Annotated in this window: 57 protein-coding genes and 2 tRNA genes (2 of these 59 only partly in view); 25 read left to right on the top strand and 34 right to left on the bottom strand. The window is 71.3% G+C overall.

Going from position 1 to position 52705, the window contains the following annotated elements; genetic code table 11:
• From HGN31_RS12825 to HGN31_RS12810, 4 genes are all read left to right on the top strand, one after another.
• Window positions 1-795, top strand: the 3' portion of a protein-coding gene (locus HGN31_RS12825) for a glutathionylspermidine synthase family protein (protein WP_168783443.1). The gene continues 423 nt to the left of window position 1, outside the view; only the last 795 of its 1218 coding nucleotides appear in the window; its start codon lies off the left edge, out of view; it ends in the stop codon at window positions 793-795.
• 5 nt (window positions 796-800) lie between these two features.
• Window positions 801-1502, top strand: coding sequence for a DUF1190 domain-containing protein (locus HGN31_RS12820; protein WP_168783442.1), 702 nt, complete (start codon window positions 801-803; stop codon window positions 1500-1502).
• 637 nt (window positions 1503-2139) lie between these two features.
• The gene (gene eda, locus HGN31_RS12815) at window positions 2140-2781 is read left to right on the top strand and encodes a bifunctional 4-hydroxy-2-oxoglutarate aldolase/2-dehydro-3-deoxy-phosphogluconate aldolase (RefSeq protein ID WP_168783441.1); all 642 of its coding nucleotides are present in this window, start codon (window positions 2140-2142) and stop codon (window positions 2779-2781) included.
• 62 nt (window positions 2782-2843) lie between these two features.
• Entirely contained in the window at window positions 2844-4004 is a 1161-nt protein-coding gene (locus HGN31_RS12810) for an MFS transporter (RefSeq protein WP_168783942.1), read from the top strand.
• Between the two features lie 66 nt (window positions 4005-4070).
• Here the strand turns inward: HGN31_RS12810 and HGN31_RS12805 are convergent, their stop codons facing one another.
• The gene (locus tag HGN31_RS12805) at window positions 4071-6899 is read right to left on the bottom strand and encodes a [protein-PII] uridylyltransferase family protein (RefSeq protein WP_168783440.1); all 2829 of its coding nucleotides are present in this window, start codon (window positions 6897-6899) and stop codon (window positions 4071-4073) included.
• A 296-nt stretch (window positions 6900-7195) separates the two neighbouring features.
• On the opposite strand from HGN31_RS12805, the gene HGN31_RS12800 reads away from it, so the two are divergent.
• From HGN31_RS12800 to ilvN, 3 genes are all read left to right on the top strand, one after another.
• Window positions 7196-8023, top strand: coding sequence for an arginyltransferase (locus tag HGN31_RS12800; protein WP_168783439.1), 828 nt, complete (start codon window positions 7196-7198; stop codon window positions 8021-8023).
• Window positions 8024-8258: 235 nt separating this feature from the next.
• Window positions 8259-10022, top strand: coding sequence for an acetolactate synthase 3 large subunit (locus tag HGN31_RS12795; RefSeq protein WP_036704544.1), 1764 nt, complete (start codon window positions 8259-8261; stop codon window positions 10020-10022).
• A gap of 10 nt (window positions 10023-10032) precedes the next feature.
• Window positions 10033-10593, top strand: coding sequence for an acetolactate synthase small subunit (ilvN, locus tag HGN31_RS12790; RefSeq protein ID WP_036704545.1), 561 nt, complete (start codon window positions 10033-10035; stop codon window positions 10591-10593).
• Between the two features lie 51 nt (window positions 10594-10644).
• On the opposite strand, the gene HGN31_RS12785 is transcribed toward ilvN, so the two are convergent.
• Both HGN31_RS12785 and HGN31_RS12780 read right to left on the bottom strand, forming a co-directional pair.
• Entirely contained in the window at window positions 10645-10926 is a 282-nt protein-coding gene (locus HGN31_RS12785) for a hypothetical protein (RefSeq protein ID WP_036704546.1), read from the bottom strand.
• 326 nt (window positions 10927-11252) lie between these two features.
• The gene (locus tag HGN31_RS12780) at window positions 11253-12116 is read right to left on the bottom strand and encodes a M48 family metalloprotease (RefSeq protein WP_244961019.1); all 864 of its coding nucleotides are present in this window, start codon (window positions 12114-12116) and stop codon (window positions 11253-11255) included.
• Window positions 12117-12370: 254 nt separating this feature from the next.
• On the opposite strand from HGN31_RS12780, the gene HGN31_RS12775 reads away from it, so the two are divergent.
• The gene (locus HGN31_RS12775) at window positions 12371-12616 is read left to right on the top strand and encodes a hypothetical protein (protein WP_036705640.1); all 246 of its coding nucleotides are present in this window, start codon (window positions 12371-12373) and stop codon (window positions 12614-12616) included.
• Between the two features lie 12 nt (window positions 12617-12628).
• Here HGN31_RS12775 and HGN31_RS12770 read toward each other — a convergent pair whose 3' ends face one another.
• Window positions 12629-12892 (bottom strand): DUF167 domain-containing protein, encoded by a 264-nt coding sequence (locus HGN31_RS12770; protein ID WP_036705638.1) that lies wholly within the window; start codon window positions 12890-12892, stop codon window positions 12629-12631.
• Between the two features lie 150 nt (window positions 12893-13042).
• On the opposite strand from HGN31_RS12770, the gene HGN31_RS12765 reads away from it, so the two are divergent.
• Both HGN31_RS12765 and HGN31_RS12760 read left to right on the top strand, forming a co-directional pair.
• Window positions 13043-13612: a nitroreductase family protein gene (locus HGN31_RS12765; protein ID WP_168783438.1), complete on the top strand. Its 570-nt coding sequence runs from the start codon at window positions 13043-13045 to the stop codon at window positions 13610-13612.
• Window positions 13609-14313, top strand: coding sequence for an EI24 domain-containing protein (locus tag HGN31_RS12760; RefSeq protein WP_244961018.1), 705 nt, complete (start codon window positions 13609-13611; stop codon window positions 14311-14313). Before HGN31_RS12765 ends, HGN31_RS12760 begins: the two co-directional genes overlap by 4 nt.
• A gap of 24 nt (window positions 14314-14337) precedes the next feature.
• Here the strand turns inward: HGN31_RS12760 and HGN31_RS12755 are convergent, their stop codons facing one another.
• A complete protein-coding gene (locus HGN31_RS12755) occupies window positions 14338-14601 on the bottom strand; it encodes a DUF1467 family protein (RefSeq protein WP_036705635.1) in 264 nt (87 codons plus the stop codon).
• Window positions 14601-15005 (bottom strand): methylmalonyl-CoA epimerase, encoded by a 405-nt coding sequence (mce, locus tag HGN31_RS12750; protein ID WP_036705632.1) that lies wholly within the window; start codon window positions 15003-15005, stop codon window positions 14601-14603. Before mce ends, HGN31_RS12755 begins: the two co-directional genes overlap by 1 nt.
• A 133-nt stretch (window positions 15006-15138) precedes the next feature.
• Between mce and HGN31_RS12745 the strand changes: the two genes are divergently transcribed.
• Together HGN31_RS12745 and HGN31_RS12740 are read left to right on the top strand one after the other, a co-directional pair.
• Complete coding sequence (locus HGN31_RS12745) at window positions 15139-15867, top strand: response regulator (RefSeq protein WP_036706211.1); 729 nt, start codon at window positions 15139-15141, stop codon at window positions 15865-15867.
• Between the two features lie 316 nt (window positions 15868-16183).
• The gene (locus HGN31_RS12740; protein ID WP_168783437.1) at window positions 16184-16891 is read left to right on the top strand and encodes a GNAT family N-acetyltransferase; all 708 of its coding nucleotides are present in this window, start codon (window positions 16184-16186) and stop codon (window positions 16889-16891) included.
• Between the two features lie 734 nt (window positions 16892-17625).
• Here HGN31_RS12740 and HGN31_RS12735 read toward each other — a convergent pair.
• Window positions 17626-17895 (bottom strand): DksA/TraR family C4-type zinc finger protein, encoded by a 270-nt coding sequence (locus HGN31_RS12735; protein ID WP_036700906.1) that lies wholly within the window; start codon window positions 17893-17895, stop codon window positions 17626-17628.
• Window positions 17896-18078: 183 nt separating this feature from the next.
• Here HGN31_RS12735 and ihfA point away from each other — a divergent pair, with 183 nt between their 5' ends.
• The 4 genes from ihfA (at window position 18079) to HGN31_RS12715 (ending at window position 20519) form a co-directional block, all read left to right on the top strand.
• Entirely contained in the window at window positions 18079-18378 is a 300-nt protein-coding gene (ihfA, locus tag HGN31_RS12730) for an integration host factor subunit alpha (protein ID WP_036700904.1), read from the top strand.
• 129 nt (window positions 18379-18507) lie between these two features.
• On the top strand, window positions 18508-19182 hold the full coding sequence (locus HGN31_RS12725; protein ID WP_168783436.1) for a MerR family transcriptional regulator: 675 nt from the start codon (window positions 18508-18510) through the stop codon (window positions 19180-19182).
• 118 nt (window positions 19183-19300) lie between these two features.
• Window positions 19301-19378, top strand: a tRNA-Pro gene (locus tag HGN31_RS12720).
• Between the two features lie 73 nt (window positions 19379-19451).
• Window positions 19452-20519, top strand: coding sequence for a 2'-deoxycytidine 5'-triphosphate deaminase (locus HGN31_RS12715; RefSeq protein ID WP_168783435.1), 1068 nt, complete (start codon window positions 19452-19454; stop codon window positions 20517-20519).
• Between the two features lie 73 nt (window positions 20520-20592).
• On the opposite strand, the gene HGN31_RS12710 is transcribed toward HGN31_RS12715, so the two are convergent.
• From HGN31_RS12710 to HGN31_RS12700, 3 genes are read right to left on the bottom strand one after another with little or no spacing between them, the layout of a single operon-like run.
• The gene (locus HGN31_RS12710) at window positions 20593-20814 is read right to left on the bottom strand and encodes a hypothetical protein (protein ID WP_036700897.1); all 222 of its coding nucleotides are present in this window, start codon (window positions 20812-20814) and stop codon (window positions 20593-20595) included.
• 10 nt (window positions 20815-20824) lie between these two features.
• Entirely contained in the window at window positions 20825-21478 is a 654-nt protein-coding gene (scpB, locus tag HGN31_RS12705; protein ID WP_168783434.1) for an SMC-Scp complex subunit ScpB, read from the bottom strand.
• On the bottom strand, window positions 21471-22262 hold the full coding sequence (locus tag HGN31_RS12700; RefSeq protein WP_168783433.1) for a segregation and condensation protein A: 792 nt from the start codon (window positions 22260-22262) through the stop codon (window positions 21471-21473). Before HGN31_RS12700 ends, scpB begins: the two co-directional genes overlap by 8 nt.
• A 244-nt stretch (window positions 22263-22506) precedes the next feature.
• Here HGN31_RS12700 and HGN31_RS12695 point away from each other — a divergent pair, with 244 nt between their 5' ends.
• Both HGN31_RS12695 and HGN31_RS12690 read left to right on the top strand, forming a co-directional pair.
• Entirely contained in the window at window positions 22507-22947 is a 441-nt protein-coding gene (locus HGN31_RS12695; RefSeq protein ID WP_168783432.1) for a glycosyltransferase, read from the top strand.
• Entirely contained in the window at window positions 22944-23435 is a 492-nt protein-coding gene (locus tag HGN31_RS12690) for a glycosyltransferase (protein ID WP_168783431.1), read from the top strand. Before HGN31_RS12695 ends, HGN31_RS12690 begins: the two co-directional genes overlap by 4 nt.
• 76 nt (window positions 23436-23511) lie before the next feature.
• On the opposite strand, the gene rpsD is transcribed toward HGN31_RS12690, so the two are convergent.
• The 7 genes from rpsD to infA all read right to left on the bottom strand — a co-directional run bounded on the left by rpsD (window position 23512) and on the right by infA (window position 27871).
• Entirely contained in the window at window positions 23512-24132 is a 621-nt protein-coding gene (gene rpsD / locus HGN31_RS12685) for a 30S ribosomal protein S4 (protein ID WP_036706216.1), read from the bottom strand.
• 125 nt (window positions 24133-24257) lie between these two features.
• Window positions 24258-25502 carry a multidrug effflux MFS transporter gene (locus HGN31_RS12680; RefSeq protein WP_168783430.1) on the bottom strand — a complete coding sequence of 415 codons (1245 nt, stop codon included), beginning with the start codon at window positions 25500-25502 and terminating at the stop codon, window positions 24258-24260.
• Between the two features lie 107 nt (window positions 25503-25609).
• A tRNA-Phe gene (locus tag HGN31_RS12675) sits at window positions 25610-25685 on the bottom strand.
• A gap of 78 nt (window positions 25686-25763) precedes the next feature.
• On the bottom strand, window positions 25764-25946 hold the full coding sequence (locus HGN31_RS12670; RefSeq protein WP_168783429.1) for a DNA gyrase inhibitor YacG: 183 nt from the start codon (window positions 25944-25946) through the stop codon (window positions 25764-25766).
• Complete coding sequence (locus HGN31_RS12665) at window positions 25943-27013, bottom strand: ribonuclease E/G (RefSeq protein WP_168783428.1); 1071 nt, start codon at window positions 27011-27013, stop codon at window positions 25943-25945. The genes HGN31_RS12670 and HGN31_RS12665 overlap by 4 nt, the downstream gene beginning before the upstream one ends.
• Complete coding sequence (locus HGN31_RS12660) at window positions 27010-27615, bottom strand: Maf family protein (protein WP_244961017.1); 606 nt, start codon at window positions 27613-27615, stop codon at window positions 27010-27012. Before HGN31_RS12660 ends, HGN31_RS12665 begins: the two co-directional genes overlap by 4 nt.
• 37 nt (window positions 27616-27652) lie before the next feature.
• The gene (infA, locus tag HGN31_RS12655) at window positions 27653-27871 is read right to left on the bottom strand and encodes a translation initiation factor IF-1 (RefSeq protein WP_036636451.1); all 219 of its coding nucleotides are present in this window, start codon (window positions 27869-27871) and stop codon (window positions 27653-27655) included.
• 285 nt (window positions 27872-28156) lie between these two features.
• On the opposite strand from infA, the gene HGN31_RS12650 reads away from it, so the two are divergent.
• Complete coding sequence (locus HGN31_RS12650) at window positions 28157-30457, top strand: OmpA family protein (RefSeq protein ID WP_168783427.1); 2301 nt, start codon at window positions 28157-28159, stop codon at window positions 30455-30457.
• Between the two features lie 57 nt (window positions 30458-30514).
• Here the strand turns inward: HGN31_RS12650 and HGN31_RS12645 are convergent, their stop codons facing one another.
• The 4 genes from HGN31_RS12645 to HGN31_RS12630 are packed head-to-tail and all read right to left on the bottom strand — an operon-like array spanning window position 30515 to window position 33348.
• Window positions 30515-31018, bottom strand: a complete 504-nt coding sequence (locus HGN31_RS12645) for a hypothetical protein (RefSeq protein ID WP_244961015.1) — start codon at window positions 31016-31018, stop codon at window positions 30515-30517.
• The gene (locus HGN31_RS12640; protein WP_168783426.1) at window positions 31015-31431 is read right to left on the bottom strand and encodes a GNAT family N-acetyltransferase; all 417 of its coding nucleotides are present in this window, start codon (window positions 31429-31431) and stop codon (window positions 31015-31017) included. The genes HGN31_RS12645 and HGN31_RS12640 overlap by 4 nt, the downstream gene beginning before the upstream one ends.
• Window positions 31428-32573 carry a succinyl-diaminopimelate desuccinylase gene (dapE, locus tag HGN31_RS12635; protein WP_168783425.1) on the bottom strand — a complete coding sequence of 382 codons (1146 nt, stop codon included), beginning with the start codon at window positions 32571-32573 and terminating at the stop codon, window positions 31428-31430. The genes HGN31_RS12640 and dapE overlap by 4 nt, the downstream gene beginning before the upstream one ends.
• Window positions 32574-32586: 13 nt before the next feature.
• Window positions 32587-33348, bottom strand: coding sequence for a sulfite exporter TauE/SafE family protein (locus HGN31_RS12630; protein WP_036700870.1), 762 nt, complete (start codon window positions 33346-33348; stop codon window positions 32587-32589).
• 178 nt (window positions 33349-33526) lie between these two features.
• Here HGN31_RS12630 and HGN31_RS12625 point away from each other — a divergent pair, with 178 nt between their 5' ends.
• Together HGN31_RS12625 and HGN31_RS12620 are read left to right on the top strand one after the other, a co-directional pair.
• Window positions 33527-35161: an acyl-CoA dehydrogenase family protein gene (locus HGN31_RS12625; protein WP_168783424.1), complete on the top strand. Its 1635-nt coding sequence runs from the start codon at window positions 33527-33529 to the stop codon at window positions 35159-35161.
• Window positions 35162-35435: 274 nt separating this feature from the next.
• Entirely contained in the window at window positions 35436-35861 is a 426-nt protein-coding gene (locus tag HGN31_RS12620) for an META domain-containing protein (RefSeq protein ID WP_168783423.1), read from the top strand.
• Window positions 35862-35918: 57 nt separating this feature from the next.
• Here HGN31_RS12620 and recO read toward each other — a convergent pair whose 3' ends face one another.
• A complete protein-coding gene (gene recO, locus HGN31_RS12615) occupies window positions 35919-36644 on the bottom strand; it encodes a DNA repair protein RecO (protein WP_168783422.1) in 726 nt (241 codons plus the stop codon).
• A 59-nt stretch (window positions 36645-36703) separates the two neighbouring features.
• Between recO and HGN31_RS12610 the strand changes: the two genes are divergently transcribed.
• The gene (locus HGN31_RS12610) at window positions 36704-38482 is read left to right on the top strand and encodes an adenine deaminase (RefSeq protein WP_168783421.1); all 1779 of its coding nucleotides are present in this window, start codon (window positions 36704-36706) and stop codon (window positions 38480-38482) included.
• A 31-nt stretch (window positions 38483-38513) separates the two neighbouring features.
• Here the strand turns inward: HGN31_RS12610 and recF are convergent, their stop codons facing one another.
• From recF to mutM, 6 genes are all read right to left on the bottom strand, one after another.
• Window positions 38514-39593, bottom strand: coding sequence for a DNA replication/repair protein RecF (recF, locus tag HGN31_RS12605; protein ID WP_168783420.1), 1080 nt, complete (start codon window positions 39591-39593; stop codon window positions 38514-38516).
• The gene (dnaN, locus tag HGN31_RS12600; protein ID WP_036700858.1) at window positions 39590-40708 is read right to left on the bottom strand and encodes a DNA polymerase III subunit beta; all 1119 of its coding nucleotides are present in this window, start codon (window positions 40706-40708) and stop codon (window positions 39590-39592) included. The genes recF and dnaN overlap by 4 nt, the downstream gene beginning before the upstream one ends.
• 84 nt (window positions 40709-40792) lie before the next feature.
• Window positions 40793-42178, bottom strand: a complete 1386-nt coding sequence (dnaA, locus tag HGN31_RS12595; protein ID WP_168783419.1) for a chromosomal replication initiator protein DnaA — start codon at window positions 42176-42178, stop codon at window positions 40793-40795.
• Window positions 42179-42706: 528 nt separating this feature from the next.
• Window positions 42707-42976 carry a 30S ribosomal protein S20 gene (gene rpsT, locus HGN31_RS12590; RefSeq protein WP_168783418.1) on the bottom strand — a complete coding sequence of 90 codons (270 nt, stop codon included), beginning with the start codon at window positions 42974-42976 and terminating at the stop codon, window positions 42707-42709.
• Window positions 42977-43186: 210 nt separating this feature from the next.
• The gene (locus HGN31_RS12585) at window positions 43187-43963 is read right to left on the bottom strand and encodes an enoyl-CoA hydratase (protein WP_036706348.1); all 777 of its coding nucleotides are present in this window, start codon (window positions 43961-43963) and stop codon (window positions 43187-43189) included.
• 84 nt (window positions 43964-44047) lie between these two features.
• Window positions 44048-44893, bottom strand: a complete 846-nt coding sequence (mutM, locus tag HGN31_RS12580; RefSeq protein ID WP_168783417.1) for a bifunctional DNA-formamidopyrimidine glycosylase/DNA-(apurinic or apyrimidinic site) lyase — start codon at window positions 44891-44893, stop codon at window positions 44048-44050.
• A 78-nt stretch (window positions 44894-44971) separates the two neighbouring features.
• Between mutM and ubiE the strand changes: the two genes are divergently transcribed.
• Window positions 44972-45784 (top strand): bifunctional demethylmenaquinone methyltransferase/2-methoxy-6-polyprenyl-1,4-benzoquinol methylase UbiE, encoded by an 813-nt coding sequence (gene ubiE / locus HGN31_RS12575; RefSeq protein ID WP_168783416.1) that lies wholly within the window; start codon window positions 44972-44974, stop codon window positions 45782-45784.
• A 133-nt stretch (window positions 45785-45917) separates the two neighbouring features.
• Window positions 45918-47447, top strand: a complete 1530-nt coding sequence (ubiB, locus tag HGN31_RS12570) for a 2-polyprenylphenol 6-hydroxylase (protein WP_168783415.1) — start codon at window positions 45918-45920, stop codon at window positions 47445-47447.
• Between the two features lie 241 nt (window positions 47448-47688).
• Here ubiB and HGN31_RS12565 read toward each other — a convergent pair whose 3' ends face one another.
• From HGN31_RS12565 to HGN31_RS12540, 6 genes are all read right to left on the bottom strand, one after another.
• The gene (locus HGN31_RS12565) at window positions 47689-48462 is read right to left on the bottom strand and encodes a DUF1217 domain-containing protein (protein WP_168783414.1); all 774 of its coding nucleotides are present in this window, start codon (window positions 48460-48462) and stop codon (window positions 47689-47691) included.
• The gene (gene flbT, locus HGN31_RS12560; RefSeq protein ID WP_168783413.1) at window positions 48459-48860 is read right to left on the bottom strand and encodes a flagellar biosynthesis repressor FlbT; all 402 of its coding nucleotides are present in this window, start codon (window positions 48858-48860) and stop codon (window positions 48459-48461) included. The genes HGN31_RS12565 and flbT overlap by 4 nt, the downstream gene beginning before the upstream one ends.
• Window positions 48857-49213, bottom strand: coding sequence for a flagellar biosynthesis regulator FlaF (flaF, locus tag HGN31_RS12555; protein ID WP_244961224.1), 357 nt, complete (start codon window positions 49211-49213; stop codon window positions 48857-48859). Before flaF ends, flbT begins: the two co-directional genes overlap by 4 nt.
• A 71-nt stretch (window positions 49214-49284) precedes the next feature.
• Window positions 49285-50490: a flagellin gene (locus tag HGN31_RS12550; RefSeq protein WP_168783411.1), complete on the bottom strand. Its 1206-nt coding sequence runs from the start codon at window positions 50488-50490 to the stop codon at window positions 49285-49287.
• Between the two features lie 174 nt (window positions 50491-50664).
• Window positions 50665-50979, bottom strand: coding sequence for a hypothetical protein (locus HGN31_RS12545; protein ID WP_168783410.1), 315 nt, complete (start codon window positions 50977-50979; stop codon window positions 50665-50667).
• Complete coding sequence (locus HGN31_RS12540; RefSeq protein WP_168783409.1) at window positions 50972-51217, bottom strand: rod-binding protein; 246 nt, start codon at window positions 51215-51217, stop codon at window positions 50972-50974. Before HGN31_RS12540 ends, HGN31_RS12545 begins: the two co-directional genes overlap by 8 nt.
• A gap of 1365 nt (window positions 51218-52582) precedes the next feature.
• On the opposite strand from HGN31_RS12540, the gene HGN31_RS12535 reads away from it, so the two are divergent.
• Window positions 52583-52705: the start of a flagellar hook-length control protein FliK gene (locus HGN31_RS12535; RefSeq protein ID WP_168783408.1), read on the top strand. It continues 627 nt past the right edge of the window; 123 of the gene's 750 nt are visible here — the first part of the coding sequence; its start codon is at window positions 52583-52585; the stop codon falls past the right edge of the window.

The raw sequence follows: 52705 nt of genomic DNA, 5'->3' as shown, positions 1-52705 counted from the left end.
GCCGGCGTGCTCGCTCCGCAGAGCGACCAGTTCAACCGCATCCACGAGGCGCTGGTCGAACGCTGGGCCGAGATCTGCGCCCCGGGCGAGGACGTCCATTTCGCCGCCGACCGCGACAACCCCGAGGATTATGCCACCGTCGAGGCGCTGGCCTGGGCCGCGCGCGAGGCGGGGCTGGGGGCGCATTTCACCGCGCTCAACGGCATCGGCATCACCGACGAGGGGCAGCTTGCGGACGAGGACGACCGGGTGATCGGCACGCTCTTCAAGCTCTACCCGTGGGAGGACATGCTGCGCGACGACTTTGCCGCGCATCTGCAGCCCTCGCAGACCCGCTTCATCGAGCCGCCGTGGAAGGCGGTGCTGTCGAACAAGGCGCTGCTGCCGCTGCTGTGGCACCTGTTCCCCGGCCACCCGAACCTGCTGCCCGCGTTCATGGCCGAGGATGTCGAGGCCGCGCGGCGCGGCGCGCCCACGCCCTTCGCCGCCGCCATCGCCGAGGCCGAGCCGCAGCTGGCGCGCGGCTTCGTGACCAAGCCGATCTTCTCGCGCGAGGGGTCCGGGGTCGTCATCACCGAGGCCGGGCGCGAGACCGGCCGCGCCCCAGACGACGCCTATTCGCACCACCCGCAGGTGGTGCAGGCGCTGGCGCCGCTGCCGGTCTTCGACGGGTTCCACCCGGTGCTCGGCGCGTGGATCGTGGGCGAGAGCTGCGCCGGGCTCGGGATCCGCGAGGACCGCGACCGGATCACCCACAACCTCTCGCGCTTCAAGCCGCATTTCATTCAAGGATGACGCCCATGCAAGTTCCGCCGTCCGCCCGCCCCTCGCCTGCCCCTGTCCCTACCGCGGACGCCACGCCGCGCCGGTCCAAGCGCTCGCGCCACGTGGCGCTGGTGCTCGCCGGGACGGCGGTGATGGCGCTGGCCGCCTGCGAGGATGACAAGGTGGATGCGCAGGCCTTCCCCGACGTGGAAAGCTGCATCGCCGCGGCCGAGCGTGACGGGCTGTGGTTCACCGCCGACGACTGCCGCACCCAGTTCGCCGCCGCCCAGAAGGAGCTGATCGAGACCGCGCCGCGCTACGAGTCGCGCGAGCTCTGCGAGCAGGAGCACGGCGCCGGCGCCTGCGGCCCGGACCCGGCCGCGGGCGGCCAGGCGGCGGGGGGCGAGGCTGCGGCCCAGCAGCAGGGCGGTGGGTTCAGCTTCATGCCGCTGCTGGTGGGCTACATGATGGGCTCGATGCTCAGCCGCGGCGGCGGGGTGTTCAGCCAGCCGATGGTGCGCACGCCGGGCGGGTTCTCGACGCCCTCGGGCAACCAGACCTTCGCCAGCAACAGCGGCGCGGGCAAGGTGCCGGCGACGACGTTCAACCGCGCGCCCTCGACCATCGGCAAGGCGCCGATGACCCGCGCGCAGGTCGCCCAGCGCGGCGGCTTCGGCGCCGCTGCCACTGCCCGGACCCCGACCGGCGGCACGAGCACCCGCAGCGTCGGGGGCTGAGCGGGGGCCGCTGGGGGGTCACCCAGCGCGGCGGCTTCTGCGCCGCCGTCATGGCGCTCACCCCGACCGGCGGCACCGGCACTAGCAGCGTTGGGGCCTGAGCACAGGCCTCGGCCGCGGATCGGGGGGGCATCGGCATGCTCACCCCGTCGGGCTTGGGGGGTCCTGCCCCTGCTGACGTCGTGCCGCTCATTCCGGCTTGGGGCGTCACGTCCGGGGCTTTAAGCCTGATCGCCTGTGAGCCGCTTGGCGCACCCACCGGAGGCGTTAGGCCATGCCCCCGGCGAGCTTCTGGCTCGGCAGCACAGCGGGCCGTCGCCCCCCCACCGGGCGGACCTCGGGGCACCCCTCCCCGTGGCCGTCAAGCCCGATGTCCGGCTGACCTCCGACCGCCCAGCCGGCGATCTTAAGAGCACGCACCCCTGCGGTTCTCGGGCCGCGCACCCCTCTATCCACGTTTTCGCGCTCCCCGACGCATGATACCCAGCCCCGGCAGAGCGCAAACCCTCGCCGCCACCCACACGCGTCCCACGCCCGCCCCGCCCCCCCTCCCCCCCCCCGGGTCTTGCACCCGCCGCGCCCGCGGCGCAGGGTCGCGGCGGCCCCCAAAGCGGGCTGCCTGTCGGAGAGCTGACCCATGACCCCGGACCGCCAGTCCGCCCGGATGCGCGAGATCTGCGCGCTCGCCCCCGTCGTCCCGGTCATCGTGATCCACGATGCCGCCCATGCCGCCCCGCTGGCGCGGGCGCTGGTCGCGGGCGGGCTGCCGGTGCTCGAGGTGACGCTGCGCACGCCGGCGGCGCTCGACGCGATCCGGGCCATGGCGCAGGTCAAGGGGGCGGTCGTGGGCGCGGGCACCGTGCTCAGCCCCGATGACATCCACCGCGCCCGCAGCGCCGGGGCGACCTTCGCCGTCTCGCCGGGGCTGACCGACACGCTGATCGCGCCCTGCGAAAGCTGCGCCCTGCCGCTGCTGCCGGGCGCAGCCACCGCCTCGGAAGCGATGCAGGCGCTTGAGGCGGGCTACCACATGCTCAAGTTCTTTCCCGCCGGTCCGGCGGGCGGGCCGGCCTATCTCAAGGCACTGGGCGGGCCGCTGCCCGGCATCGCCTTCTGCCCGACCGGCGGGGTCTCGGCCGAGAACGCCCGCGACTATCTGTCGCTGCCGAACGTGATCTGCGTCGGGGGCAGCTGGGTCGCGCCCGAGGCGATGATGCGGGCCGGCGACTGGGCCGGCATTGAGGCGCTGGCGCGGGCCGCGGCGGGGCTGTCGCGGTGACGGCCGAGGCCGCGGACACCCCCGCCAACGGCAGCCGTGCCTGGCGCAACGTCTGGGTGCTGATGGGCGCGCAGGCGCTGGTCGGAGCGCAGATGTCGATGGTGTTCATCACCGCCGGGCTGGCCGGCGCCATGATCGCCCCGAACCGCTGCCTCGCCACGCTGCCGGTGTCGATGGTGATGCTCGGCTCGGCGCTGTCGGCGCGGCCGCTGTCGGGCTTCATGACCCGGCACGGGCGGCGCGCGGGGTTCACCGTCGCCTGCACGATCGCCGCCGTGGGCGCGGCCATCGCCTTTGCCGGGCTCGAGACAGGCAGCTTCGTCGTCTTCACCCTCGGCTGCACGCTGATCGGCGTCTACATGTCCGCGCAGGGGTTCTATCGCTTCGCCGCCGCCGACGTGGCACCCGCGGCACTGCAGCCGCGGATGATCTCGCTGGTGCAGGCCGGCGGCCTCGCCTCGGCGCTGATCGGGCCGCAACTCGCCAAGGCCACCGCCGAGATGGGCGGCATCCCCTTCGCCATGACCTTCGCGGCCATCGTGGCGCTGAACATGGTCGGGCCGCTGATCTTCGCGCTGCTGCGCATCCCGGTCCTGCCCCGCCACGCGGCGCAGGCCGCGGGCGGGCGCACCTTGGGCGAGATGCTGCGCACGCCCGAGATCGCCGTGGCGATGATCTGCGCCATGGTCTCCTATGCGCTGATGAACCTGGTGATGACCTCGACGCCGCTGGCGATGGTCGGCTGTGGCTATCAGACGGCGGATGCGGCCAACGTCGTCTCGGTCCACATCGTCGCCATGTTCGCGCCGGCCTTCTTCACCGGGCATCTCATCAGCCGCTTCGGGGCGCGGACCATCGTCGCGGTCGGGCTGCTGATCCTTGCCGCCGCGGGGGCGGTGGCGCTGACGGGGGTCGAGATCGACCGCTTCTACCTCGCGCTGGCGCTGCTGGGGCTTGGCTGGAACTTCGGCTTCATCGGCGCGACGGCGATGCTGACCGCGGCCCATACCCCGGCCGAGCGCGGCCGCATCCAGGGGGTCAACGACGCGGTGGTGTTCGGCGGCGTGTTCCTTGCGTCGCTCTCGTCGGGCGGGCTGATGGGCTGCGCGGGCGGGACCGCGCAGGCCGGCTGGTCGGCGGTCAACATGGCGATGCTGCCGTTCCTGATCCTCGCCGGCGGGGCGCTGATCTGGCTGACCCTGCGCCCGCGCGAGACGCGGTGACGCCGGACCGGGGCGCTGCCCCGGCCCCCGGGGTAGTTGCGCCCGACAGAGGCCGGGCGGCGCCGCTCAGCCCGTCGCGGCGTCGATGATGGCGCCCGCGGCCTCGATGGTCGCGTCCAGCCGGGCGGCGAGCGCCTCGAGGCTCTCGGTGCCGGTCTCGCGCAGCAGGAACTCCTGCCCGCCGCGGCCGATCTGGTCCATGTCGAGCGGCCGGTCAGTGAGCAGCCGCCCCCCGGACTGAAGCGCCCAGAGGAACCGCCGCGCGTCGCCGAGCGTGCGGGCGTCCGCGGCCGAGACGAGGCCCGCGCGCTGGCCCGCGCGCAACTGCCCCACCGCACCGCGGGCCGGGGCGGCGGTCCTGAGCGCGAGCGACTGGGCGAAGAGCTCGATGTCCTGCAGCCGACCGCGGCCGACCTTCGCCTCCCACCGGCCGTCGGGCTGCTTGGCGGCAAAGACGCGCCGGCGCATGTCGGCCAGGTCGGGCACCACCGCATCGCGGGTGCCGCGCGCGGCCAGCACCTCGACCCGCAGCGCCTCGAGCCGGGCGGCGAGCGCCGGCGCCGTGCCGGGCGGCAGCGCGCCGGGGATCACCCCCACCACGCGGGCGCGGGTCAGGGCCAGATGCTCCCACGTCCAGGCCTCGTCCATCTGGTAGGCGCGGAACGACTCGATCGATGTGGCGACCGGCCCCTGCCGCCCCGAGGGGCGCAGCCGCATGTCGACCTCATAAAGCCGCCCCGCCGCGGTCGGCGCCGAGAGCGCGGTCAGCAGTGCCTGCGTCAGCCTCGCGTAATAGGGCCGGGTGGCGAGCGGCCGCGGCCCCTCGCTGCCCTCGGCCCCGGCGGGGTCGTAGATCACGATCAGGTCGAGGTCCGAGGCCGCGTTGAGCTGCCGCGCGCCGAGCGAGCCCATGCCCAGCACCGCCGCGCCGTGCCCCGGCGCCGGGCCGTGGCGGCGGGCGAACTCGGCCGCGACGACGGGGGCGAGCGAGGCCACCGCCGCATCGGCGATGTCGGCGTAGTGCTGGCCGGCCTCTTCGGCCTCGATGAGCCCGCGCAGGTGGTGGACGCCGACCCGGAACTGCCACTCATGCGCCCAGCGGCGGGCGGCGTCGAGCGCCCGCTCATACCCCCCCTGCGGGGCCGCGAGGGTCTGGTCGAGCAGCACCGCCAGCGCCTCGCGCAGCGCCTCGGCCCCCGGCCAGGGGGCGAAGAAGCTGCCGGCGAGGACCGCGTCCAGCACCTCGGGGTGGCGGGCGAGATGCGCGGCCAGCGCCGGCGAGGTGGCGCAGATGTCGCCCAGCAGGTCGATCAGCGAGGGGTTCGAATCGAACATCGAGAAGATCTGAACCCCGGCCGGCAACCCCTTGAGAAAGCGGTCGAACCTGTCGAGCGCCTCGCCCGGGTGGCCGGCCCGGAACAGCGCGGTCAGGATGCGCGGCTCGATGCGCGAGAAGATCTGCTGGGCGCGGGCCGAGCGCAGCGCGGGATAGGATCGCCACCCCTCGACCACCTCGGCCTGCGGGCCGGTCAGCTCGGGGCGCGGCTCGGACGCGGTGCCGCTGCCGGGGGTGAAGAAATCGCCGGTGAGGGTCTCGACCCGCGCCAGCCGCGCCTCGAGCCGGTCGGACCAGGCGTCGAGTTCGGTCTCGGCGTCGAGGTGGACGACCGGGGCCAGCCCCTCGCGGGTCGCGGGCAGGGTGTGGGTCTGCGCGTCGTTCACCATCTGGATGCGATGCTCGATGCGCCGGTGCTGGGCGTAGTGGTCGGTCAGCTCGGCCGCGACCTCGGCCGGGATCCAGCCCTTGGCGGCCAGCGCCGCGAGCGCGTCCACGGTGCGGCGCGGGCGCAGGTCGGGGTCGCGGCCGCCGGCGATGAGCTGGCGGGTCTGGGCGAAGAACTCGATCTCACGGATGCCGCCGCGGCCGAGCTTCATGTTCTGGCCCAAGGCCCGGATCTCGCCGTGCAGTCCCTTGTGGTCGCGGATGCGGCGGCGCATCTCGTGGGTGTCCTCGACGGTGGCGAAGTCGAGGTGGCGGCGCCAGACGAACGGCCTGAGCGCGGTCAGGAACCGCTCGCCCGCGCCGAGGTCGCCGGCGCAGGGGCGGGCCTTGATGTAGGCCGCGCGTTCCCAGCTGCGGCCCTCGGCCTCGTAGTAGCTGAGCGCGGCCGAGGCCGAGATGCAGACCGGGGTCACCGAGGCATCGGGGCGCAGCCGCAGGTCGGTGCGGAAGACATAGCCATGCGCGGTCGGGTCCGAGAGCGTGGCCGCCGCCTTCCGGGTGGCGCGGATGAGGCTGGCGCGGACCTCGTGCTGGTCCTCGGGCGCATAGGCCGCGTCGTCGTAAAGCACGATCAGGTCGATGTCGGAGGAATAGTTCAGCTCGCGCGCGCCCATCTTGCCCATCGCCAGCGCGAAGATGCCGCCCGCGACCGGCGCCGCGCCATCGCGGGGCTTCGGCAGCTTGCCGCGCCGGGCCTCGTCGGCGACATGGGCGGCGAGCGCGAGGTCGGTCGCCCGGTCGGCAAGGTCGGTCAGCGCCCCGGTCACCGCATCGAGATCCCAGACTCCGCCGAGATCGGCGAGCGCCGCGAATAGCGCGACGCGGCGCTTGGCCTGCCTGAGCGCCGGGCCGAGGTCGGCGGCGCTCAGCGCCTCCATCCCCGCGGTCTCGGCCGTGACCAGCGCCGCCGGGGTGGGGTCGGTGCCGAGCGTCGTGGCGAGCCACGCGGCCTCGCGCTCGATCAGCCCCGAGAGATAGGGCGAGGCCCCCGCCGCGCCGGTCACGAGGGCGCCGAGCGGCGGGGCGAGGCCGGGCAGCAGCGCCGCGGCCCTCGCGCCGCGGGCGGGGTCGGTCGGATGGGGCGTGCGGGTGATGCGGGCGGCGAAATCCATGCGCGCGACCCTAAGCGCCCGCGGCCCGCCGTCAACGGGATGAAAGGCGCGCAGGCGGGCGCCCGAGGGGGCATTCCAGCGCGGCGTCCCGGCGCGCGTCCGCGGCCGCTGCGCAATTCCCCGCTTGGCCTGCGATATTTCTGTTGCTAGGGTTCGCCAAGACGCCGATCGCAGGGCCCAGTATTGCCTCGCGCCCTACCCGCTCCGACAGCCCGAACCCGACGCCGCATGAACTGCCAGAACGTCGCCCCGCATGGTCCGTCGCCGGTTCCGGCCACCTGTCAGCCGGTGCGCTGATGCGTCACAGCCTGCCCTCGGCGCCGCAGTTCTACGTCACCGCCCCGCAGCCCTGCCCCTATCTGCACGGCCGGGCCGAGCGGAAGTTGTTCACCGCCCTGACCGGCGACCGCGCGCGCGAGCTGAACAACGCGCTGTCGCGGCAGGGCTTCCGCCGCTCGCAGAACGTGGTCTATCGGCCGAGCTGCGAAAGCTGCGTGGCCTGCATGTCGGCGCGCATCGGGGTGCGCGACTTCACCCCCTCGCGCAGCCAGCGCCGCGTGCTGCGGCGCAATGCCACGCTGCGCCGGGCCGCCACCAGCGCCTGGGCCACCGACGAGCAGTTCGAGCTGTTCCGCCGCTATCTCGACCACCGCCATGCCGACGGCGGCATGGCCGACATGGACATCTTCGAATTCGCGGCGATGATCGAGGAAACCCCGGTCCGCACCCGCGTCTTCGAGTATCGCGCCCCGCCCCCGCCGGGTGCGGCGCCGCGCGACGGCGACCTCGCGGCGGTGTGCCTGACCGACGTGCTCGATGACGGGCTGAGCCTCGTCTACAGCTTCTACGACCCGGCGCGCTCGTCCGACAGCTTGGGCGCGTGGATGATCCTCGACCACGTGGCGATGGCGCGCGAGGCGGGGCTTCCCTACGTCTACCTCGGCTACTGGGTGCCGGGCAGCCGCAAGATGGCCTACAAGGCCGGGTTCGACGCGCTCGAGATCTACAAGGGTGGCGTGTGGCAGGACATCGGCCACCCCGGCGACCACGAGGGCGAGACGCACCCGCTGGCCATCGACCCGATCGTCGAGCAGGTCGCGCGCATCCACCTGCCGAGCGACTGAGGCGGCCCCCCTCTTCTTTCTTGCCGAAATATCCTCCGGGGGTCCGGGGGTGGAAAACCCCCGGTCCGGCCGTGCCACCCGCGCGCTTTGCGAAATAATGTTGCGCGGCGACCGGGTGCGCGCGTCATTTTCCGCGCCGAGTCGCATTGACCCTCCCTGCCGGCGCCTCTAGTTTGCGGCGGCGCAGCAGGGGCCTTGCCGCTCTGCCGCAAATCCCTTGGTTGGAGTGCAGGATATGTCCCGAAGCATGACGGGTGCGAGAATGGTGGTCGAGGCGCTGAGGGATCAGGGCGTCGATACCGTATTCGGCTATCCCGGCGGCGCGGTCCTGCCGATCTACGACGAGATCTTCCAGCAGAACGACATCCAGCACATCCTCGTGCGCCACGAACAGGGCGCCGTGCACATGGCCGAGGGCTATGCCCGCTCGACCGGCAAGCCCGGCGTTGTGCTGGTGACCTCGGGGCCCGGCGCGACGAACGCCGTGACCGGGCTGACCGATGCGCTGCTCGATTCCATCCCGCTGGTGGTGCTGTCGGGTCAGGTGCCGACCTTCATGATCGGCACCGACGGCTTCCAGGAGGCGGACACCGTCGGCATCACCCGCCCCTGCACCAAGCACAACTGGCTGGTGAAAGAGACCGACGCGCTGGCCGAGACGATCCACAAGGCCTTCCACGTCGCCACCTCGGGCCGCCCCGGCCCGGTGCTGGTCGACATCCCCAAGGACGTGCAGTTCGCCGAAGGCCGCTACGTCGGGCCGAAGCAGGTCGAGGTGCCGCGCTACGCCCCGCCGCGCAAGGGCGACACGGCCGCGATCACCCGCCTGGTCGAGCTGATCGAGCGCGCCGAGCGCCCGGTCTTCTACACCGGCGGCGGGGTCATCAACTCGGGCGCAGCGGCGAGCCAGCTTCTGACCGAGCTGGTGGACGCGACCGGGTTCCCCTGCACCTCGACGCTGATGGGGCTGGGCGCCTATCCGGCCTCGGGCAAGTCGTGGCTCGGGATGCTCGGGATGCACGGGCTCTACGAGGCCAACATGGCCATGCACGACTGCGACCTGATGATCTGCGTCGGCGCCCGCTTCGACGACCGCATCACCGGGCGTGTGGCGGATTTCAGCCCCGGCTCGGTCAAGGCGCAGATCGACATCGACCCCTCGTCGATCAACAAGGTGATCCGCGTTGACGTGCCGATCGTCGGCGACGTGGGCCACGTGCTCGAGGATCTGCTGAAGATCTGGAAGTCGCGCGGCCGCAAGACCAACCCCGCCGTCCAGCAGTGGTGGGCGCAGATTGAGCAGTGGCGGGCGAAGAACTGCCTCGGCTACCGGCCCTCGGACAGCGTCATCAAGCCGCAGCACGCGATGGAGCGGCTGGAGGCGCTGACCGCCGGTCACGACCGTTACATCACCACCGAGGTCGGCCAGCACCAGATGTGGGCGGCGCAGTACCTGCATTTCGAGGGGCCGAACCGCTGGATGACGTCGGGCGGGCTGGGGACGATGGGCTACGGCCTGCCGGCCTCGATCGGGGTGCAGGTCGCGCACCCCGAGGCGCTGGTGATCAACGTGGCGGGCGACGCCTCGTGGCTGATGAACATGCAGGAGATGGGGACCGCGGTGCAGTTCCGCGCCCCCGTCAAGCAGTTCATCCTGAACAACGAGCGGCTGGGCATGGTGCGCCAGTGGCAGCAGCTTCTGCATGGCGAGCGCTACAGCCAGTCGTGGTCCGAAAGCCTGCCCGATTTCGTCAAGCTGGCCGAGGCCTTCGGCTGCAAGGGCCGGCAGGTCAGCGACCCGGCCGAGCTGGACGACGCGATCCGCGAGATGATCGCCTATGACGGGCCGTTCATCCTCGACGTGCTGGTCGAAAAGCACGAGAACTGCTTCCCGATGATCCCGTCGGGCAAGCCGCACAACGAGATGCTGCTGGGCGACATGGAGGCGGCCGAGGACATCGGCACCGCCATCCAGTCCGACGGCGCGGTTCTGGTCTGAGGGGGCGGTCATGTCGGCATTGAAGATCGAGCGCGGCGCATCCAGCCATTCGGCCTATGACCTGCGCGACTATCACGCGGCGGGCGAGGAGCGGCACACGCTCGCGGTGGTGGTGGACAACGAAAGCGGTGTCCTTGCGCGGGTCATCGGGCTGTTCTCGGGGCGCGGCTACAACATCGACAGCCTGACCGTGGCCGAGGTGGACCACACCGGCCACCGCTCGCGGATCACGCTGGTCACCCGCGGCACGCCTGCGGTGATCGAGCAGATCAAGGCGCAGCTTGGCCGGATCATCCCGGTCCACGAGGTCCACGACCTGACCGTCGAGGGCGCCTCGGTCGAGCGCGAGCTGGGGTTGTTCAAGGTCGCGGGCACCGGCGAGAAGCGGGTCGAGGCACTCAGGATCGGCGACATCTTCCGCGCCAACGTGGTCGATTCGACGCTCGAGAGCTTCGTGTTCGAGATCACCGGCACGTCGGAGAAGCTCGACGCCTTTGCCGAGCTGATGCGCCCGCTGGGACTGGCCGAAGTCGCCCGCACCGGCATCGCGGCGCTGGCGCGCGGGCGCTAAGTCACACCGACAGGCTGCTTTCCGGCCCTCCGGGCCGGTCGAGCAGTGCGGTCAGCCGACCGCGGCGAGCATGGGACGCCCCCTCGCCGGACGGGTCCGGGCCGTGAGACGTTCGGCGAGCCGCGTTTCTCCGCCCAGCATCCGCAGCGTCAGGATGCGGCGCAATTCGCCGTCGCAGGCCGTCGTGACCTCGACCGTTGCGCCCTGGTGGGGCCAGGGACCCGCGAGATCAAGCGCCGCCGGACCGGCCAGGTAGGCCAGCGCCCCGTGGTCCTCGCACCACACTACGGCCTGTCGACGACACGCCGAGCTCCACAGCACGATACCGAACAAAGCCTTATCCTTTCGCTGACGCGAGAAAATCTCTGAAATCCAATCTGGACGTGAAAACCGACAAACCGGCCGCAGAAAAAGCTGACGTCCCGGGACAGGGTGACCTTACGTCAACCCGTCACGACTAGAGGAACGGTTCCATCACGGTTCTGTCAAGAATGATCTGCGCGACTTACCGCCACGCGGTAGAAATTGTCGCCAGAATGTGGTCCCGCGAACGTCAGCGCGGCGACTTTGACCGCCGCGAGGGCCGCGCGGTTGCACAAAAATGAAGCGCCATGGGCCGCCGAAGGGCGAGCCCAGCGCAGCCCTCCGCGGTTACCCGCTCAGCGCGCCGCGCCCGAGGCCACGTCCGCCACCGCCTGCGCGACCCGCGCCTGGCGCTGCGCCCGCGAGGGGTGCGAGCCGAGGATCTTGTCGCCGGGATCGGGGATCCGGGCGAAGAACTGCGCCCCGCGGACCGGGTCATAGCCCGCGTTCAAGGCCACGATGGCGCCGAGGTAGTCGGCCTCGAGCTCCCACTCCTTCGAGTAGTAGCGCGCGCCGAACTGCGCCCCCATCTGCTGGGCCGCGCGGATCGAGGCCGGGTCGGCGCCCGAGGCGGCGGCGATGCCCGACAGGATCACCGCGCCCGCCGTGGCCGCCCCGCTTTTCTGGTCGATGTGGTTGAGGATGTGGTGCGACGCCTCGTGGCCGACCACGAACGCCAGCTCGTCGGTGTTCCGTGTCGCGGCGATCAGCGACAGGGTGAAGCCGATCACCGGGCGGCCGTTGCGGTCGAGGGTCTGGAAGGCGTTCGGCTCCATCCCCGGGCGGTCGTCCACGACGAACTGGAAGTCGCAGTTGATGGGCGCCCGGCGGCGCTGGACGCATTCGCGCTCGACCGCAGGCTCCATCGCGCGGATGACGCTGACAAAGGCCATCGCCGCGCCGCGCGCGGTGGGCGGCGTGTCGGTCCGGGTCGGCGCGGGCGCGGTGACGGGGGTGGGCGCCGGGGTGGGGGCCGGGCCGGGCGGCAGCGGCGCCCCCGCCGGGGTCACGGCGCAGCCCGCGAGCAGCGCCACGCCGGCCAGCGCCGGGACGAGACCCCGCCAGCCGCGGGACAGGGCCCCGGCAGCGGCCGTCGCCCGCCGATTCGTCTCGCCCCGCGGGGTCATCGCTGCCGTCATCGCCTGCACCTGTCCGTTCATGCGTCCGCACCGGCCCCGCCGCCTGACGGGCCGGCAGCCCCGACCCGCAGGCCGCCTGCCTGCCGTTCGCGCCAAGCTACAGCCCCGGCGAGGGGCCGCAAGTCCGCGGCTCTTGCCCCGGCCGCCGCCTCACGCGATTGTTGCCGGGGCGCATCGCTCCGGTCGTCCGCGTCCGGCGTTCGGCCCCTGCCCCGACCCCCAAGCCCGACCCTGAAGCCCGACCCTGAAGACCCGACCCGAAAGGACCCGTTCCCATGTTCACCATCGAGCACGAGTTCGACGCGACCGTCATCACCCTCGTCGATGAGGCCGACCCGGGCACGCGGCCGCTGAACGAGGACGTGGTGATCCTGACCTTCGACGACCGCGTGGTGGTCGAGCAGATGGAGCCGGGCGGCGACGGCGTGGCGCGCGTGGTCCTGACGCTGCGCCAACTTGACGAGTTGCGCGCGGCGCTGGACCTGCCCGAGGGGAACTATCGCCTGCAGCGCCAGCGCTGAGGGCGCCTCGGGTCAGTCGAGCCGGAACAGCTTGTCCCGTGACCCCGCCCCGCCCGCCAGCACCAGCCGGGTGGGCGCGACCCCCAGCGCCCCGGCCAGCAGGCGGCGCACGGCGTCGTTGGCCTTGCCGTCCGCGGGCGGCGCGGTGGTCCGCACCTGCACCCGCCCGCCCTCGTCCAGCGCCACCGCGTCGCGGCCGGCGCGCGGCGTCACCCGCACGGCGATGCGGGCGCCGCTGACGGCGAGATGCGAGAGATCGGGCAGGTCGCGGGCCATCGGCGCTCCGGTCTGATCCGACAGGCGATGCGGGGGGCGGGGCCGGTCGTCAAGCCCCGCGCGCCCGCTTTCCCCCGCCCCGCTGTTTCGCTAGGACAGGCGCGACGCCCGCGCGACGCCCGCGCCGGGCCCCGATTGCGGAGAGCGCCCATGCAGCACATCGACCCCCAGACGCTGTATTTCATGCGCCACCGCCGGTCGCACCCGCCGCGCACGCTGCTGGCCCCCGGCCCCGACCGGCACGAGTTGATGAACCTGCTGACGCTCGCGGCGCGCGTCCCGGACCACGGCAAGCTCGGCCCGTGGCGCTTCGTCGTGCTCGAGCGCGCGGCGCTCGACCGGCTCGCGCCCGCGCTGGCCGACCATGTCGCGGCGGCGGGCGGCGACGCGGCGGCGGTCGAAAAGGCGCGCTCGGCCTTCGATTCGCCGCGGATCGTCGCGGTCGTCTCGTCCCCCGTCGATCACCCCAAGGTGCCGGAGTGGGAGCAGTTCCTCTCCGCCGGCGCGGTCTGCCTGTCGCTGCTGAACGCGGCGCTCGCCGCGGGCTATGGGGCGGCGTGGCTCAGCGGCCCGGCGACCGACCCGGCCTTCGCCACCGCCCACCTCGGCCTTTCGCCGCGCGAGCGGGTGGCGGGCCTCGTCCACATCGGCCGCCGCGGCCCGGCCGACGTCCCCGAGCGGCCCCGCCCGGACGTGGACGAGCGGACCAGCTTCCTGTGACCGCCGCGATCCAGGCCCTCGTCCTCGGCTGGCTGGACCTGCTCAGGCCGCGGGTCTTCGGCGTGCTGGCGGCGGGCGTCGCCCTGACGCTGGCGCTGTTCGTGGCGCTGCAGGCGGCGGCGTTCTGGGGGCTGCGCGTCTGGGGCCCCGAGGCGATCACCCTGCCCTGGATCGGCCGCGTCCCGATCGGCGAGGCGCTGTCCTGGGGCTCGCTCGCGCTCTTCCCGGTGATGAGCCTGTTTCTGGCTGCGCCGGTGGCTGCGGGCTTCGCGGGGCTCTTTTCCGAGCGGGTGTCGAGCACCGTCGAGGCCGCACATGGCTATCCCGCCGGGCGCGAGCTCGACTTTCTCGACGGGCTGATGGACAGCCTCGTGGTGCTGGGCGCGGTGGTCTTGGTCAGCGTCGGGCTGCTTCTGCTGACCCCGCTGGTCGGGCCGCTGGCGCCGGTGCTCTTCTACGGCGCGAACGGCTGGCTGCTGGGGCGCGAGTTCTTCCGCATGGCCGCCCGCCGCCACCTCGACGCCGACAGCGCCGAGACCCTGCGCCGCCGCCGTGCGGGCGCGGTGACGGCGCTTGGCGTGGGGGTGGCGCTGCTGCTGACTATCCCGGTGCTGAACATCGTCATTCCGGTGCTGGCGGCGGCGGCGTTCACCCATCTCTTCCACCTGCTCGCGCGGGCCGAGATCGCCCGCCCGCGCTGACGGCTCGGGTCTGACCGCCGTCCATCAGCGGCGGTTGAAGTCCATCATCGCGGCGCGGGTGATCCAGCCCTGCTGGATGACCCACCACACCAGCGCCACCAGAAGCGCCGCGATGAGCGCGGCGATCAGCCCCTTCTTGCGCAGCATCGGCCGGTCCGGCGCGCCCGCGGGCGTGCCGGGGACCACGGCGCCGGCCTCCTCCTGGCTGCGGTGGCCCCAGGGGAGGAGCAGGAACAGCACCAGGAAGAACAGCGTCGCGAACAGGACCAGCGCGCCGGTGATGGACATCAGACCTGCTCCAGCTCGATCAGCGTGCCGTTGAAATCCTTGGGATGCAGGAAGAGCACCGGCTTGCCATGCGCGCCGATCTTCGGCTCGCCGGTGCCCAGCACGCGGGCGCCCTGCGCCTTCAGCGTATCGCGGGCGGCGAGGATGTCCTCGACCTCGAAGCACATGTGGTGGATGCCGCCCGAGGGGTTCTTGTCGAGGAAGCCCTTGATCGGGCTGTCCTCGCCCAGCGGGTAGAGCAGCTCGATCTTGGTGTTCGGCAGCTCGATGAAGACGACCGTGACGCCGTGATCGGGCTCATCCTGGGGCGCGCCGACCTTGGCGCCCAGCGTGTCGCGGTATTGCGCGCTGGCCGCCGCGAGGTCGGGGACGGCGATGGCGACATGGTTCAGGCGTCCGATCATGGGGGTTCCTCCGGGGCGCGTGGCGGTGTGGGGCCTCATTAGAACGGGGCGGGGGCGGGGAAAAGCCCGTTAACCGACCGTTCACCCCGGCAGGGTAGCGTCAAGGGAGACAGCGATTCGAGGGGACCGCGCCATGACCGGAACAACGACTGCGACGGACGACGACGCCATCCCGCTGTGGCGGGCCGCCCTGCCCGGCCGCCCGCTGACCGGGCTGACGGTGCTGGTGGTCGAGGATTCGCGCTTCGCCTCCGAGGCGGTGCGGATGCTCTGCCTGCGCTCGGGGGCGCGGATCCGGCGGGCGGACTGCCTGCGGACCGCGGGGCGGCACCTGCAGACCTACCGCCCGACGGTGATGATCGTGGACATGGGGCTGCCCGACGGCAACGGTGCCGAGCTGATCGCCCGCATGGCGCGGCAGAGCCCGCGGGTGCCGGTGCTGCTGGGCATGTCGGGCGACCCCGATGCCGAGGTCATGGCGCGGGCGGCGGGCGCGGACGGGTTCCTCGCCAAGCCGGTCGAGAGCCTCGGGCAGTTCCAGCAGCTCATCCTGGCGGCGCTGCCCCGCGATGCGCAGCCGCAGGGGCTGCGGGTGGTGAGCGGCGAAATCGTCCACCCCGACCGCGGCGCGCTGCGCGACGACCTCGCCCATGTGGCCGAGGTGCTGGCGGCGGCGGCGGACACGACGGCGATCGACTATATCGCCCGGTTCCTCGCCGGCGTGGCCCGCTCGGCCCGCGACGAGCCGCTCGAGAAGGCCGCCTCGGCGCTGGCCCGCGACCACTCGGCGGGGCGGGCGCTGGCGGCCGACCTCGCGCGGATCAGCGGGCTGGTGCAGGACCGGCTGGCTGCGGCGGGTTAGCCATCGGGTCGCGCGGGCGGGACCGACTGAGGCGGGTCCATGTGATTGAGTGGGAGACGGCCTCGGGGTGCGAGATCGGGTGTCTATGTGTGGGTGCGCGCGGCGCGCGGCGCCGGAGCAGAGCGTTGAGCGCTCGGCTTCTGCCCGCTGGCCCTCTTGCCAAGGGACGATGAATGGGCAGGCTGGGTGCTGGGTCCGGCTGGCGGGTCAGGCCCTTGGGCGACACGCACAGACGCCTTGATGACCCGCTCACTCGCTCGGCCACGGCCGACCCGCCCGCTCACGGCCCCGATCCCGCCACGTGAAAGGAGACGCCTTGCCGAACCCGCTCGGAGCCCCCGTCCCCGGCTTCACCCCGCCCCCGGCCCCGCCCGCTGTGCCGATCGAGGGCCGCTGGGTCACCCTCGAGCCGCTCGACGCGGACCGCCATGCGGCCGAGTTGTTTGAGGCCAACGCGGGGGCGGACGCGGTCTGGGACTATCTCGGCTACGGGCCCTTCCCCAACCTCGCCGCCTACACCGACTGGCAACGCCGCATGGCCGGCGGGGCGGACCCGGTGTTCTACGCCCTGCGCGACCACGCCTCGGGCCGGATCGGCGGGGTCGCCGCGTACCTGCGGATCGACCGCACGCATGGCGTGATCGAGATCGGCCACATCCAGATCTCTCCCGCGCTGCAGCAGCAGGTCGCCACCTCCGAAGCGATCCTGCTGATGATCTGCTGGGCTTTTGGCGCCGGCTATCGGCGGGTCGAGTGGAAATGCGACGCGCTGAACGCCCCCTCGATGCGCGCCGCCGCCCGCTACGGGTTCCGCTACGAGGGGACCTTCCGCCAGCACATGATCGTCAAGGGCCGCAACCGCGACACCGCGTGGTGGGCGATCACCGATGCCGAGTTCCCCGCGCTCGACCGCGCCTATGCCGCCTGGCTGGCGCCCGGGAACATGGACGCGGCGGGTCGCCAACGGGCGGCGCTCGGGGACCTCATTGCGCGCGAGCGCGTTGCGGGCGGGTCGCCTGACTAAGGGGAGCGGGCGATAAAACTTCGAGATGATAGCGGGCAGCCAGCTCCAAGCGTTGGGGAGCACGGACGGAGGGGTAGAGCGTCGGATGCCCCCGGCCGTTACGGAGGCGCCGGAATAGCCCAGCAACGTCAGCAGTAACGCTCGCCTTTAGCCGTGATGCCAGCCTTTCAGGCAGGCTCTTACTTTCGTGGCATGGTCGTGGCGCAGCTCAAGAAATGACGTCAGTGGCTAGTACCGTCCGCCCCGAACTCGCTGCCCTGCACCCCTCTTCGCCTGCTTCACGCCTCTTTGCCTGACTGCCCGTCCTTCGTCGGCTGACTGTCCGTCGTGCCAGTCCGGTTCATGCCTGCGGCGGGCGAAAGGAGAGATCGGACTCGGTCAGACAGCCGATCTGGAGCGTCACGCCGCGTACGTCAGCTCGGCAGGCTATCGATCAAGCCACGCCGGCCGATCCCGGCGGTGGATTGGCAAACTCGGCCGGCTCTGGGTTGCCAGCTGAAAAGCAACGTCGAGCGGGGAACGTTGCTTCATCGCGTTGTCCATCAAACCAAGCCGGATTGGACCTGGCTGAGAGGCTGAAGGCGCGGTCGGGCTCGATCTGACAGCCGACCCCTTCGTCAGCCCCTACGTAAACTGACTGTTCCTCTAGCCTCGCCGGTTGATGCGGGGGGTGGAGCGGAACGCAAGATACGCCCCGCTCTGACAGCTCACCTAAAGCGTAGCGCCCAGACCGCTCACTTCAGCTGGCTGTCCTTCGAGCCCCTCCGGTTGATCCCGGCGGTGGGGCGGAAGGCGCGGTCGGCCTCGGTCTGGCAGCCGATGCAGAGCGTCACGCCCGGCACGGCGCGGCGCCGGGCTTCGGGGATGGGCTCGCCGCAGTCGGCGCACTCGGTCAGGCTCTCGCCGCCGCCGCGCTGGCGCAGGCGCATCCGGGCGAGCGCCTCGGCCGTGCTCACCTCGATCTGCTCGTTTACTGCCCCGTCGGTCGCCCAGCCCCCGGCCATCGCGCGCTCCTGCTGCCATCACACCTCCAATCTGGGAACCCAGCCCCGCCGCTGCAAGCGTCAGCCGCGCCTGTCCGACCGCTTCGGCCCTGTTTTCGCGGCCTTAACCGGAACCGGGGCGGCGCGGTGCGGTTGACTTCGGTGCTGGCCCGCCGCACTCTTCTCTGCAAGGAAAGGCCCCTCATGAGCGAAAAGACCCTGACCCGGATGGACCTCGCCGAGGCCGTGTTCCGCGAAGTCGGACTCTCGCGCCACGAAAGCGCGCAGCTCGTCGAGAGCGTGCTCGGCCATGTTTCGGACGCCCTCGTGCGCGGCGAACAGGTCAAGCTGTCATCATTCGGCACCTTCTCGGTCCGCGACAAGAGCGAGCGTGTCGGCCGCAACCCCAAGACCGGCGAGGAGGTGCCCATCACCCCGCGCCGGGTGCTGTCGTTCCGCCCCTCGCACCTGATGAAGGAGCGGGTGGCGGCGGGCAACCGCTAGCCGGCCGCGGAGATGGCCGCCGCCCCGACCAAGGCAGCTGATGCTTAGATCGGTTGATACGCCGCGGGCAGTCGGCGGCTGGCTGGGTCTAGGCCGCGGCCCCACCCCGCCCAGCCCGTGGGACCGGGCATGACCAAGTCTCCCCAGGCCTTTCGCAGCATCGGCGAGGTGGCGCGGCTGGTCGAGGTCGCCCCGCACGTCCTGCGCTATTGGGAGACGCAGTTTGCGGCCCTCTCGCCGGTGAAGCGGGCGGATGGGCGGCGATATTACCGGCTCGATGACGTGCTGCTGGCGGCTGGGATCTGCGAGGCGCTGCGCGAGGACGGTCTGACCATCCGCGGGGCGCGCCGGCTGATTGCGCAGGACCGCGGGGCAGGACTGCGGGTGCGCGGGCGGGCGCGGCTGGCCGATCGGCTGGGTCTGGTGGCTGACGCTGACGGCGCTGTCGCTCCAACCCCTGTCACATCGGACCCTCCGGTGAAGCAAACCCCGGCGGTCACGGCGCCTCAGCCGTCCTCCGCAGGCGGAGACCACAGCGCGCCGCCTGTCGCCGCGCCACCCATCCCCCGCCGCAAGTCATCACAGCCCCCCGCGCCCGATGCGCTCCCGCTGTTCCCCGACCTGCCGAACGCTGGGGCCGCCGCTCACGAATCTTGCGCCGATGCCGCAGGCCGCTGGCTCGCACGGCTGACGGCGACCGCCGCGGCGCTGCGCGGGCACCCCTCCCCCTTGCCGCCCGCCGCACGGCCCCTGGCCGACGCGCTGCGGGCCGCCGCACGCCAACTGACCGACGCGGAAACCTGAGCGGCAAAGCCGCGCGGCCTCGACCACGCGCCCCGACCATCCGGCGCGGCGAAAACCTCGCCGCCCGCCACCACCGCCCCTTGTGCTGCCCGACGGCTTCGCTCTATATGGCCGGCGTCGGGCCGTGGCGCAGTCTGGTTAGCGCGTCCGTCTGGGGGGCGGAAGGCCGCGAGTTCGAATCTCGCCGGCCCGACCATCACGAACCGCCCACCCTTCGGGGTGGGCGTTCGCATATCCGGGGGGTCGGAAAAATCTCGGGAGGGATCAAGATGAACGGCGTGCTTCCCGACACCGCCCTGCGCCGGATGATCGCCGAGGGCGCAATCGCTGCAGAGACCCCCATCGGCGAGTGCCAGATCCAGCCGGCGAGCCTCGATCTGCGGCTGGGCGCGCACGCCTGGCGGCTCAGGGCCTCGTTCCTCGCCGGCCGCGGGCAGAGCGTCGCCGGGCGGCTCGCGGATTTCGAGATGCACCGGATGGACCTCTCTCAGGGCGCGGTGCTCGAGAAGGGCTGCGTCTACCTCGTCCCGCTGATGGAGCGGGTGGCGCTACCGCCGGGCGTCGAGGCGGTGGCGAACGCCAAGTCCTCGACCGGGCGGCTCGACCTTCTGACGCGGCTGGTGACCGACGATGGGACCGAGTTCGACCGCCTGCCCGAGGGTTACGACGGCCCGCTTTACGCCGAGATCTGCCCGCGCAGCTTCTCGGTGCTGGTCCGGCCGGGGATGCGGCTCAGCCAGATGCGGCTGCGGCAGGGTCAGGCGGTGCTCGACGATGCCGGCCTCACGGCGCTGCACGCGGCCGACCCGCTGGTCGACGGCACGCCGCTGATCGACGCAGGCCTGGGGTTCTCGGTCGACCTGCGCCCGGCCGAGGGCGACCTCGTCGGCTATCGCGCCCGGCCGCACAGCGGGGTGATCGACCTCGACCGGATCGGCGCCTATGACGCGCGGGATTTCTGGGACGAGCTGCGCACGACCGAGGGCCGGCTGATCCTCGACCCCGGTGCCTTCTACATCCTCGTCAGCCGCGAGGCGGTGGCGATCCCCCCCGACTACGCCGCCGAGATGTCGCCCTATCTGGCGATGGTGGGCGAGTTCCGGGTGCATTACGCGGGGTTCTTCGACCCCGGCTTCGGGCACGGTGTCGCGGGACGGGGGGCGCGCGGGGTGCTCGAGGTGCGCTGCCACGAAGCGCCGTTCGCGCTCGAGCACGGGCAGGTGGTGGGGCGGCTGGTCTATGAGCGGATGGCGGCGCGGCCCGCGCGGCTCTATGGCGCGGGCATCGCCTCGAACTATCAGGGCCAGGGGCTGAAGCTCGCCAAGCAGTTCCGCTGACCCGGCGCCCGCGTAGGCTGCACCGCCGGGCCGCGGGTATTCGGGCCGGAAGGAAGCCGCGTCGCGTGTTAGCTCAGCGGCTCATGCGGCGGGCGATCTGGGCGGCCTTGCGGGCGCGCTTGACCGCCTCGCGCGTGGCATGGGCCTGCTGGCGGCCCTTGGCGGTCAGCTTGCCCTTGGCGTCCTCGCCGCCGTTGCGGCGCGCCATCACGTCCACGCCCTTCTTGATCCCCCAGCCCATCAGCGCGCCGGTCAGGACGCGGCCGAAGCGGCCCACGATGCCGTTCATGTTCATGGTGCAGTCCTCAATCGCCGAAGAGGTCGTCGTCCGGTCCGCCCGCGGCCGGCCCGTCATCGGTGTGACTATCCTCTTCGTCCCGCGCCGCCGCAAGGGGGCCCGAGGGCGGGGTCGCGTCGAGCAGCCCGGCGGCGCGCAGCTCGGCCAGCCCCGGCAGGTCGCGGGTCGAGGCGAGGCCGAAGTGGTCGAGAAACGCCTCGGTCACGACGAAGGTCACCGGGCGGCCCGGCGACTGGCGGCGGCGGCCGAGGCGGACCCAGCCGATCTCGATCAGTTGGTCGAGCGTGCCGCGGCTGACCGCGACGCCGCGGATCTCCTCGATCTCGGCGCGGGTGACGGGCTGGTGATAGGCGACGATGGCGAGCGTCTCGGTCGCGGCGCGCGACAGGCGCCGGGTCTCGGTCACCTCGTCCTGCATCAGGAAGCCGAGGTCGGCGGCGGTGCGGAAGGCCCAGCCCTCGCCAAGGCGCGCCAGTTCCACGCCCCGGCCGGCGTAGCGCGCCCGCAGGCGGCGCAGCGCCTCGGCCGGGTCGGCGCCGGCGGGCATCCGCGCGGCCATCTCGGCCAGCGTCAGCGGCGTCGGGCTGGCGAAGAGCAACGCCTCGACCATCCGCTCCTGCGCGTCGAGCGGGGGCGGCGGGAAGGGGATCGGGTCAGTCATGGGCGGGCCGGGCGCGCAGCGTGATCGGGGCGAAGACGCCGCTCTGGCGCAGCTCGACCCGACCCTGGCGGGCGAGCTCGAGCGAGGCGGCAAAGGTCGCCGCGGTGGCCGAGCGGCGGCGGGCCGGGTTGCCCGCCCAGCCGTCGGGCAGGAACTGCATGAGATCGGTCCACTCGCCGGCGTAGCCGATCATCCGCCGCATCCGGTCGAGCGCCTGCTCGAGCGTCCAGGTGTCGCGGCGGTCGAAGGCGAAGGGGCGGAACTCGTCGCGGGTCCTGAGCCGCGCATAGGCCTGCATCAGGTCGATCAGCCCCGCCTGCCAGCGCAGATGGCGGGTGCGCTGCACCGTCTCGGGCGCGCCGCGGGCAAAGCGGTCCTGCCCCAGCCGCGGCCGCCCCATCAGCCGCGCCGCCGCCTCGCGCATGGCGTTGAGCCGCTCGAGCTGGAAGGCGAGGTGGGCCGCCATCTCGTCGGTCGAGGGCCCCTCGGCGTCGGGATCGGGCGGCAGCAGCAGCCGCGACTTGAGATAGGCGAGCCACGCGGCCATCACGAGGTAGTCGGCGGCGAGCTCGATCCTGAGGCTGCGGGCCTCCTCGACGAAGGCGAGATATTGCTCGGCCAGCGCCAGCACGCTGATCTGCATCAGGTCGACCTTCTGCGTCCGCGCCAGCGTCAGCAGCAGGTCGAGCGGCCCGTCATAGCCCGGCACGTCCACCAGCATCGCCTCGTCGGGGCGCGGGTGGGCGGGCTGTGGCGCGGGATCGAAGGGCAGCGGCTCGGTCATCGTCCCAAGCCATGCGAAGCGGGCGGGCGGCTGTCAACTGCAGTGGAGGGACTGGTGCCAGCGGGCCAACTTTTGCTTGACGCAAGGAGCCGATACGAATCAAGACCATTCAATCCACCGTCTTGGGCCGGTTATGGATCATAATTGTAAAAAATTCGTCGAGGCTGCAACAATGGACCGAACTCAGCCCAGCCGACATGGCTGCGTGGTTGTATGCTCAGACGCGAATTGGGCATGGCAGAGTGTGTTTGTGCTGTCTCGTTCCATCAGCTTCGACACCGACCAACAGCTGGATCACCACATCTATCTGACGGGTGACGTCGATCCTGGGATTTTGGCAGCTATCCCACCTCAGGTCGTCGTTCACTCGGTCGATTCCTTGCCTGAGATCTATGTCCAATCAGCGCATGGACGGATACCGCCAGCGGCGATGCTCCGGTTGACCGCCCTTAGCGAGCTGAGCGGATTGTATGAGCGCGTTATCTATCTCGATGGCGATGTATTTCAATGCTGGGGTACTCTCGGCGATCTCTTAAGGATTGAGTTGGCCGGCTCATGGGCAGCCGTCGTGCGCGACCGGCTCGATTGGTCAGAGGGCTTTCCTTTTGGACAAGGCCGGTATGTCAGACGCTTGCAGGAGGCCGTAGGGGTTGCCGATGCGCCCTATTTCAACTCTGGCGGATGATGATCCACGGTCCAAGCTATAGACGCGAGAGGGTCACAGACCGGGCGCTTAGCTTCTTTCAAACCCGCCGAGATTTGTGCCGATTTGGAGATCAGTCTGCGCTTAATGCAGCCATGGCCGGACATATCGCTGAGCTCTCACCAAGTTGGAATTGGCAGATGTCTGACGTGAATTACGCATTGACTGCCGGGCGAACGCCGCGATTGATCCATTTCACGGGCCAGCCGAAACCGTGGACGGATGGTCTGAAGCTCATGCCGTCGGGTGCTTTCAAAGCAATGGAAGCATTTCTTCGCGATAATGACCTTGTTTACCTGCTGGGCCCACAATCGCCATTAAATTATGAGAGCGCAACGATGGAACGACGCCGCGTCCGCGAAGTGTCCAAGTTGATGGACAACACGCTGCAGAAGCGAGACCTCATCAAGGCATATCTCGATCGCGGCGATTTCGCAGACATTCAGTCTGGCTTGAGGGCCTATGGCTGAACCAACTTATGCGTAGCCCATCAACGAAAAAGGCCGCCCCTCGCGGGACGGCCCATCAGACGATCCGGGATAAGGATCAGTTCTTGGCGTAGTATTCGACGACCAGGTTCGGCTCCATCTGCACGGCGTAGGGCACGTCGCCCAGCGCCGGGGTGCGCACGAAGGTGGCGGTCAGCTTGCCCATGTCCACGTCGAGGTAGTCGGGCACGTCACGCTCGGCCAGGCCCACGGACTCGAGCACGATGGCGAGCTGCTTGGACTTGTCGCGGACCGCGACCACGTCGCCTTCCTTGACGCGGTAGGACGCGATGTTCACGCGCTGGCCGTTCACGGTGACATGGCCGTGGTTCACGAACTGGCGGGCGGCGAAGATGGTGGGCACGAACTTGGCGCGGTAGACCACGGCGTCCAGGCGACGCTCGAGCAGGCCGATCAGCATCTCGCCAGTGTCGCCGCGCAGACGCTCGGCCTCGGCATAGATGCGGCGGAACTGCTTTTCGGTCAGGTCGCCATAGTAGCCCTTGAGCTTCTGCTTGGCGCGCAGCTGGGTGCCGAAGTCCGACAGCTTGTTCTTGCGGCGCTGGCCGTGCTGGCCGGGGCCGTATTCGCGCTTGTTGACCGGCGACTTGGCGCGGCCCCAGATGTTCTCGCCCATGCGGCGGTCGATCTTGTACTTGGCAGACGTGCGTTTGGTCACGGCTGATCTCCTTTTGTGCGTTTCAAAAGGGCGTTGTCCTTTGGGCTTGCGCCCCGACAGGCTTCCCCTTGCGGGGTCCACCAACACCAATGGAAGCGGCGCTTATAGGCGGCCCGCGGGCAGAGTCAACCCGCCGACGCGGGCGCCCGCGGTGCCGGCGGCGCGCCCGAGAGCCAGTGCATGATGACCCAGGCCAGCGCCGAGCAGACCAGCGTCGCCACTGCCACCGGCTCGGCCGTCCCGTCGTAGGCGAGCCCCACCGGCGCCGCGATCAGCACCGCCGCCAGCGTCGAGACCGAGGCCGTCACTGAGGCCGTCATCCCGGCCAGATGCCCCATCCCCTGCATCGCCAGCGCGTTGAGGTTGCCGAAGGTGAGCCCGGCCATGGTGAAGACGCTGACCGCCCAGAGGAAGAACGCGGGAAACCGCAGCCCCTCGGGCAGAACCCCGGTCCAAAGCGTCAGCAGGAACAGCGCCGACATCCCGACCTGCATCGCATAGGCGCCGCGCGCGATGCGCCGCATCCCCAGCCGCATCACCAGCCTCGCGTTGAACACCGTGCCCGAGGCGGCCAGCAGCGCCAAGGCCGCGAACCACAGCGGGAACTGCGCGCCCTTGCCGTAGGTCTCTCCGAAGAGCTGCTGGGCGGAGCTGAGCAGCGCGAACATCTGCCCGAAGCCCAGCGACATGACGAGGGTGCAGAGCAGCACCTGCCGGTCCGACAGCACCTCGCGCGCGCCCTGGGCGAGCGCCCGCGGGCGCAGCGGGCGGCGCCCCTCGGGCGGCAGCGTCTCGGCCTGGCGCAACGAGAACCACAGCCAGCCGATCAGCGCGAAGAGCACGAAGCCGCCGAAGACGGCGTGCCAGCCGCCGAGCCAGATGAACCCCTGCCCGATCGAGGGCGCGAGTGCGGGCACGATCATGAAGACCGTCATGATGAAGCTGGTGATCCGCGCCATCTCGCGCCCCTGATAGAGGTCGCGGACGAGCGCCGTGCCGACGATCCGCGGCCCGGCCGCACCGAGCCCCTGGACGAAGCGCGCGACGAGCAGCGGGGTCAGCGAGTTGACGAACAGCGCCGCGATCGCGCCGACGAGATAGACCGAGAAGCCGATCCCCATCGCCCGCTTGCGCCCGAGCGCGTCCGAGATCGGCCCGGCGAAGAGCGTACCCACCCCCATCCCGGCGACGAAGCTGGTCAGGATGAGCTGTGCGCGGTTCACGTCGTCCGGGGTCAGCTCGGTCGCAATCTGCGGCAGCGCCGGCAGCATGGCGTCGATGGAAAACGCCACCGTGGCGAAGAGAAAGGCGAGCATTGCGATGAGCTCGCCCTGCGGCAGCCGGCGCGCCGCCTGAGTGGAGTGGGGCATGATCGTGATCCTCGCGCCCGCAGGCTGACGCGGCGTTATGGGCGAGGCGCGGGACGGGTGCAATGCGGTCGGACGGGGCCGCTTTAGCAAAGCTTCAAAGGGGGGGATGGTGCCCGGAGGCGGATTCGAACCACCGACACGCGGATTTTCAATCCGCTGCTCTACCAACTGAGCTATCCGGGCGCCCTGCGGGGCGTTGCCGCCCGTGGGTGGAGCGTTCCTAGACAGTCGCGGCGGGGCTGTCCAGAGGCAAAACGCGGCTCAATCGTCGTCGCGTCGGTCGCGCGCGTCAGCCTCGGGCGGGACGGACGCCGGGTCCACCGGCTCGCCCGGGATGGCGTAGTCGCCGCGCAACCAGCGGGCGAGGTCCACGTCGGCGCAGCGCCGCGAGCAGAACGGGCGATAGGCCGGATCGGCGGGGCGCTGGCAGATCGGGCAGCTCACTCCGGCTCTCCGGCGGTGGCGGCGACGGCGGCCAGCGGCACGCGGTCGCGCTTGCGGTTCAGCTCGAATAGCCCCATCGCCGTCCAGCCGATCAGCACCGTCTCGGTCCCGTCAGCCTTGAAGGCGGCGCGCAGCACCTGCTCGATCGTGCCGCGGTCGCGCTTGGGGCTGGGGGCGAAGTCGATCACCACCTGCCCGCCCAGACCCCGCAGCCGAAGCTGGCGCGGCAGGTCGCGGGCCAGCGCGATGTTGGCCTTGAGGGCGGCCGCGGGCGTGGTGTCGCGGCCGGTGTTCACATCCACGGCAACCAGCGCGCGGGTCGCCTCGATCACCGCAAAGCCGCCGCCGGGCAGGTCGAGCTCGTCGTCGAGCAGCGCGTCGATGGCGGCGGCGACGCCGTGGGTGTCGAAGCTGTCGTCGCCCTCGTCCACCGCGTCGGGCGCGGGGTCGGCCCAGTCGGTCCAGGCCGCGCGCCACGGCAGGTCGGCATCGACCAGAAGCTCGGGCCGACCCGCGACGTCGCCCATCACCTCGACCGCGAGGCCCGCGAGGCTGCCCGCCTCTTCGGCGACCTCGGCATCCTGAGCGGCGGCGGCGGCGCTGCGAATCACCAGGCCGAGCGTCTCTGGCGCGCCGGCGGCAGCCAGCGCCGCCTCGCCCAGCGCGGTGAGGCGGGCGCGCACGCCCTCGTCGCGGATGCGGCGCGAGACGTTGACGCCGGGCGCGCCGGGGGTGGCGAGCGCCGTCTGCCCGCGAAAGATCACCCGCTGGGTGCAGGGGATGGCCTTCCCGTCATCGGCCACGCCCGAGACCTGGACGATCAGAGTCTGCCCCTCGCTCAGGCCCTTGGCGTCGCGCAGGAAGCCGCGCTCGCCCTCGGGCAGCCGCAGGAAGACGCCGCCCTGCCCCTTCACCAACCGGTCGACCACCGCCCGGCAGACGCTGCCCGGCGGCAGCGGGGTCAGACCCGACAGGTCGAACAGCAGATCCTGCAACTGCCCGTCCACCATCAGCGCGGCGGCCTCGCCCCCGAAATGGCGGCCCAGAACGACCTGGCGACCCTTCATGCGAATTCTCCTGTCACGGGCGCGGCGCGGGGCTCGGCAACCGGCGCGGCGGTGACCCCGGCGGCGGCCAGCAGCACCGCGGTCTCGGCCAGCGGCAGGCCGACCACGGCGGTGAACGACCCCTGCAGCCACGGCACGAAGGCCGCGGCGGGCCCCTGGATGGCGTAGCCCCCGGCCTTGCCGCGCCAGTCGCCCGAGGCGACGTAGGCAGCGATCTCGGCGGGGGTGAGCGGGCGGAAGCGGACCGTGGTCTCGACCAGCCGGTGCCGCGCGCGACCCTCGGCGGCGACCGTCACGGCGGTCAGCACCCGGTGGCGGCGACCCGAGAGCAGGCGCAGGAATGCGGTCGCCTCGGCCGCGTCGGCGGGCTTGCCGAGGATGCGGCGGCCCGCGACCACTGTGGTGTCGGCGGCCAGCACGACGCCCGGCTCGACCGCCGCCACCGCGGCGGCCTTTTCGGCGGCCATGCGGGCGACATAGGCGCGCGGCGCCTCGGCCTTGCCGGGGGTCTCGTCGATGTCGGCGGGGATGATCGCGTCGGGCACGATCCCGATCTGGGCCAGCAGTTCCAGCCGTCGCGGGCTGGCCGAGGCGAGCACCAAGCGCGGCCGCGCGCCCTGCGCGCGCCCCGATGGCGCCTTACTTGAAGCGGTAATTGATCCGACCCTTGCTGAGGTCGTAGGTGTTCATCTCGACCTGCACCTTGTCGCCGGCCAGAACCCGGATGCGGTTCTTGCGCATCTTGCCCGCCATATGCGCGATGATCTCATGGCCGTTCTCGAGCTCGACCCTGAATGTCGCGTTGGGCAGAAGTTCCTTCACGACGCCGGGGAATTCGAGCATCTCTTCCTTGGCCATGATCTCTCCTGTAGGGAATCCGCCTGTCGCGGACCTGCGCCATATGCGGCGAAACCCCGGCTTTTTCAAGAGGGGCGTGCGGTGGGCCGTGCGCGCCCGCCGCCGGCGTGACGAATTGCCGCCCGAAGGGGGTGCTCACGGCCCGGTCACGGCTCTTTGGCGGCCGTTCACGACAATTTCGGGGAACGTCCTGGGCGGAATGAGGTTTGATGCGCACATCGCCCGCGTTGCGGGCACGAGCACGCAGCCTTGCGCCCGCCGCGGCGCCCGAGACAAGGAATCGCCATGCGCCGGATCTTTCGTGACACGACCGCCATCGCGCTGGGGCTGGGGCTGACCCTGCCCGCGCTCGCCTCGGCGCAGACGCTCAGCGCCGCCGACGCGGCGCGTGTGGGCGCCGAGCGCGCCGCCAACATGCCCGAGCTGGCCCGGATGCTGGACGAAGAGATCGGCGACGGGCTGACCGCCGACAAGCTGGTCTGCCTGATGAATGCCCCGAAGCCCTGCCCCGAAGCAGCGCCGCAGTTCACGCCCGAGGGGATCGCGGTGCAGCTGGTCGAGGACGGCAGCTTCATCCTCGCCCCCGCCCCGCAGCAGACGATGCGGGTCAAGGACGGCGTGCTGGTCCCGGTCGAGGGCGGCAAGATGTATGGCAAGCCGCTCGCCGCGGCACCGGCGGCCGAGCCGGTGGTGACCGCGGCTGCGGCCCCGGCCGAAGCGCCGGTGGTGGTGCCGGCCGAGCCCGCGGCAGAGGCGCCGGCGGCCGAGGCCCCGGCCGCCGAACCGGCGGCCGAGCCTGACGCCGTGGCCGAGGCCGCGCGCGCCGCCGCCAAGGACGCGGCCGACGCGGCGAAGGACGCCGCCAAGGACGCCAAGGAGGCTGCCAAGCACGAGGCCAAGGCCGCGAAAGACGAGGCCAAGGACGTCGCAAAGGCAGCGAAGGATGAGGCCAAGGCGGTGAAGGACGCCGCGAAGGACGCGGCCGCCGAAGCGCGCGACGCGGCCAAGGCCGAGGGGGCGCCCTCGGACGACGAGCTGGCGAAGGCGCTGGCCGAACGTGCCGCGTCGGCCGAAGCGGCTGCCACCCCGTCCGCTCCGGTAACAACGGCCGAGACGGCGACGGCCGCACCCGTCGTGACCCCCGCCGCGCCGCCCGCGACGCCGGCCGAGACCGAATCGGCCGCGCCGGCCCCGGCGACGCCGAGCGCAGCCCCGGTCGTCACCCCGGCCCCGCAGGCCGCCGCCACGCCGGCCACCCCGCCCAGCGCCGGCGCCGCCCCGGTCGTGACCCCGGCGGTCCCCGAAGCGCAGGCGGCCGCCACCCCGGCCGCCCCGGCGCCGTCGGCCGCCGAGCAGGATGCGCTGGCCGAGGCGCTGGCCGCCGCCAAGGCGATCCCCGAGGCGACCGCCAAGGAGACCGACGCCGCGCGCGAGGCCGCTGCCGCCGCCGAGGCGCCCGCCGTCGCGGCGCTGGCCGAGAGCGCGGCCCCGGTCGTGACCACCGACAAGACCACGGTGACCGAAGCCACGAGCCGCGCCGCCACCGAGGATTTCTCGACCGACCTGCGCGGCGCCGCGCGTGACGCGGTCGCCGCCGCGGCCGCCGCTGCCGCTGCAGGCGGCCAGCCGGTCGTGACGCCCGCGCCCGAGGGCGCGACCACGACCCCCTCCCCCGCGCAGACCGCGTCGGGCGACAGCGACCTCGAGAGCGCGCTCAAGAACATCGTCCTGCCGGCGCTGGCCGGGATGGCGGTCGGCTCGGTCCTCTCGAACAACCGCGAGGTGGCGCTCAACACCGGCGACCGCGTGGTCGTGACCCGCGCCGACGGCAGCCAGGAGGTCATCAAGGACGACAACGCCCTGATGCTGCGCCCCGGCTCGACCGTGCAGACCGAGGAGTTCGCGGACGGCTCGTCGCGCACCATCGTGACGCGCGAGGATGGCAGCCAGGTCGTCACGATCCGCGACGCCGACCTGCGGGTGCTGCGCCGCACCGTGGTCCACCCCGACGGCACCACCACCGCGCTGATCGACGAGACGCAGGCGGTGCAGCCGGTGGACATCGCCAGCCTGCCGCGCCCGGCCGAGCCGATCATCGTGATGCCCGGCCAGACCGTCTCGGACGAGGCGCTGCGCGAGGCGCTGCGGCGCGAGACGACGGTGGACCGCAGCTTCACCCTGGGCCAGATCCGCAACATCCCCGAGGTGCGGGCGCTGGTCGCGCCGGTGGACATCCAGGCGATCACCTTCGACACCGGCTCGGCGGCGATCAAGCCCGACCAGGCGCAGGCGCTGTCGAGCCTCGGGCGCGTCATCGCCGAGCAGATCCGCCAGAACCCCGGCGAGATGTTCCTGATCGAAGGCCACACCGACACGGTGGGCGCCGACGCCATGAACCTCGCGCTGTCGGACCGGCGGGCGGAATCTGTGGCGCTGGCGCTGACCGAGTTCTTCCGCGTCCCGCCGGAGAACATGGTGGTGCAGGGCTACGGCGAGCAGTTCCTCAAGGTCGCGCGCGAGGGCGACGTGCGGGCCAACCGCCGCGCCGCGGTGCGCCGGATCACCGACCTGCTGGCCCGTAACTGACCGGCCGAGATGAACGGGGGGCCGCGGGAGGACCGCGGCCCCTTTTGCGTGCGCGCCTCAGCGCCGCCGCCAGACCGTGGTAACCGTTTCGCGCCCCGCGAGCGCCGCCGCGGCCGCGCCGAGGTCGAAGCCCGGCAACGTCTCGAAGGCATCCGCCAGCGCCGCCGCCCCGGCCGCCTCGACCGGGATCAGCAGCGCCTCGCCCTCGCGGGTCCTGAGCCGCCAGTGCGGGTGGCCGTTCAGCCTCAGCAGCCGGATCTCGGCCAACTCGCGCAGCGGCACCTCGCCGCCGAGGAGCCTCGCGCCGAAATAGCGCACCGCGCCCTCCTCGACCTCGACGAGGCCGGGGGCGGCGATCTCGGCCCGGAAGCGCATACGTCGGCGGGCGCCGACGCCCCAGACCGCGGCCACGGCGAGGATGGCGAGGCCGAGCGGCTGGAAGAACAGCCCGCCCCACGAGGCGATCCACGCCCCGCCGAGGCCCACCGCGACGGCGGCCAGCACCTCGCGCCAGGGCCGCAGCCGGGCGGCGAGTTCGGGGCGGATCAGCCCCCCGCTCACAGCCTGAGCGTCATGTCGCGGTGCGGGATGCCGGCGTCGTCATACTCCGGCCCCTCGGCGGCAAACCCGAGCTTCTCATAGAAGCCGATGGCGTGGGTCTGGGACCCGAGCCGCGCCTCGGCCACCCCGCGGTGGCGCAGCTCGGCGAGCGCCGCGCGCATCAGCGCGAGCCCCGCACCCGTGCCGCGCGCCTCGGCCAGCACCGCAACGCGCCCGATTTTGGCCGCCGCCCCGTCGATCAAGAGCCGCGCGGTGCCGACCGCGCGCCCCGCGGCGTCGCGGGCCAGCAGATGCACGGCGGTCGCGTCGTACTCGTCGTGCTCCAGCTCGGGCGGGACGTTCTGTTCCTCGACGAACACCCGCTGGCGGATGGCCATGCAGGCGTCGAAATCCTCGGTCACCGCGACGATCATGCGAAATACCGCGCGAGGATCGCCTGATAGATGTCCTTGAGCTGGCGCACTTGCGCGGCCGGCACGCGCTCGTCCACCTGGTGCATGAAGCTGCCGACCAGCCCGAACTCGAGCACCGGGCAGTGGTCCTTGATGAACCGCGCGTCCGAGGTGCCGCCGGTGGTGGCCAGCACCGGGGTCACCCCCGTCGCCTCGGCCACCACCTCGCGCACGAGGCTCACGAAGGGGCCCGGCTCGGTCAGGAAGCTCTCGCCCGAGACCGCCACATCGACCCCGAAGCGAACCCCCGTCTCGGCCTCGACGGCGGCCGCGCGTTCGCGCAGCAGCGCGGTCAGGCTGTCGCCCGAGTGGCGGTCGTTGAAGCGGATGTTGACCACCGCCGTGGCCTTTTCCGGGATCACGTTCGAGGCCGGGTTGCCGCAGTCGATGGTGGTGACCTGCAACCCCGAGGGGTCGAAATGCGCCGTCCCCTCGTCCAGCGGCGCGGCGGTGAGCCCCGCAAGCAGCCGCACCAGCGCGTGCAGCGGGTTCAGGGCGCGGTGCGGATAGGCGGCGTGGCCCTGCTTGCCGGTCGCGGTGAAGGTCGCGGTCAGGCTGCCGCGGCGGCCGATCTTGATCATCTCGCCCATCACCTCGGGGTTCGACGGCTCGCCCACGATGCAGGCGTCCATGCGCTCGCCCTCGGCCTCCATCCAGTCCACGAGCGCGATGGTGCCGTCGCGCGACACCCCCTCTTCGTCGCCGGTGATGGTCAGGATCACCGCGCCGTCTGCGGGCGGGGTCTCGCGGACGAAGTCGATGGACGCGGCGACGAAGGCCGCGACCCCGGACTTCATGTCGGTCGCGCCGCGGCCCCAGATCACGCCGTCGACCTCGACCCCCGAGAAGGGCGGATGGGTCCAGCTCGCCGGGTCGCCGGGCGGCACCACGTCCGTGTGGCCGTTGAACCCGAAGCTGCGCGCCGCCCCCCTGGCGCCCCAGCGGGCGAAGAGGTTCGGGGTGCCGTTGCGGTCCACCCGGCGGGTCTCGAACCCCGCGTCGGTCAGAAGCCCCTCGAGCAGGACCAGCGCGCCCCCCTCTTCGGGCGTGACCGAGGGGCAGCGGATCAGGCGGGCGGTCAACTCGGCGGCGTCGGTGCTCATGGGGGGCGGCCTTTCAGTCCATCGTGAGGGCGCGGCGCACGAGGTTCAGGCCCGTCAGCACCAGCAGGATCAGTGTCCAGCGCCGAAACTGCACCACGTCCATGCGGTCCTGCAAGGCAAAGCCCAGCCGCATCCCCACGAAGGCCGGCACCGCCATCAGCGCCGAGAGCGGCAGGGTCTGGGCGTTGAGCACGCCCGAACCGAGATGCGCGACCGTCAGCGCCACCGCGCCGATCAGGAACACCACCCCCTGCACGCGGATCTGTTCCAGCTTCGGCGCCCCGATGGAGAGCAGATAGACGATCAGCGGCGGCCCCCAGATGCCCGAGATCCCGCCGTAGAGCCCGCCGATGATGCCGCTGACGATCTCGGCCCGGCGCCGGCGGTGGATCGGCAGCGCCAGCGGGCGGCCCGAAAGCTGCCAGAGCGCGAAACCCGTGATCGGCGCCCCGAGGGCCAGATACATGGCCCAGGCCGGCAGGACCCGGGCGAAAGGCGCCGAGACGAAGATGAACAGCACCACCATGGCGATGTGCCAGCGCACGTGGCCCGCGCTCTCCCACGCCGCGCGCAGGCCCTGGCGCGTCGCCTGCTGGATGTTGGTCATCAGCGTCGGCACGATCAGCAGCGCGAGCGCGGTGGGCGCCGGCAGGAACGAGCCGAAGGCCGACATCATGATCATCGGCATGGCAAAGCCGATGGCGCCCTTGACGAAGCCCGCGACGAAGGTGACGGCCACCGCGAGCAGCAGCAGGTGAGGGTCGAGCCCGAACATGGGCGCGACCTTAGCTGGCGCCGGGCCGGTGGCAACGGGCCGGCGGCACGGGCGCGCCCGCTACGGACGCAACAATGCTGCGCGCCGCTACGTTGCAGCGCAGCATCGTTGCGCTGCGCCTGCGAAGGTTCTAGAGGTCGGGCAACCTCACAGCCCGCCTGCCCGAAGGGAATCGCCCATGCTCGACACCGCGTCCGTCCCCGCCCTGACCCAGACCAGCGCCGCCGCCCTGCTGCCCGAGATCGAGGCCCTGCAGGCCCGCGCCACCGCCGCGCTGCGCGAACGTGTCGGCGGCGGCAAGATCGACTCCGAGGCGCTCGAGGTCGAACAGCATGCGGCCCACGCGCTGTCGTGGCTGGCGACCTATGTCGAGGCGCTGCGCCAGATGGCGGCCTGGGCCGAGCGGCTGGGCGACGGCTTCGGCGAGATCGAAGGGCTGATCCTGACCATCGCGTTCGGCGAATACCTGACCCAGATCGCTGGCGGCATCCCGATGAGCCAGACCGAGTTCGCCCGGCTCTCGGACCTCGGCGTGGACTGGCAGCCCTCGGACGCGGCCCGCGCCGCGATGGCGGGCAACACCCCCGCCGCCCGCGCCCGCCTCGTCGCGCTCATGCAGGAGAACCACGGCCGCGCGACCTTCGGCGCCACCGGGCTCGACGAAGACCTCGAGATGATCCGCGACCAGTTCCGCCGCTACGCCGACGAGCGGGTGATCCCCGAGGCGCACGGCTGGCACCTCAGGGACGAGCTGATCCCGATGGAGATCATCGCCGAGCTGGCCGAGCTGGGCGTGTTCGGCCTGACCATCCCGGAAGAGTTCGGCGGGCTCGGCCTGTCCAAGGCCAGCATGGTGGTGGTCAGCGAAGAGCTGTCGCGCGGCTATATCGGGGTCGGCTCGCTCGGCACCCGGTCCGAGATCGCGGCCGAGCTGATCCTCGTCGGCGGCACCGAAGAGCAGAAGGCGAAGTGGCTGCCGGCGCTCGCCTCGGGCGAGATCCTGCCCACGGCGGTGTTCACCGAGCCCAACACCGGCTCGGACCTCGGCAGCCTGCGCACCCGCGCGGTGCGCACCGAGGATGGGTGGGCGGTCACCGGCAACAAGACCTGGATCACCCACGCCGCCCGCACCCAGTTGATGACGCTGCTCGCCCGCACCGACCCCGAGACGACCGACTGGCGCGGGCTGTCGATGTTCCTGGCCGAGAAGACCCCCGGCACGGACGAGGCGCCCTTCCCCACCCCCGGCATGACCGGCGGCGAGATCGAGGTGCTCGGCTACCGCGGCATGAAGGAATACGAGCTCGGCTTCGACGGCTTCAAGGTCGCGGCCGACAACCTGCTGGGCGGACAGCCGGGCCAGGGGTTCAAGCAGCTCATGCAGACGTTTGAATCGGCCCGCATCCAGACCGCGGCGCGCGCGATCGGCGTGGCGCAGTCGGCGCTTGAACTGGGGATGCAGTATGCGCTGGACCGCAAGCAGTTCGGCAAGGCGCTGATTGCCTTCCCGCGGGTGGCCGACAAGCTGGCGCTGACCGCGGTCGAGATCATGATCGCGCGGCAGCTGACCTATCACTCGGCGTGGCAGAAGGACCACGACAAGCGCTGCGACCTCGAGGCGGGGATGGCCAAGCTCTTGGGCGCCCGCGTCGCCTGGGCGGCGGCGGACAACGCGCTGCAGATCCACGGCGGCAACGGCTTCGCGCTCGAATACGCGATCAGCCGGGTGCTCTGCGACGCGCGCATCCTCAACATCTTCGAGGGCGCGGCCGAGATCCAGGCGCAGGTGATCGCGCGGCGGCTGCTGGGCTGAACCGGCGGCGGCCTTCCCGGCCGCCCCGCCCGGTATCTGAGCCCGAAAGATGCCGGCCCCGCGACCCGGTGGGCCGCTCCGTTCTGGCCCAAATGCCCACCGGCGGTGCTGGCCCGCGGCGCGCCGGGCAGCCGGCGCGTTCCGGCGTTGCGCGAATGGCACGGCACTGTGGCACGACGGCCGATCTGACGCGGCTGTGCATGGACTTTCGGGCCTGCAGGTGGCAGGGCGTCACGATCCACCTCATCACGCTGCCCCTGAGGAATTTATCACGATGAAACGTCTTGTCTGCCTCTCGGCCTCTGCGCTCGCCCTCGCCGCGCTGGCCGCCTGCGGCCCCGCCGCCCCTGCCCCGGGCACCGAGGGCATGGGCTTCGAGGGGGGCATCCCCTTCGGCACCTACACCGTCGTCGGCTTCGGCAAAGAGTCCGTGCCGACCCGCAGCGCCACCATCCGCCTGACCAAGAACGCGTTTTCCGGCAACGGCCCGTGCAACACCTTCACCGGGGTGAACGCCGCAACGCTGCCCGCGATCCAGGTCGCGACGATGAACTGGACCGACAACCCCTGCGGCCACAAGGGCTTCGAAGGGCGGTTCATCAACGCCGTCACCCAGGCCAACGAGGCCGTGTGGGAAGGTGGCGTGCTGAAGATCAAGAACCCGCTGGGCTGGATCACCGCCGAGCGCTCGGGGAACTGAGGCCGGTTTCACGGCAAGGGGAAAGGCCGTCCCGGCGCGGGGGCGGCCTTTCCGCATTCAGGGGGCGGTGAGGCGCTGCACCAGCCGCCCCCGCGCTGCGGGCAGCGGGCGGCCCACATGCGCCTCGGCCATGCGGGCGAGAAAATGGCCGCTGAGCGCCAGCCCCGCGGCCAGCCCCTCGCGCCCCGCGGGGCCGGTGCCGCCGAGCAGCGCCGGCAGCGGCATCAGCCGGTCGGCCCACGCCCCCGCGCCCTCCGCCGTCACCGCGTGCCCCGTGCGCGGCGAGACATAGGCGAGCCCGTCCCGCGCCCCCGTCACCGCGCAGCGGTCGAGCGCGAGGCCGAAGCCCAGCTCGTCGAGCAGCGACAGCTCCCACCCCAGATACTGTCCGGCCCAGTCGCCGCCCGCCTCGCCCGCGTCCATCGCGTCCAGCAGCCCCTCGGTCGCGGCCGTGAGCCGCGGGTGAGGGTCGCGCTCGGGCAGGGCCCAGCCGACCAGCGCCGCCACCGCGTTGAGCCCGGCGAGCGCACCCGCGTCGGCCATCAGCCCGGACCGGGCGCGCGCCGGCTCGGCCGTCAGGCTGCCCAGCTGGTCATCGAGCCGCGCCCGCCAGCGCAGCGCGACCCGGTTGCCGGGCTGCAGCATCGCCGCCCGCTTGACCGACCCGCCCCCCGGCACGAGGCCGCGCAGCAGCCCCGCCTCGCGCGTCAGCACGGTGACGATGGCCGCGTGCTCGCCGTGCCGTCGCCGCGCGATGACGGTCGCCTCGCCTGCCCATTCCATCGCGCCTTCCTTTCGCCGCCACGCTGCCGCAATCTCGGGGCGGCGAACAGGGGGACGTGATGCTCAAGACGTGGATCGAGGCGCAGCCGCGGCTGGTCGAGGTGGCCGCCGGCCGCGCCTCCGCCGACATGGTGATCCGCGGCGGGATCTGGGTCGCGGTCCACTCGGGCGAGGCGCTGCCGGGGCACGACATCGCCATCGCCGACGGGCGGATCGCTTGCGTGGTGACGGATGCCTCGGCCAACATCGGCCCCGCGACGCAGGTGATCGAGGCGGCCGGGCGCTACATGATCCCCGGGCTGATCGACGCGCATATGCACATCGAATCGGGGATGCTGACGCCCGCGCGCTTCGCCGAGGCGGTGATCCCGAACGGCACCACCGCGCTCTTTCACGACCCGCACGAGATCGCCAACGTCATGGGCCTCGACGGCGTGCGGCTGATGCGGGACGAGAGCCTGATCCAGCCGATCACCATGCTGACGCAGATGCCCTCCTGCGCGCCCTCGGCGCCGGGGCTCGAGACGACGGGGCATCCCATCTCGGCCGGCGAGGTCGCCCAGGCGATGGGGTGGGAGGGGATCGTGGGCCTCGGCGAGATGATGAACTTTCCCGCCGTCGCGGCGGGCGATCCGGCGATGCTCGAGGAGATCGCGGCCACCCGCGCCGCGGGCAAGACGGTCGGCGGGCACTATGCCTCGCCCGACCTCGGGCGGCCCTTCGCAGCCTACGCCGCGGGCGGGGCCGAGGACGACCACGAGACGACCGCCGAGGCGCAGGCCATCGCCCGCGTCCGGCAGGGGATGGGGGCGATGCTGCGCTACGGCTCGGCCTGGCATGACGTGGCGGCCCAGATCACCGCAATCACCAAGCGCGGGATGGACCCCGCGGGCTTCATGCTCTGCACCGACGATTGCCACGCGGGCACGCTGGTCCACGACGGGCACATGGACCGGGTGGTGCGCCACGCCATCGCCTGCGGCTGCGATCCGCTGGTGGCGATCCGGCTCGCCACGCTCAACACCGCGCGGCATTTCGGCATGGCGCGCGAGCTGGGCAGCCTGACGCCGGGGCGGCGGGCGGACGTGATCCTCACCTCGGACCTGACCGCGCTGCCGATCGAGCTGGTGGTGGCGCAGGGCCGCGTGGTGGCCGAGGGCGGGCGGCTGACGGTCGAGTGCCCGCGGATCGAGTGGCCCGCCGCGGCGCGGGGGTCGGTGCATCTCGCCCGGCGGCTCGCGGCCGAGGATTTCGCCGTGAAGGCCACGGGCACGCGCGCCACGGTGCGGGTGATCGGCGTGGTCGAGAACCAGGCGCCGACCCGGGCGCTGACCGCCGAGTTGCCGGTCGAGGATGGCCGCGTCGTCCCCGAGGGCGAGGTGGCGCGCATTGCGCTGGTCGAGCGGCACAGGGGGACCGGCGGGGTGGTCAACGGGTTCGTGTCGGGCTTCGGCTATCAGGGCCGGGTCGCCGTCGCCTCGACCATCGCGCATGACAGCCACCACATGATCGTGGTCGGCACCTGCGCCGAGAACATGGCCGCCGCGGTGGCGCGGCTGGGCGATTTGCAGGGCGGCATCACCGTCTTCCGCGACGGGGCCGAGCTCGCCCATGTCGCCCTGCCCATCGCCGGCCTCATCTCGGACGCGCCCGCCGCCGAGGTCGCCGCCGCCGCCGAGGCGGTCAACGCCGCCATCCGCGCCTGCGGCTGCACGATGAACAACGCCATCATGCAGCACGTCCTGCTGGCGCTGGTGGTGATCCCCGAGCTCAGGATCTCGGACCTCGGGCTGGTGGACGTGACCCGCTTCGCGCTGACCGAGGTGGTCGCGGGCTGACGCTCGACCGCCCGAGCTCGCGGGCCGGGTGTCAGTCCAGTTCGCTGGCCGTCGAGCCATCCCCGTCGCGCGCCACCGCGAGGCGGCGCGCGCGGGGGCCGAAGGCGTCGAAGAGCTCGGGCCCGGTGCCGGTCAGCACCGCCTGCGCCGGCAGCACCGCGATCTCGTCATAGAGCGCCGCGCGGCGGTCGGCGTCGAGATGGGCCGCGACCTCGTCGAGCAGCAGCACCGGGCGCTCGGCGGCGAGCGCGCGGGCGTTGGCGAGGATCAGCGAGAGCAGCAGCGCCTTCTGCTCGCCCGTGGAGCTCAGCGCCGCGGGCTGATCGGACGGCCCCCACCAGGCGCCAAGGTCGGCGCGGTGCGGGCCGCTGAGGGTGCGCCCGGCGGCGGCCTCGCGCGGGCGCTGGTGGGCGAGGCGGTCGGCGATGCGGGCCGGGTCGGTGTCATCGGCGAAGCCCTCACCCGGCAGCAGCGCGAGCCGGGCGGCCGGGAAGCTCGTCGCCGCCCCCGCCTGCGCCGCCGCGATCAGGTCGAGCGCGGCGAGGCGGTTCAGCGTCAGGGCCGCGCCAGCCTCGGCCATCTGCGCCTCGAGCGCGCGGAACCAGCCGGGGTCGCGGATCTCGTCGCGGAACAGCCGGTTGCGGTCGCGCATCGCCTTTTCATAGGCCAGCGCCACGCCCGCGTGACCGGGCAGAAAGCTCAGCGTCAGCCGGTCGAGAAACCGGCGCCGCCCCTCGGGCGTGTCGGTCCACAGCCGGTCCATCGCCGGCGTCAGCCAGATCATCCGGGTCAGCGTGCCGAGCGCGAGCTGCGGCTCGGCCTTGTCGTCGATGCGGGTGCTGCGCGGCTCACCCGGGGCGGCGCCCGTCTCGACCGGGCGGCCGTCGATCACCGCGCGGATGCGCCAGCCCGCGCCGACCCCCTGCCGCGCCTGCTCGGCGGGCGCGGCGCCGCGCAACCCGCGGCCCGGCGACAGCATCGACAGCGCCTCGAGGATGTTGGTCTTGCCGGCTCCGTTCGGGCCGAAGATCGCCAGCGGCCGGTCGTCGAAGCCGAGGTCGAGCCGCGGCCAGGACCGGAACTGCGCCAGCGAAAGCCGCGTGAGCGTCACACGCGCATCGGCATGACGACATAGACGGCCGAATCGTCGCCGCCCTCGCGGATCAGCGCCGCGTCGCCCGAGCCGTTGAACAGGAACACCGCGTTCTCGCGGTCGATCTGCGCGGCGATTTCCTGCAGGTACTTGGCGTTGAAGCCGATCTCGAGCGGCTCGTCGGCATAGGCGACCGCCAGCTCCTCGTCCGCCGCGCCCGCGTCGGGGGCGTTCACCGACAGAACCAGCCGATCCTCGTCCAGCGCCAGCTTGACGGCGCGCGAGCGTTCGCTGCTGACGGTCGCCACCCGGTCCACGGCGCGGGCGAAATCGGCGGCGTCGACCTCGAGCCGGCGGGCGTTGGCGCGCGGGATGACGCGGGTGTAGTCGGGGAAGGTGCCGTCGATGACCTTCGAGGTGAGCGTGATGGTGGGCGTGGCGAAGCGCACCTTGGTCTCGCCCACCGACACGGCGATCTCGGTCTCGTCATCGTCGAGCAGCTTCTTCAGCTCGGCCACGGTCTTGCGCGGGACAATCACGCCAGGCATCTCGGCCGCGCCCTCGGGCAGCGGCGCGTCGACGCGCGCCAGCCGGTGCCCGTCGGTCGCCACGCAGCGCAGGCTGGGGCCGCCCTCGCCTTCGGCCACGTGCATGTAAACGCCGTTGAGGTAATAGCGCGTCTCTTCGGTCGAGATCGCAAAGCGCGACTTGTCGAAGAGCCGCCGCAGCACCGCCGCGGGGGCGGCGAAATTGGCGGCGTATTCGGTCGAGGCCATCGCCGGGAAATCCTCGCGCGGCAGCGTGGCGAGCGAAAAGTTCGAGCGCCCGGCCTGCACGGTCAGCCGGTTCGTGGCGGCATCCGCGGCGATCTGGACCAGCGCCCCGTCGGGCAGCTTGCGGGCGATCTCGTTCAGCAACGCGGCGCTGACGGTGGTGGCGCCGGGACGCTCGACCATCGCGGGGGCGCGGTCCACCACCTCGGTGTCGAGGTCGGTGGCGCGGAAGCTCACGCCATCGGCCGTCGTCTCGATCAGCACGTTGGCGAGGATCGGGATGGTGTTGCGGCGTTCCACGACCGACTGGGCCTGCGCGACAGCCTTGCCCAGCGCCGCCTTTTCGATCGAGAACTTCATGGCTTTGGCCCTTTGGCTGTCAGGTGCGCGGCCCGCCGCCGCGCGCACAGTTTCGTCATCGTTCGGGTGGGGTCAAGCCGCCGCTTACGCCTCGAGCGCGCGGCGCAGCAGGTCGATGTCCTCGCTCAGGCTGCGGTCCTCGCCGCGCAATTCCTCGATCTTGCGCACGCCGTGCATGATCGTGGTGTGGTCGCGGCCGCCGAAGCGCCGCCCGATCTCGGGCAGCGAACGCGAGGTCATCTGCTTGGCCAGATACATGGCGATCTGCCGCGGCCGGGCCAGCGTGCGGACCCGCTTGGGCCCCACGAGGTCCGACAGGCGGATGTTGTAGTGCTCGGCCACCTTGCGCTGGATCTCCTCGACCGAGACCTTGCGGTCCGAGGCGCGCAGGATGTCGGCCAGGCATTCCTGCGTCATGTCGAGGTCGATCTCGCGCCCCATGAGGCTCGCGAAGGCAAACAGCCGCTGCAGCGCGCCCTCGAGCACCCGGACGTTCGAGGTGATGCGGTGGGCGAGGAACTCAAGCACGCCGTTCCCGAGCACGAGGCCGGGGTAGGTCTGGCGGAACTGCTCGGTCTTGGACTGCAGGATCGAGAGCCGCAGCTCGTAGTCGGTGGGGTGCAGATCGACGATCAGCCCGCAGGAGAGGCGCGACTTGATGCGCTCCTCAAGGTCCTTGATCTCGCCCGGCGCGCGGTCGGCCGAGATGACGATCTGCTTGCCCTGATCGACCAGCGCGTTGAACGTGTGGAAGAATTCTTCCTGCGTCGAGTCCTTGCCGGCGATGAACTGGACGTCATCGACCATCAGCACGTCGACGGTGCGGAACAGCTCCTTGAAGTCCATGACGGTGCGCTCGCGCAGCGCCTGGACGAAGCGGTACATGAACTGCTCGGCCGAGAGATAGAGGATGCGCGCGCCCTCGTCGCGGACCCGGCGCTCGGCGGCGATGGCGTGCATGAGGTGGGTCTTGCCGAGGCCGACGCCGCCATAGAGGAACAGCGGGTTGAAGGTCACGGGGCCGCCCTCGGCCACCCGGCGGGCGGCGGCGTGGGCGAGCTCGTTGGGCTTGCCGACGACGAAATTGTCGAAGGTGAAACGGGTGTCGAGCGGCGCCGACATCTCGTCCTCGCGCAGCGGGCCGCGGGCGCGGACGGGCGCGGCGGCGGGGGCCGTTGCAGCAGCGGGCGCGGCGCTGGCCGCCGGGGCGGCGCGGCGCGCCGGGGCGGGGGCGGCGGCGACGGTGAAGGTCACGCGCTCGACCGGGGCTCCCTGCCGGACCAGTGCCTCGACGATCGGGCGGGCATAGTGGCGCGACACCCAGTCCGACAGGAACCGGGTCGGGCAGACGATGTCGGCCGCGCCGGAATCGATGGCCCGCAGGCTCAGCGGCGCCAGCCAGGTCATGTAGTTGTTGGCCCCGACCTGCGCCTCGAGTTCGGGCCGCGCCCCCGCCCACAGCTTGTCCATTCGTCCGTCCCTCGTGTCCCCATCCCCGCCGGGAACGCCGGCGGGCCAGTGCAACAGCGCCATGACAGGAAACGGCAACAGATCGGACGTCCGCCGCAATCAAGCGGCGACAGAGGCCCGGGGGCCCCGACCGATCTGTCCCGGGTCGTCCGCGGCCGGTGGCAGCCGGCGCGGACAGCCGCGGCGCCGCGAAACCCTGCGTTGGGCAGGCTTCGGGCCGCGCGCTGCGTCCGGGCGGGGCGGCGGCAGCTGGCCTCTCCCGGACGGTTCTTCCCTGTCACGACGTGAATCGCTTCCGAGACGCTAGCGCCAAGCGCGACGGCCCCGCAACCGAACTATGAACTTGACAGCACCTTTGTGGGGCGAATCTGCCACTATGCCGCAGTAGGCATAATACACATAAAATACAGCAGCTTGCCCGAACGGGCGATGCTGCGGATGCGAAAGGGCGCGGCCGCCGGATGCGGTCCGCGCCCCTGTGCGGCGGGCGATGCCGGGCGGCCCGAGGGGCGCCGCGGCGACGCCGGCTCAGGCCTGCGAGAGGGCTTTCACCCGCGACGTCAGGCGCGAGATCTTGCGCGAGGCCGTGTTCTTGTGGATCACGCCCTTGGTCACGCCGCGCATCAGCTCGGGCTGGGCCGCGGTCAGCGCCTCGGCCGCGACCTTCGCGTCGCCGCCGGCGATCGCTTCCTCGACCTTGCGGATGAAGGTGCGGATGCGCGAGCGGCGCGCCTTGTTCACGGCGGTGCGGCGTTCGGTCTGGCGGGCGCGTTTCTTGGACTGGGGCGTGTTGGCCATGAGGATCAGCTTTCGGGTCTGTTGCGGTCAAATCTCGTCGTCATCGCGCAAACCCCGAACTGCCGCCCGGTCCCCGAAGGGACAGGCGGTCATGGTTCATGCCTTAAGCGGGCCCACGCGCATGTCAGGGGGCGCCTATAGACGAGACGCCCCGCCAAGGGAAGCCCGAATCGCCCCCTGCCCTGCCCGGCGCCCTGCCCAGCCCCCGCCTCAGCGGTCGCGGAACTGCGCCTCGCGCTTTTCGGCAAAGGCGCTCATCCCCTCGGCCTGGTCCTCGGTGGCGAAGAGCGCGTGGAAGGCCCGGCGCTCGAACAGAAGCCCCTCGCGCAGGGTCGTCTCGAAGGCGCGGTTCACCGTCTCCTTGGCGACCTGGGTGGCGATCGCGGACTTGGCGGCGATCTTGCGGGCCGCGCCCATCGCCTCGTCCATCAGCTTGTCGGCGGGTACGACGCGGCTGACCAGCCCCGAGCGCTCGGCCTCGGCCGCGTCCATGAAACGGCCGGTCAGGTTCATGTCCATGGCCTTCGACTTGCCGACGAAGCGGGTCAGGCGCTGGGTGCCGCCGATCCCGGCGATGACGCCGAGGTTGATCTCGGGCTGGCCGAACTTGGCGGTCTCCGACGCGATGATGAAGTCGCACATCATCGCCAGCTCGCATCCCCCGCCGAGCGCATAGCCCGAGACGGCGGCGATGATCGGCTTGCGGACCCGGTTAATCTGGTCGATCTCGCCCCCGAAGAGGTCGCCCATCAGCACGTCCACATAGGACTTGTCGGCCATCTCCTTGATGTCGGCGCCGGCGGCAAAGGCCTTTTCGCTGCCGGTCAGCACGATGCAGCGCACGGCCGGATCGGCGTCCGCAGCCGTCAGCGCCGCCGCCAGCTCACCGATGAGCTGGGCGTTGAGCGCGTTGAGCGCCTCGGGACGGTTCAGCCGGACCAGCGCGACACGGTCGGCGATCTCGACGAGGATGGTCTGGTAGGCCATGCGGGTTCCCCCCTTGCTGTGCTTGAGCCGGTGCTAGCAAAGCCCGGGCAAGGGGGGAAGTGGGCGGCGCGGCCGGGGCAGAGGTCAGTGCTGGCAGGTGGGGCAGTACCAGGTCGAGCGCCCGGACTGGACGATCCGCCGCACCGTGCCCGCGCAGCCCGGCCGCGCGCACGGCTGCCCCTCGCGGTCATAGACGCGGAAGCTGTGCTGGAAATACCCCAGCTCACCCGACGCCTGCCGGTGGTCGCGCAGGCTCGACCCGCCGGCGGCGATCGCCTCGACCAGCACCGCGCGGATGGCCGCGTGCAGGGCGGCAAGCCGCGCCGGGCCGATCCGGCCTGCGGCCCTGAGCGGGTGGATGCCGGCCCGGAACAGCGCCTCGCAGACATAGATGTTGCCCAGGCCCGCGACGATCCGCTGGTCCAGCAGCGCCGCCTTGACCGGCATCCGCCGGCCTCGGAATGCCGCCGCGAGCACCGCGGGGGTGAAGTCATCGGACAGCGGTTCGGGCCCAAGACTGGCCAGCAGCGGGTGCGCCTCGCCCGGCCGGACGAGGTCCACCGCGCCGAACCGCCGGGCGTCGTTGAGCGTGACCGTCACCCCGGCTTCGGTCGTCAGGACCAGGTGGTCGTGCTGCGGCAGGATCGCCGGGTCGTGGTGAAAGCTGCCAAGCGCCGCCCCCTCGACCCGCACCCGCCCCGACATCCCGAGGTGGACGAGCAGGCTCGGCCCCCGGTCGAGATCGGCCAGCAGGTACTTCGAGCGCCGGCGCAGATCGATCACCCGCGCGCCGGTCAGCACCTGCACCAGATCCTCGGGCATCTTCCAGCGCAGGTCGGGGCGGCGCTGCTCGACCCGCGCGATGCGCTGGCCGGTCAGATGCGGCGCGAGGCCGCGCCGGACGGTTTCTACCTCTGGCAGTTCTGGCATTTCCCCCCCATCCGCTGCATGGTGCCGCCCGACCCGCAGGGCCGCGCCCTTCGCGCCCCGCCGCATGGACCGAGAGCTATGACCGACGACCGCCCGACACAATCCGCCGCGCCCGCGACGCCTCCCTCCGGCGACGGGGCGGACGACGCGCGCGCGCGGCAGACCCATTTCGGCTTCCGCGACGTCCCCGAGGGCGACAAGGCGGGGCTCGTCCACGGGGTGTTCTCGCGCGTCGCCTCGAAATACGACGTGATGAACGACCTGATGAGCGTCGGCGTCCACCGGCTGTGGAAGCAGGCGATGATGGACTGGCTCGCGCCCCGCGACGGGCAGGCGCTGCTGGACGTGGCGGGCGGGACCGGCGACATCGCGTTCCGCTTTCTCGACCGCGCGCCGGGGGCGCGGGTGACGGTCTGCGACATGACCGAATCGATGCTGGTCGAGGGGAGGAAGCGCGCCGAGGCGGGCCGCCTCGCCGACCGGCTGGCCTGGGTCACGGGCGATGCGATGGCGCTGCCCTTCGCGGATGCGAGCTTCGACCGCTACACGATCAGCTTCGGCATCCGCAACGTGACCCGGATCGAGGCGGCGCTGTCCGAGGCCTACCGGGTGTTGCGTCCCGGCGGGCGGCTGATGGTGCTCGAGTTCAGCCAGCTGCCGGTGCCGGCGCTGCAATGGGCCTATGACCGCTATTCCTTCAACGTGATCCCGCCGCTGGGGCAGCTGGTGGCGAGCGACCGCGATTCCTACCAGTATCTCGTCGAGTCGATCCGCCGCTTCCCGGATCAGGAGCGCTTTGCCGAGATGATCCGCGACGCGGGGTTCGGGCAGGTCGCCTATCGCAACCTCTCGATGGGGATCGCGGCGCTGCATTCGGGGTGGAAGCTGTGAGCGCCGTGCCGGCCGGGGGCGTCCCGGACCACGGCCGAGCGGGGGTTTTCCACCCCCGCACCCCCGGAGGATATTTGCGTCCAGCCCGAGGCGGTTGCGGGGCGGGCCGCCTGCGGGCGCGGGGCCGAGGCTGATGCGCGGGCCCCACAACATCTGGCGGTTGATCCGCACCGGCGCCACCTTCCAGCGCACCGGCGCGATGGGCGCGGCGCTCGACGCGCTGAGCGCGCCGCCGCGCGTGCGGGCCGCGGCCCGCATCATGGGCTGGCCCTTCGCCTGGCTCGGCTATGCGGGCGACCCGGCCCTGCCCCCGGTCACGCGTGCGATCACGGCGCTGGGTCCGGCCTACATCAAGTTCGGGCAGATCCTGTCGACCCGCCCCGACGTCGTCGGGACCGGCATGGCCGAGCAACTGAGGATGCTGCAGGACCGGCTGCCGCCCTTCCCGACCGCCGAGGCCCGCGCGCTGGTCCAGTCTGAGCTGGGCGCGCCGGTCGAGACGCTGTTCAGCGCGTTTTCCGAACCGGTCGCGGCGGCCTCGATCGCCCAGGTCCACGAGGCGCGGCGCGCCGACGACGGGGCGCGGGTCGCGGTCAAGGTGTTGCGCCCGGGGATCGAGGCCGCCTTCCGGCGCGACATCGACGCCTTCCACCTGGCCGCGGGGATGATCGAGCGGCTGTCGCCCGGCAGCCGCCGGCTGAGGCCCCGCGACGTGGTGGCGCATTTCGAATCGGTGGTGCTGGGTGAGCTGGACCTGCGGCTCGAGGCCGCCTCGGCCTCGGAGTTCGCCGAGAACACGCGCGGCGACGCGGGCCTGTCGGTGCCGCTGCCGCACTGGCCGCTGAGCGCGCGGCGGGTGATGACCAGCGACTGGGCCGACGGCATCCCGATGGCCGAGGTCGACGCCATCGCCGCCGCCGGCCACGTCCGCCATGCGCTGGCCGAACGGCTGATCCAGCTGTTCCTGAATCACGCGCTGCGCGACGGGTTCTTTCACGCCGACATGCACCAGGGGAACCTGCGGGTGGCGCCGAACGGCGACATCGTGGCGTTCGATTTCGGCATCATGGGCGAGATCGACGAATACACCCGCCGCGTCTATGCCGAGATCATCTACGGCTTCATCCAGCGCGATTATCACCGCGTGGCGCGGGTGCATTTCGAGGCCGGCTACGTCCCCCCCGACCGCGACATGGCCCAGTTCGCGCGCGCGCTGCGCTCGGTCGGCGAGCCGATCTTCGGCGCGGATGCCTCGCGCATCTCGATGGCGAACCTGCTCGCCTATCTCTTCGAGGTTACCGAGCGGTTCGGGATGGCGACGCGCACCGAGCTGATCCTGCTGCAACGCACGATGGTGGTGGTCGAGGGCGTCGCCCGAAGCCTCGATCCGCAGATCAACATGTGGGCGGCGGCCCGGCCGGTGGTCGAGCGCTACATCCGCGACAACCTCGGTCCTCGGGCGACGGCCCGGGACGGCCTGCGGGCGCTGCAGGCGCTGGGACGGCACGGCCCGCTGCTGCCGGAACTCGTGGACCGGCAGATCGACCGCCTGTCTCGCCCCGACCCCCCCGCGGTGGTTGTCGAGCGCTCCCGCCCGGGCGAGGCGGTCTGGGCAGTCGTATTGCTTGGGCTGGGTGTGCTGGTTGGGCTGGCGCTGGGGTAGCGACGGGGCTGGCACTGACCTCGCGGGCCCGATGGTTATGACCAACGGATGGCGAGCCGTTACTGGCGAAAACATCGGCCCGGACGCGGACCGGCAAGCGTTGCCCGACGGCGACTCACACGTCGCCTCGGTCTCGCGCCTACACGCTCAGCGGTGCCGCGCGTAGCTCTGCCCACGTCTATCGGGCTGTCTTTCACTTGAGCTGTGTACGTCCCACGCCGACATCAGACCGCCCGTGCCCTCACCCGAGCAAAGCCAGCGCGGCGTTGTAAGACGACTGGGTTCCCGTCGCAGCACCCGCGCGGACCAGGAATCGCGTCAGCAGTTTCTCTACGCTGGCCGAATCTGAGAAAGCGCTGACCGACGAACTGCCGGTCACCCTCTGGGTTCGTTCGGCGAGCTCGTCCGCCTGCCGATCGATCGGCAGCTTGCCGAATTCCTTGCCAAGTCCCAGCGCGCCCTCGAACACCTTGCGCAGCGGCATCGAGCCCAGAATACTGAACCACTTCCCGCGGTCCGTCGCACCAGACGCCGCAAGCAACGGCAGCTCACGCTGAGCGTTCATCGCCAACCGCAGATTGCCGTCGGCAGTGCCGACCCGCCGCTCCAACTCAGCCGCCACGTGGCGCTCGGTGACAGTCGCAACCAGCCCGGTCGCCCGCTTGCCGCCGGCGCCGAAGCCAAACGCCTCCGCCATCGTCCGATATCGCTTGTCGCCGAGCCGGTTCGCCAGGCTCCGCGGATCGGCCAAATCCGATTCAAGCACCTTGCGAATAAAGAACCGCTTGCTCGCGTCCGCCTCGAGGCCGTAGGCGCTCAGCGCAGTGCGCAACAGCCGACTGTCGCCGACCAGCTGCTCCGCGGACGTCACGCTGGCCATCCGGGTGCGGAAATGCTCGTTGTCGCGGGCGATCGCCGGGTCGCGGCCGATGATCCCGCGCTGGAGCGTCGCGGTACGGGACAGGATCTTCCACCCCGCGTAGCCGGCTGCACCGACGACCGGCTGATAGCTCATGAGAACTGCGCGAAGAGCCGCGCCTCTCGGCCGAGAAGACCACGCAGTCGGCGCAGCGCCTGGTAGACGTTCCCGGCGGCCACGTCCGCCGTCGCACCGTCGAGCGCGGCCCGGCTGTCCCGGTCGTCGAAGACTTGCGAGAGTTGTTCGATCCCCCGCATCAGGTCGCGCCGGCCGGGTTCGGGGTCCGCGTCCCCGGACAGGATCATCTGCGCCGCGAAGCAGACCCGCGCGACCGGGGTGGCAACGTCGTCGGGGTGAATCGCCTCCTTCAGGCGCAGGATGTTGGCGTTGGGGGTACGGATCGCGATCCGTGCCCGCCGATCACCGTTCTCGATCACGGCGCCGTTGATCAGGACCCGCTCACCCGGAGCGAGCTTGAGAATGAGGCCGCTCATGCCGCAACCTCTCCGCGCAGACCCTTCATGATCGCCAGGTTGATGTCGATCAGTGCGGCGGGCTCGGCGTTGCCGGCAATGGCCCGGTGCGACTGGCGGATGGAAAAGATGGCGATCGACAGGAGCCGCGCCTTCAGGTCATCGGGCAGATCGTTGCCGTCGTCCGCCAGATCCGCGGCGAGGGTGGACCACAGGTCGGCATTCGCGGCGGCGGCACGGGCAAGGGACATCTCGCCTCGGCTGGCGCGCTGAAGTTCGCGCGTAACCCGCGAAAAGGCGTCGTATTCTACGTCTCGGTGCGAACGTACGGTGTTGAAACCGGCGCCGCGGGCAAAGTTGCCTGGGGCTTGCATGGTCAAGGGGGCGCTCCCTTCAAGCTGCGTGGGGGAAGGCCGGGGCGACTATTCCGCCCCGGCCGCTTTCATCAGCCGCGGAACAGCGCGAGGATGTTCTGAGGCGCCTTGTTGGCGATCGACAGCGACTGGATGCCCAGCTGCTGCTGGGTCTGCAGCGCCTGCAGGCGGGCAGAGGTTTCTTCCATGTCGGCATCAACCAGCGCACCGATGCCGGTCTTCAGCGAGTCCCCGAGCTTCGACAGGAACTCGGTCTGCATCTCGATCCTGCGGCCCACCGAGCCAAAGGAGGCCGCGGACGTCGCCGCGGTCGAGATCATCGCGTCGATCGCGCCGAGCGCCGCCCGGGCGTTGACCTCGGTGCTCACCGACAGCGTCGCCAGTCCACCGAGGGCACCGGCCCCCGCGTTGGAGAACTGTGCCGTCACCCGCAGGTCAGTGGTGCCCGTGTTGGTGATGTTCAGCTCACCAGGGGCGGCCTGGTCGTAATCCACGCCGACCCCGGCGATCCCCAGTTTCTCGATCGCCGACTTCAGACCGACGGCGACGATGTCGGCGGGCGAGGAGGCGGCGGCATCCTCGGTCGTCAGCGTATAGCTGGCGACCTTGTCACCGATCGTCACCGAGATCCGGTCACCGGCGGCGAGCGTCGCGGCACCGTCGATCGTGATGGCCTTGCCCGCGGTGTCGCCCGCATTGAGGAAGAACGCCGCGGTATCGCCAGCGCCCGACGCCCCCTCGGACCCCGCCAGCGCTGCCTTGCTGACATAGCCGCCGGTCGAAAGGTTCGACCCCGCGACGGTGATGCTGGACGAGGTCGAGCCACTGGCCGAGCGGTCGATCGCCGAGAGGAAGTCAACCGTGGCGGTCGACCCATCGAGCAGGTTCATGCCGTTGACCTGCGACGATTTCACCACGCCGTCGATCTGCTTCTTCAGGTTGGTGACGTCGTCCTGCAGCTTGCCGCGATCGGCCGAGGTCTGCGCGGTGATGATCGTGTCGCGCATCTTCTTGAGCAGGGCGGTGACCTGCTCGGCGCCCTCGCGGGCGGTGCCGACGGCGGCGCCCCCCATGGACAGGCTCGACGAGATGGCCTTGAAGCCGCTGACATCGGCCTCCATGACCTGCGAGATTGCCCAGACGGCCGCGTTGTCCTTGGCCGTCGCGACCGACTTGCCGGTCGAGATCTCGTCCTGGGTCTTCGCCATGGCCGAGTTGATGCCCTTGAGGGTCTGCAGCGCAACCATTGCGCCATTGTTGGTCAGAATGCTGGACATTGTGTCCTCCTGCAATTCGGGCGACGTTCCGGCGCCCGGGTTTCACGAAATGCGGCCATTCTGACCAGCGGGTTTTCCCGGCATCGTCTGATGCAGCTCCCGGTTTAACCGGCAACAGCTAACGAATACTGAATCGCGCCATTGAAACCAGAGCTGCAATAGACCGGATTTTCATCAAAACTTCTGGCTCGCTTCGACGAGTGAGGTGGAGACACGTTGGCGCCCCCCGCGATCATAGACGTCGAGCCCGCCGTGACCCTGCGCCAGCTCCTCAAGCCAGCCGCGCGCCGCGTCGATGCCGCTCAAGGCTGCCTGGGCCAGCCGGGACAGGCGCTCGAGTGCGCGCGTGCACTCCCCCTGCTCGGCCGGCTCCAACGGTCGCCGCTCGACCGACCGATGAAATCTGGTGAGCAGAGCCTCGGCCTCGGACGGCTCACCCACTATCATGGCCGTGCAGGCCGCCTCGATCAGTCCTGCCCGGTCAGCCATCCGTGCGTGCCCCCCTTGCGCCCAGCCCGAGTTCCAGCCGTGCCGCCATGGCATCGGCATATTGATCGGTCAGGAAGGACGCGAATTGCGATTCGCCGATTCCGCCTGAGAAGGCGCCGTCGCGCTCGGCAGGCATTGCAATCTTGAGCATCTCGGACAGGAAAGCCGCCTCAAGCCTGTCAGAGAACTTCGTCGGCGCTGGTCGCACCGTCGGACTATTCACCAGCAATTCGATCATGGGCACGCTCCGTTAAGAATGGATGTTTTTCCGTCCTAACCGAGGGCGGTAAATATTTGGTAACCCGGAGCCGATAATGATCGAGACATCGATTCGCTCGGGGTGGTTGCCGTGACACCGATTGCGTTAATGACGCCGCTGCCTTCTGCTGCCGTAGCGCCCCCATTCCGCGTTGCGCCGAAGGCAGCCGAAGACGCCTTTTCGGCGGTGCTTGCCGCCCTCGATGGCGTCCTGGCAGCGAGCGCGGGCGCGCCGCGTTCCGGCGATCAACAGGCTGAGCGGGAACCTGAGCACGAACATGCAGGAGAACCATCCGGAGTGCTTGGAGAGGGTAGTCTTCCTGCGGAGTTTCAGAACGACGCAGAGGTCGACGATTGCGTCAGCCCACCGGCCGACGCGGTATACGCGGATTGTGTCACGTCGCTGGCCGCAGTTGGTCCGCTAGGCCCAGCCCTGCCTGTGCTTCGTCCGCCGTTGGACGGCGTCCCCACTCCGGAGGCGGCAAGTTTCGCCCGGACGTCCGAGATGAAAGAAAGGGAGGCCAAGACAATACACACTTTCTCGGCAGCGACCGGAGCCTCCGCGATTCCCGTCGAAGACATCGACGACGAAATTGCCATTTCCTCTGCGCGTCACGGCGTAGCCCGAGCGGATTCCCCTCCTCAACCGGACACTATCTCGTCTGCCGCCGCTGCTCTTCCGCCCCACGGAAGAGCCACGCCTCCCGGAAAACAGGCATTATCGCCTCCAAGCGATGTCACGAAGCCGCATGCGGCGGAGGGCCAGATTTCACCCGAACAATCGGAACGCCCGGGTCCCAGGCATTTGATAACTCCAGTCGTCGCCTCCCACGACATCGGTCCGACGCACCGCGTACGATCGGAAAGTGCTGTCGGACCGGTCGCCCAATGTTCCCCCCGGGTACTCAAGCCTCTCTTTGCGGAGGCGGCTCCCATAGAACCACCGACTGAGCGAGCCCTACCTCGGTCGTCGGGCGACGCAGCCCCGGTGTCCGCGCAGCAGGCACCGGTGTCCGAGCGGTCGTCGCAACCGGGAGTGCAGACTGTCTCGGCACCCCATCCACCAGGGTCCGCCACCCCCTCCCCCAATGTATCTTCGGGGGCCGACAGGATCGCCCCATTGGCAAAGGCGGCGCTGCCGCCCTTGGCCGACCCACCCGTTCACGCCGGGGAGTCGCGCGCACGTCGGCCTGCCTCCCCGACACACTTGAACTCACCAGCTGCAGCTTGGACTGCCACCTCCACGCCACTGGCCATGCTCCCCACCCCAACACGGCACGCGACGAAGACAGAGGGGGTAGCGACCCCAGCGGCTATGTCACAGTTGTATGACGTTCCTAGCCCCATGCGCCTGCACTCAGTAGAGGCCGCCAACCAGTCGCCTGCCCAACCCTCGGACGGCGACCATTCGGTCTCGGCCGCTAGCGATCGCGATGAGCGGCCGCGCGAACGCGAGATTCTAGTGCAA

This window comes from Paracoccus sanguinis, from assembly GCF_012689545.1.
In the GTDB taxonomy this organism is placed as follows: Bacteria; Pseudomonadota; Alphaproteobacteria; order Rhodobacterales; family Rhodobacteraceae; genus Paracoccus; species Paracoccus panacisoli.
This window is presented reverse-complemented; position numbering and strand designations above follow the sequence as displayed.

Coding starts and splice junctions, on each gene's coding strand:
- HGN31_RS12640 (WP_168783426.1), bottom strand. CDS start 31,431: ATGATCGTCGCGGTGACCGAGGATTTCGACGCCTGCATGGCCATCCGC.
- HGN31_RS12710 (WP_036700897.1), bottom strand. CDS start 20,814: ATGAACATGAACGGCATCGTGGGCCGCTTCGGCCGCGTCCTGACCGGC.
- eda (WP_168783441.1), top strand. CDS start 2,140: ATGACCCCGGACCGCCAGTCCGCCCGGATGCGCGAGATCTGCGCGCTC.
- dnaA (WP_168783419.1), bottom strand. CDS start 42,178: ATGGACAAGCTGTGGGCGGGGGCGCGGCCCGAACTCGAGGCGCAGGTC.
- HGN31_RS12700 (WP_168783433.1), bottom strand. CDS start 22,262: ATGACCGAGCCGCTGCCCTTCGATCCCGCGCCACAGCCCGCCCACCCG.
- ihfA (WP_036700904.1), top strand. CDS start 18,079: ATGAGCGAAAAGACCCTGACCCGGATGGACCTCGCCGAGGCCGTGTTC.
- scpB (WP_168783434.1), bottom strand. CDS start 21,478: ATGACTGACCCGATCCCCTTCCCGCCGCCCCCGCTCGACGCGCAGGAG.
- HGN31_RS12765 (WP_168783438.1), top strand. CDS start 13,043: ATGCAGCACATCGACCCCCAGACGCTGTATTTCATGCGCCACCGCCGG.
- flaF (WP_244961224.1), bottom strand. CDS start 49,213: ATGCAAGCCCCAGGCAACTTTGCCCGCGGCGCCGGTTTCAACACCGTA.
- mutM (WP_168783417.1), bottom strand. CDS start 44,893: ATGCCAGAACTGCCAGAGGTAGAAACCGTCCGGCGCGGCCTCGCGCCG.
- mce (WP_036705632.1), bottom strand. CDS start 15,005: ATGATCGGACGCCTGAACCATGTCGCCATCGCCGTCCCCGACCTCGCG.
- dapE (WP_168783425.1), bottom strand. CDS start 32,573: ATGAGCACCGACGCCGCCGAGTTGACCGCCCGCCTGATCCGCTGCCCC.
- HGN31_RS12735 (WP_036700906.1), bottom strand. CDS start 17,895: ATGGCCGGGGGCTGGGCGACCGACGGGGCAGTAAACGAGCAGATCGAG.
- HGN31_RS12625 (WP_168783424.1), top strand. CDS start 33,527: ATGCTCGACACCGCGTCCGTCCCCGCCCTGACCCAGACCAGCGCCGCC.
- HGN31_RS12715 (WP_168783435.1), top strand. CDS start 19,452: ATGAACGGCGTGCTTCCCGACACCGCCCTGCGCCGGATGATCGCCGAG.
- HGN31_RS12550 (WP_168783411.1), bottom strand. CDS start 50,490: ATGTCCAGCATTCTGACCAACAATGGCGCAATGGTTGCGCTGCAGACC.
- HGN31_RS12780 (WP_244961019.1), bottom strand. CDS start 12,116: ATGAACGGACAGGTGCAGGCGATGACGGCAGCGATGACCCCGCGGGGC.
- HGN31_RS12725 (WP_168783436.1), top strand. CDS start 18,508: ATGACCAAGTCTCCCCAGGCCTTTCGCAGCATCGGCGAGGTGGCGCGG.
- HGN31_RS12665 (WP_168783428.1), bottom strand. CDS start 27,013: ATGAAGGGTCGCCAGGTCGTTCTGGGCCGCCATTTCGGGGGCGAGGCC.
- recO (WP_168783422.1), bottom strand. CDS start 36,644: ATGGAATGGGCAGGCGAGGCGACCGTCATCGCGCGGCGACGGCACGGC.
- HGN31_RS12775 (WP_036705640.1), top strand. CDS start 12,371: ATGTTCACCATCGAGCACGAGTTCGACGCGACCGTCATCACCCTCGTC.
- HGN31_RS12805 (WP_168783440.1), bottom strand. CDS start 6,899: ATGGATTTCGCCGCCCGCATCACCCGCACGCCCCATCCGACCGACCCC.
- HGN31_RS12680 (WP_168783430.1), bottom strand. CDS start 25,502: ATGCCCCACTCCACTCAGGCGGCGCGCCGGCTGCCGCAGGGCGAGCTC.
- HGN31_RS12745 (WP_036706211.1), top strand. CDS start 15,139: ATGACCGGAACAACGACTGCGACGGACGACGACGCCATCCCGCTGTGG.
- flbT (WP_168783413.1), bottom strand. CDS start 48,860: ATGAGCGGCCTCATTCTCAAGCTCGCTCCGGGTGAGCGGGTCCTGATC.
- HGN31_RS12650 (WP_168783427.1), top strand. CDS start 28,157: ATGCGCCGGATCTTTCGTGACACGACCGCCATCGCGCTGGGGCTGGGG.
- HGN31_RS12630 (WP_036700870.1), bottom strand. CDS start 33,348: ATGTTCGGGCTCGACCCTCACCTGCTGCTGCTCGCGGTGGCCGTCACC.
- HGN31_RS12585 (WP_036706348.1), bottom strand. CDS start 43,963: ATGGCCTACCAGACCATCCTCGTCGAGATCGCCGACCGTGTCGCGCTG.
- ubiB (WP_168783415.1), top strand. CDS start 45,918: ATGCGCGGGCCCCACAACATCTGGCGGTTGATCCGCACCGGCGCCACC.
- ilvN (WP_036704545.1), top strand. CDS start 10,033: ATGTCGGCATTGAAGATCGAGCGCGGCGCATCCAGCCATTCGGCCTAT.
- HGN31_RS12800 (WP_168783439.1), top strand. CDS start 7,196: ATGCGTCACAGCCTGCCCTCGGCGCCGCAGTTCTACGTCACCGCCCCG.
- HGN31_RS12540 (WP_168783409.1), bottom strand. CDS start 51,217: ATGATCGAATTGCTGGTGAATAGTCCGACGGTGCGACCAGCGCCGACG.
- rpsT (WP_168783418.1), bottom strand. CDS start 42,976: ATGGCCAACACGCCCCAGTCCAAGAAACGCGCCCGCCAGACCGAACGC.
- HGN31_RS12810 (WP_168783942.1), top strand. CDS start 2,844: ATGGGCGCGCAGGCGCTGGTCGGAGCGCAGATGTCGATGGTGTTCATC.
- ubiE (WP_168783416.1), top strand. CDS start 44,972: ATGACCGACGACCGCCCGACACAATCCGCCGCGCCCGCGACGCCTCCC.
- HGN31_RS12755 (WP_036705635.1), bottom strand. CDS start 14,601: ATGTCCATCACCGGCGCGCTGGTCCTGTTCGCGACGCTGTTCTTCCTG.
- HGN31_RS12610 (WP_168783421.1), top strand. CDS start 36,704: ATGCTCAAGACGTGGATCGAGGCGCAGCCGCGGCTGGTCGAGGTGGCC.
- HGN31_RS12770 (WP_036705638.1), bottom strand. CDS start 12,892: ATGGCCCGCGACCTGCCCGATCTCTCGCATCTCGCCGTCAGCGGCGCC.
- HGN31_RS12620 (WP_168783423.1), top strand. CDS start 35,436: ATGAAACGTCTTGTCTGCCTCTCGGCCTCTGCGCTCGCCCTCGCCGCG.
- HGN31_RS12795 (WP_036704544.1), top strand. CDS start 8,259: ATGTCCCGAAGCATGACGGGTGCGAGAATGGTGGTCGAGGCGCTGAGG.
- infA (WP_036636451.1), bottom strand. CDS start 27,871: ATGGCCAAGGAAGAGATGCTCGAATTCCCCGGCGTCGTGAAGGAACTT.
- HGN31_RS12545 (WP_168783410.1), bottom strand. CDS start 50,979: ATGGCTGACCGGGCAGGACTGATCGAGGCGGCCTGCACGGCCATGATA.
- dnaN (WP_036700858.1), bottom strand. CDS start 40,708: ATGAAGTTCTCGATCGAAAAGGCGGCGCTGGGCAAGGCTGTCGCGCAG.
- HGN31_RS12565 (WP_168783414.1), bottom strand. CDS start 48,462: ATGAGCTATCAGCCGGTCGTCGGTGCAGCCGGCTACGCGGGGTGGAAG.
- HGN31_RS12690 (WP_168783431.1), top strand. CDS start 22,944: ATGATGATCCACGGTCCAAGCTATAGACGCGAGAGGGTCACAGACCGG.
- HGN31_RS12820 (WP_168783442.1), top strand. CDS start 801: ATGCAAGTTCCGCCGTCCGCCCGCCCCTCGCCTGCCCCTGTCCCTACC.